The 48617-nt window shown below is 45.8% G+C and carries 43 protein-coding genes and 1 riboswitch; of the genes, 19 read left to right on the forward strand and 24 right to left on the reverse strand.

Features of this window, described 5'->3' with window-relative positions:
- The coding region (locus ACX5KA_RS12400) for a Na+/H+ antiporter NhaC family protein (RefSeq protein WP_458731287.1) at positions 1–272 on the forward strand (272 nt) is incomplete at its 5' end.
- Between the two features lie 104 nt (positions 273–376).
- Here the strand turns inward: ACX5KA_RS12400 and ACX5KA_RS12405 are convergent.
- The 3 genes from ACX5KA_RS12405 to ACX5KA_RS12415 form a co-directional block, all read right to left on the reverse strand.
- Positions 377–796, reverse strand: coding sequence for a DUF6691 family protein (locus ACX5KA_RS12405; RefSeq protein WP_458731288.1), 420 nt, complete (start codon positions 794–796; stop codon positions 377–379).
- 21 nt (positions 797–817) lie between these two features.
- The gene (locus ACX5KA_RS12410) at positions 818–1228 is read right to left on the reverse strand and encodes a YeeE/YedE family protein (protein ID WP_458731289.1); all 411 of its coding nucleotides are present in this window, start codon (positions 1226–1228) and stop codon (positions 818–820) included.
- Positions 1229–1317: 89 nt separating this feature from the next.
- On the reverse strand, positions 1318–1770 hold the full coding sequence (locus ACX5KA_RS12415) for an RrF2 family transcriptional regulator (protein WP_333971245.1): 453 nt from the start codon (positions 1768–1770) through the stop codon (positions 1318–1320).
- 128 nt (positions 1771–1898) lie between these two features.
- Between ACX5KA_RS12415 and ACX5KA_RS12420 the strand changes: the two genes are divergently transcribed.
- From ACX5KA_RS12420 to ACX5KA_RS12435, 4 genes are all read left to right on the forward strand, one after another.
- Complete coding sequence (locus tag ACX5KA_RS12420; protein ID WP_458731290.1) at positions 1899–2699, forward strand: sulfite exporter TauE/SafE family protein; 801 nt, start codon at positions 1899–1901, stop codon at positions 2697–2699.
- Positions 2700–2709: 10 nt separating this feature from the next.
- Complete coding sequence (locus ACX5KA_RS12425) at positions 2710–3564, forward strand: MBL fold metallo-hydrolase (RefSeq protein WP_039222450.1); 855 nt, start codon at positions 2710–2712, stop codon at positions 3562–3564.
- A gap of 10 nt (positions 3565–3574) precedes the next feature.
- Positions 3575–5248, forward strand: a complete 1674-nt coding sequence (locus tag ACX5KA_RS12430; RefSeq protein ID WP_458731291.1) for a bifunctional protein tyrosine phosphatase family protein/NAD(P)/FAD-dependent oxidoreductase — start codon at positions 3575–3577, stop codon at positions 5246–5248.
- A 231-nt stretch (positions 5249–5479) separates the two neighbouring features.
- Complete coding sequence (locus tag ACX5KA_RS12435; RefSeq protein ID WP_458731292.1) at positions 5480–7240, forward strand: BCCT family transporter; 1761 nt, start codon at positions 5480–5482, stop codon at positions 7238–7240.
- Positions 7241–7311: 71 nt separating this feature from the next.
- Here the strand turns inward: ACX5KA_RS12435 and ACX5KA_RS12440 are convergent, their stop codons facing one another.
- From ACX5KA_RS12440 to ACX5KA_RS12460, 5 genes are read right to left on the reverse strand one after another with little or no spacing between them, the layout of a single operon-like run.
- Positions 7312–8310: a hypothetical protein gene (locus ACX5KA_RS12440; RefSeq protein WP_458731293.1), complete on the reverse strand. Its 999-nt coding sequence runs from the start codon at positions 8308–8310 to the stop codon at positions 7312–7314.
- Between the two features lie 21 nt (positions 8311–8331).
- Complete coding sequence (locus ACX5KA_RS12445) at positions 8332–9237, reverse strand: hypothetical protein (protein WP_458731294.1); 906 nt, start codon at positions 9235–9237, stop codon at positions 8332–8334.
- Between the two features lie 15 nt (positions 9238–9252).
- Positions 9253–10572, reverse strand: coding sequence for a transglycosylase SLT domain-containing protein (locus ACX5KA_RS12450; RefSeq protein ID WP_458731295.1), 1320 nt, complete (start codon positions 10570–10572; stop codon positions 9253–9255).
- Between the two features lie 13 nt (positions 10573–10585).
- The gene (locus tag ACX5KA_RS12455; protein WP_458731296.1) at positions 10586–11359 is read right to left on the reverse strand and encodes an ETEC_3214 domain-containing protein; all 774 of its coding nucleotides are present in this window, start codon (positions 11357–11359) and stop codon (positions 10586–10588) included.
- Positions 11360–11373: 14 nt separating this feature from the next.
- Positions 11374–11925, reverse strand: coding sequence for a hypothetical protein (locus tag ACX5KA_RS12460; protein WP_458731297.1), 552 nt, complete (start codon positions 11923–11925; stop codon positions 11374–11376).
- 402 nt (positions 11926–12327) lie between these two features.
- On the opposite strand from ACX5KA_RS12460, the gene ACX5KA_RS12465 reads away from it, so the two are divergent.
- Positions 12328–12969, forward strand: coding sequence for a hypothetical protein (locus ACX5KA_RS12465; RefSeq protein WP_458731298.1), 642 nt, complete (start codon positions 12328–12330; stop codon positions 12967–12969).
- Between the two features lie 49 nt (positions 12970–13018).
- Here the strand turns inward: ACX5KA_RS12465 and ACX5KA_RS12470 are convergent, their stop codons facing one another.
- The 4 genes from ACX5KA_RS12470 to ACX5KA_RS12485 form a co-directional block, all read right to left on the reverse strand.
- The gene (locus tag ACX5KA_RS12470) at positions 13019–13267 is read right to left on the reverse strand and encodes a DUF2960 family protein (RefSeq protein WP_071817702.1); all 249 of its coding nucleotides are present in this window, start codon (positions 13265–13267) and stop codon (positions 13019–13021) included.
- Positions 13268–13598: 331 nt separating this feature from the next.
- A complete protein-coding gene (locus ACX5KA_RS12475; RefSeq protein ID WP_458731299.1) occupies positions 13599–14018 on the reverse strand; it encodes an HNH endonuclease in 420 nt (139 codons plus the stop codon).
- The gene (locus ACX5KA_RS12480; protein WP_458731300.1) at positions 14015–15157 is read right to left on the reverse strand and encodes an HNH endonuclease; all 1143 of its coding nucleotides are present in this window, start codon (positions 15155–15157) and stop codon (positions 14015–14017) included. Before ACX5KA_RS12480 ends, ACX5KA_RS12475 begins: the two co-directional genes overlap by 4 nt.
- A 75-nt stretch (positions 15158–15232) precedes the next feature.
- A complete protein-coding gene (locus ACX5KA_RS12485) occupies positions 15233–15835 on the reverse strand; it encodes a class I SAM-dependent methyltransferase (protein ID WP_458731301.1) in 603 nt (200 codons plus the stop codon).
- Between the two features lie 187 nt (positions 15836–16022).
- On the opposite strand from ACX5KA_RS12485, the gene ACX5KA_RS12490 reads away from it, so the two are divergent.
- From ACX5KA_RS12490 to ACX5KA_RS12520, 7 genes are all read left to right on the forward strand, one after another.
- A complete protein-coding gene (locus ACX5KA_RS12490; RefSeq protein WP_458731302.1) occupies positions 16023–16262 on the forward strand; it encodes a biotin/lipoyl-binding protein in 240 nt (79 codons plus the stop codon).
- Positions 16228–17076, forward strand: coding sequence for an HlyD family secretion protein (locus tag ACX5KA_RS12495; RefSeq protein ID WP_458731303.1), 849 nt, complete (start codon positions 16228–16230; stop codon positions 17074–17076). Before ACX5KA_RS12490 ends, ACX5KA_RS12495 begins: the two co-directional genes overlap by 35 nt.
- Complete coding sequence (rbbA, locus tag ACX5KA_RS12500; RefSeq protein ID WP_458731304.1) at positions 17076–19808, forward strand: ribosome-associated ATPase/putative transporter RbbA; 2733 nt, start codon at positions 17076–17078, stop codon at positions 19806–19808. Before ACX5KA_RS12495 ends, rbbA begins: the two co-directional genes overlap by 1 nt.
- 3 nt (positions 19809–19811) lie before the next feature.
- The gene (locus tag ACX5KA_RS12505; RefSeq protein ID WP_039221123.1) at positions 19812–20933 is read left to right on the forward strand and encodes an ABC transporter permease; all 1122 of its coding nucleotides are present in this window, start codon (positions 19812–19814) and stop codon (positions 20931–20933) included.
- A gap of 150 nt (positions 20934–21083) precedes the next feature.
- On the forward strand, positions 21084–23177 hold the full coding sequence (locus tag ACX5KA_RS12510; RefSeq protein ID WP_458731305.1) for a TonB-dependent siderophore receptor: 2094 nt from the start codon (positions 21084–21086) through the stop codon (positions 23175–23177).
- Between the two features lie 354 nt (positions 23178–23531).
- Complete coding sequence (locus ACX5KA_RS12515; protein WP_458731306.1) at positions 23532–25250, forward strand: amidohydrolase; 1719 nt, start codon at positions 23532–23534, stop codon at positions 25248–25250.
- 288 nt (positions 25251–25538) lie between these two features.
- Positions 25539–28265: a TonB-dependent receptor plug domain-containing protein gene (locus ACX5KA_RS12520; protein ID WP_458731307.1), complete on the forward strand. Its 2727-nt coding sequence runs from the start codon at positions 25539–25541 to the stop codon at positions 28263–28265.
- Between the two features lie 116 nt (positions 28266–28381).
- On the opposite strand, the gene ACX5KA_RS12525 is transcribed toward ACX5KA_RS12520, so the two are convergent.
- Positions 28382–29602, reverse strand: coding sequence for an acyl-CoA dehydrogenase family protein (locus ACX5KA_RS12525; RefSeq protein ID WP_039221112.1), 1221 nt, complete (start codon positions 29600–29602; stop codon positions 28382–28384).
- Between the two features lie 235 nt (positions 29603–29837).
- Between ACX5KA_RS12525 and ACX5KA_RS12530 the strand changes: the two genes are divergently transcribed.
- From ACX5KA_RS12530 to ACX5KA_RS12545, 4 genes are all read left to right on the forward strand, one after another.
- Positions 29838–30761, forward strand: coding sequence for a LysR family transcriptional regulator (locus tag ACX5KA_RS12530; protein ID WP_039221153.1), 924 nt, complete (start codon positions 29838–29840; stop codon positions 30759–30761).
- 53 nt (positions 30762–30814) lie between these two features.
- Complete coding sequence (locus ACX5KA_RS12535) at positions 30815–31576, forward strand: MBL fold metallo-hydrolase (protein WP_039221108.1); 762 nt, start codon at positions 30815–30817, stop codon at positions 31574–31576.
- Between the two features lie 212 nt (positions 31577–31788).
- Complete coding sequence (locus tag ACX5KA_RS12540) at positions 31789–33180, forward strand: YcjX family protein (RefSeq protein WP_039221106.1); 1392 nt, start codon at positions 31789–31791, stop codon at positions 33178–33180.
- A complete protein-coding gene (locus tag ACX5KA_RS12545; RefSeq protein WP_039221104.1) occupies positions 33177–34271 on the forward strand; it encodes a YcjF family protein in 1095 nt (364 codons plus the stop codon). The genes ACX5KA_RS12540 and ACX5KA_RS12545 overlap by 4 nt, the downstream gene beginning before the upstream one ends.
- 173 nt (positions 34272–34444) lie before the next feature.
- Here ACX5KA_RS12545 and ACX5KA_RS12550 read toward each other — a convergent pair whose 3' ends face one another.
- The gene (locus ACX5KA_RS12550) at positions 34445–35671 is read right to left on the reverse strand and encodes a threonine/serine exporter family protein (RefSeq protein ID WP_039221102.1); all 1227 of its coding nucleotides are present in this window, start codon (positions 35669–35671) and stop codon (positions 34445–34447) included.
- 250 nt (positions 35672–35921) lie between these two features.
- On the opposite strand from ACX5KA_RS12550, the gene ACX5KA_RS12555 reads away from it, so the two are divergent.
- Entirely contained in the window at positions 35922–36080 is a 159-nt protein-coding gene (locus ACX5KA_RS12555) for a hypothetical protein (RefSeq protein WP_458731308.1), read from the forward strand.
- Positions 36081–36133: 53 nt separating this feature from the next.
- Here ACX5KA_RS12555 and thiH read toward each other — a convergent pair whose 3' ends face one another.
- The 10 genes from thiH to hemC all read right to left on the reverse strand — a co-directional run bounded on the left by thiH (position 36134) and on the right by hemC (position 47202).
- A complete protein-coding gene (thiH, locus tag ACX5KA_RS12560; protein ID WP_458731309.1) occupies positions 36134–37261 on the reverse strand; it encodes a 2-iminoacetate synthase ThiH in 1128 nt (375 codons plus the stop codon).
- The gene (locus ACX5KA_RS12565) at positions 37258–38028 is read right to left on the reverse strand and encodes a thiazole synthase (RefSeq protein WP_171336972.1); all 771 of its coding nucleotides are present in this window, start codon (positions 38026–38028) and stop codon (positions 37258–37260) included. The genes thiH and ACX5KA_RS12565 overlap by 4 nt, the downstream gene beginning before the upstream one ends.
- Position 38029: 1 nt before the next feature.
- Positions 38030–38239 carry a sulfur carrier protein ThiS gene (thiS, locus tag ACX5KA_RS12570; protein ID WP_039221097.1) on the reverse strand — a complete coding sequence of 70 codons (210 nt, stop codon included), beginning with the start codon at positions 38237–38239 and terminating at the stop codon, positions 38030–38032.
- Positions 38226–38963, reverse strand: a complete 738-nt coding sequence (locus tag ACX5KA_RS12575) for a HesA/MoeB/ThiF family protein (RefSeq protein WP_039221148.1) — start codon at positions 38961–38963, stop codon at positions 38226–38228. Before ACX5KA_RS12575 ends, thiS begins: the two co-directional genes overlap by 14 nt.
- 100 nt (positions 38964–39063) lie before the next feature.
- Positions 39064–40698 carry a thiamine phosphate synthase gene (gene thiE / locus ACX5KA_RS12580; RefSeq protein ID WP_458731310.1) on the reverse strand — a complete coding sequence of 545 codons (1635 nt, stop codon included), beginning with the start codon at positions 40696–40698 and terminating at the stop codon, positions 39064–39066.
- The gene (gene thiC, locus ACX5KA_RS12585) at positions 40695–42605 is read right to left on the reverse strand and encodes a phosphomethylpyrimidine synthase ThiC (RefSeq protein ID WP_458731311.1); all 1911 of its coding nucleotides are present in this window, start codon (positions 42603–42605) and stop codon (positions 40695–40697) included. Before thiC ends, thiE begins: the two co-directional genes overlap by 4 nt.
- Positions 42606–42880: 275 nt before the next feature.
- A riboswitch (TPP riboswitch) is annotated at positions 42881–42992 on the reverse strand.
- Between the two features lie 117 nt (positions 42993–43109).
- Entirely contained in the window at positions 43110–44285 is a 1176-nt protein-coding gene (locus ACX5KA_RS12590; protein WP_458731312.1) for a heme biosynthesis HemY N-terminal domain-containing protein, read from the reverse strand.
- A complete protein-coding gene (locus tag ACX5KA_RS12595; RefSeq protein ID WP_039221083.1) occupies positions 44282–45454 on the reverse strand; it encodes a uroporphyrinogen-III C-methyltransferase in 1173 nt (390 codons plus the stop codon). Before ACX5KA_RS12595 ends, ACX5KA_RS12590 begins: the two co-directional genes overlap by 4 nt.
- Positions 45455–46186, reverse strand: a complete 732-nt coding sequence (locus ACX5KA_RS12600; RefSeq protein WP_458731313.1) for a uroporphyrinogen-III synthase — start codon at positions 46184–46186, stop codon at positions 45455–45457. It lies immediately after the preceding gene.
- Positions 46187–46263: 77 nt separating this feature from the next.
- Entirely contained in the window at positions 46264–47202 is a 939-nt protein-coding gene (gene hemC, locus ACX5KA_RS12605) for a hydroxymethylbilane synthase (RefSeq protein ID WP_039221082.1), read from the reverse strand.
- Positions 47203–47398: 196 nt separating this feature from the next.
- Between hemC and ACX5KA_RS12610 the strand changes: the two genes are divergently transcribed.
- Positions 47399–48460: a GGDEF domain-containing protein gene (locus ACX5KA_RS12610; RefSeq protein WP_039221079.1), complete on the forward strand. Its 1062-nt coding sequence runs from the start codon at positions 47399–47401 to the stop codon at positions 48458–48460.
- Positions 48461–48617: the final 157 nt, after the last annotated feature.

Consider the following 48617-nt stretch of genomic DNA (forward strand, 5'->3'; position numbering starts at 1 on the left):
CAACAACAGTTAATCCGAACATAGCCAAACCAAAATATGAACAGCAAAATCTTGACCCTGCCGTGCTATCAAGGTCGGTAGAAGAGGGGGCAACTATGACCACAGGGCTTATTCCGTGGACAACCGCCGGTGCGTTCTACTCTGCCACCCTGGGCGTTGACGTGCTCGACTATGCACCCTATGCCTTTTTCAATTACTTAAACGGCGTTGTTGCAGTGATCATGGCCGCACTGGGGGTAGGTTTATTGAAAGGGAAAACTGCAAAACGATAAGTCAGCTTTTTTCACTTTTGTAAGTGGCTGCCGGGTTTACCCCCTTGAAGGGATAATTACGACTTTATCCCCATTAGGGATAAAGCCGCAAGAGCAGTTATGTTTTAAGCCGCTTTTGGCCTCAACCAATGCTGCGCCAGCATGCCGACAATCATCGCGCCTACGAACATCAGCACATCAGTTTGAAGTGAGGCGATAGCTACCACAGCAGGGCCTGGGCAAAAACCACTGATACCCCAGCCAATACCAAATGCCGCAGAGCCGAGAATTAGCTTTGCATCAATGGTTTTGCTGGTAGGAATATCAAACTTATTTGCAAATAAGGGTTTGTTGCGCTTGCGCACCCAATACATGCCAGGTGCCGCCACTAAAATAGCGCCACCCATCACAAATGCTAACGTAGCGTCCCAGTTGGCACTGAAATCTAAAAAGTTCAGCACGCGGGCAGGGTTGCTCATACCCGATATAATAAGGCCTAAACCAAATAAAAGCCCACAAATAAGCGAGGCGATAATTGCTCTCATAAGTATATGCTCCTCGGTAATTTACAGGTGTCTGATGATATTCGTGGTCACAATTGCAGCCGCCATAAAAGTAAGCGTTGCCACAATAGAACGGGGGGATAATCGAGATAAGCCTGCCACACCGTGGCCCGACGTACATCCAGAACCAAGGCGTGTACCAAAACCCACCAACAAGCCGGCCATAACCAGCCACGTTGAGCTCATTTGGGTTTGAATCTGTAAATCGCCAACAAACACCATGTAAAGCACGGCAGATAGAACAATGCCTGCTAAAAAGGCCAGTCGCCAATAGCGTTCAATGCCGTTTTGCGTTATGGCCCCTGCGGCAATACGGCCAAGCGTATACAGCAGCAATACTACTGACGAGCCAATAAGTAGCCCGCCTGCCAAACCGGCTAACGGCTCAAACGGTGTTGTAGTCCAGTTTTCCAATTTTCTCTCCTAAATCCACTCGTGCGATGCTCTAGTAAAATGATGCTATCGCGAATAAACACAGTACGAGTAGATGCCTTAGAACACTTCTACTCAACTTCTATAAAATCGATGGCAAGGTGCATCGCTAATGCACCCTCTCTATCTTTAACCAAATCATGAAGCGTAAATTGGTCAAGTTCTCTTATAAATTTATCAGCCGCGTCCTGAAGGATTGATTTCAAGCGACATGTAGGCGAGATAACACATTTGTTCGTTGGCGATGCAAAACACTCCGCCAATGCCACGTCTTCAATCGTTAACCTAAACACTTCGCCAATATTTATAAGCTTGGCTTCTTTAGCCAGTTTAATGCCGCCCCCGCGCCCCTTTGTGCCAATGATGTATCCATTGTCGATGAGCAAAGTGATGACTTTCTTCAAGTGATTAAACGATACGAAGTACGCATCTGCAATTTCACCTGTTTTTACATTCTGGTTTTTTCGTAGCGCGAGATAGATCAAAACGCGAAACGCTAAATTACTAAAAGTATTGATTTTCATAGGTATCTAAAAAAACGATTAACTCAATCTAGCAATTTTACAGCACCACAAAAATTAAATATATATTTAGAATATACTTTATTGTATATTTTGTTCTATCATATAACAAAATGAAATAAGGTGTCGATATGATTATTCTTGGCTACATCGCCGCTGTTCTAATGGGAATGGTTTTAGGCGTAATAGGTGGAGGGGGTTCAATCCTTACTGTTCCTATCCTCGTTTATTTAATGGGCGTAACGCCAGATATCGCCACTGGCTACTCATTGCTTATTGTGGGTGCCACAGCCGCTTACGGCGCGGTAAGGTATTTCAAGGAAGGTTTAGTTGACGTTAAAGCGTCTATTTTATTTGCAGTGCCTTCTATCATTGCCGTTTATCTGACACGGGCATTTTTAATGCCTGCCATTCCCGAAACCATTTCCTTTCAATCGCTCACTATAGATAAGAATCTAGGCATCATGGTTCTGTTCGCCATGCTGATGCTGGCCTCGGCTGCCATGATGTTAAAAAAGGCTTACAGCAAATCAGCACCAGCAGCACAGGTAATTGAGAACAAACAACCCAACGTAGGGCTGATAGTCATTGAAGGCGCCGTAGTTGGTGTTGTTACCGGCATACTCGGCGCGGGCGGGGGCTTTCTTATTATACCTGCCTTAGTACTTATTTTAGGCATGCCCATGAAAAACGCGGTGGGCGCGTCGCTATTCATTATCGCCTTAAAGTCGTTGCTTGGCTTTATTGGTGACCTACAAACCGGAATTCAATTGGAGATGCCTTTGCTGCCGCTTATGCTGGTAGCCACGTTTATTGGGATGGCTGTCTCCACGAAGGTGGCGGGAAAACTAGACGGTGCAGCTTTGCAGAAGTTCTTTGCATTTTTCACTCTAGTTATTGCCGTTTTCATCATGACCAAAGAACTTCTCTAGGAGAACATCTATGAACGTTGAAACATTTTACGATAACAAAACGGCCACGTTTACTTATGTGCTATTCGACCCTGCTTCCAAAGAGTGTGGCGTGATAGATTCGGTTGCCGATTACGATATCTTTTCGGGACGGGCGTCAATGGAAAGCGCCGACAAAGTTATCGACTTCGTCAATCAAAACCAGCTTAAGAACAAGTGGATTTTAGAAACCCATGTGCACGCCGACCATATTACCGCAGCGCACTATTTAAAGTCTAAGATTGGCGGCAAAATTGGTATTGGCTCAGGTATTAAAACGGTGCTAGATACCTGGCTAGACGTATTTGAAACGGCGAACGACACACCAAGGGATGGCAGTCAGTTCGATGTGCTGTTCGAAGAAGGTGACACCTTCAATATCGGTGAATATGAAGTAAAAGTATGGCATACGCCGGGGCATACGCCAGCCTGCGCAAGCTTCTTGGTAGACGGCAAAATATTTGTAGGCGACACCATGTTCGCCCCTAACTTAGGAACGGCGCGCTGCGACTTCCCGGGTGGCAGTGCCGAGCAACTTTACAATACCATTCAGCGCTTCTTCACTCTGCCTGACGACACCACCGTTTATCTTGGTCACGACTATCCTAAAGAAGGTGCAGCTCCGCTATCAACGGTATCGATCAAAGAAGCGAAAGAAACAAATAAGCAAATTCGCCCAGAAGTAACCCTTCAGGAATATGTTGAAAAGCGCGAGGCAAGAGATGCAACCCTTGCGGTACCCAAGTTACTTTTGCCTGCTATACAAGCAAACCTTCGAAACGGCCAGTTTGGCGCAACATCTGAAGGCGGCAAGCAGTTCATAAAAATTCCTGTGAATGCTATTTGAGGGTGAAATTATGCAATATGCCAATGTAACACAACAGCTATCTGTCTGCCCTCAAATATCAGTAGACGATATAGAAGCAATAAAAGCAGCAGGGTTCAAATCTATTATTTGTAACCGCCCTGACGGTGAAGGCGCAGACCAGCCCACTTTTGCTGAAATAGAAGCAAAAGCATCTTCACTGGGTTTACCTTGCGTATATCAGCCTGTAGTGAGCGGTAAAGTAACTCAGCAAGACGCAATAACGTTTGAAGCGAACCTACAAAAATTAGAAGGCCCCGTATTTGCTTACTGCCGAACCGGCACTCGCTCCATTACGCTATGGGCCATGACCGCAACCAAAACTCTTTCTTATGAAGAGGTACTCGGCTTATCACAGAAAGCAGGCTATGACTTGAGCGGGGTAGTCCGTCGCCTAAAAAACGGCGGTGAGACACCTAACGACCATGCCGATCACTCTCATGCGGTAGTGATTGTAGGGGCGGGTGCGGGTGGTGTTGCAGTTGCTTCTAGTTTGAAATCGCGATGCCCAGATTTAGATATTGCCATAGTAGAGCCTAACGAAGTGCACTACTACCAGCCAGGCTGGACGCTAGTAGGCGGGGGCGTATTCAACGCCAACGATACTGTGCGCACTGTGGCATCTATCATTCCTAATAATGTTAAATGGATAAAAGCTGGCGTAGCCGCCTTTGCGCCAAAAGAAAATATGATAGTGGTAGACGGCTGCCGCACAATTAAGTACGAACACTTAGTGGTTTGCCCTGGCATTAAGCTAGATTGGAACAAAATAGAGGGTTTGAGCGAAACGTTAGGTGAAAATGGCGTTACTTCAAACTACCGATTTGACCTGGCACCTTATACATGGGAACTAGTTAAGAACCTTAAAAAAGGAAAAGCGGTTTTTTCACAGCCACCTATGCCTATAAAATGTGCCGGAGCGCCGCAAAAAGCCATGTATATGTCGTGCGACCATTGGTTCAAAGAAGGTGTGCTAGATAATATTAACGTTGAGTTCTACAACACGGGCGCCGTACTTTTTGGTGTAAAAGAGTACGTGCCAGCACTTATGGAATACGTCAAAAAATACCACGCATCGCTTAACTTCGAACACCAGCTGGTGAAGGTTGATGGCAAGGGAAAAGTAGCTTCATTTAAGAAGGTGGCAGACCCAGACGCCCCGCTTGTTGAAACTGAGTTCGACATGCTGCACGCGGTTCCGCCCCAGTCCCCGCCAGATTTTATCAAAGTCAGCCCCCTTGTTGATGGCAATGGCTGGATTGATGTCGACCAATCAACGTTACAGCATAAGTCGTTTGAAAATATCTTTGCCCTTGGCGACGCAATAAATGCGCCTAATGCTAAAACCGCCGCGGCGGCGCGCATGCAAGCCCCAGTGGTCGCTAACAACTTACTTTACGAGCGTGGTGTGCAAACAGATAAAGCCATCTACAACGGTTATGGCAGCTGCCCGCTTACTGTAGAGCGAGGTAAAGTGATATTGGCCGAATTTGGCTACGGCGGCAAAATCCTTAACAGCATGCCGGCTTGGGTATTGGATGGCACGAAACCGTCGCGCCTAGCATGGTATTTAAAAGAAAAGTTGCTTCCTCCTATTTATTGGGAAGGCATGCTAAAAGGCAGAGAGTGGCTGGCTAAGCCCGAAACTCAGCACGTGAATAAATAACGTATGGTCTACATGAAAACGCTTTAGCCCAACTGATTTGGGCTAAAGTACTTACGTGCAAACTCTTCGTTAATAATCTTTTTTAAAACTCTTTGTGAACAACGCGCAAGCGCGCTAAAAAATCATTGCCCACCTTATTTCACACTATTCTGTTAAACTATTTTAAAAGATTGCCCGTTTAAAGCTTCATTGCATAATGGCATCGATAAAAAGTAAAACAAAGGATCGTGTATGAGCAGTAATACCCGAGATGCGGCCTCGCCGAAGGTCTCTCCTGAACAGGAAACCGCGTTTAGCGTAATAGACAAGCCAACCTTTTTTGGCTCTCTTATTCTTCTTCTGTCTGTCACTCTTCCCCTTATCATTTGGCCCGACCAGGGCGCACAATGGGTGGCAGCTGCTAAAGACTTCGTTACCAGTAAACTTGGCGTGTTGTACCTTCTACTTGGTGTGGGCGCTGGTGGCTTCATGGTGTACATCATGTTCAGCGATATCGGCCAAATAAAACTGGGCGAGCCTGAAGAAAAGCCTGAGTTCTCGCCCGTGTCCTGGGCTGCTATGCTGTTTTGTGCCGGTATTGGGGCGTCTATCTTATACTGGTCCATGATTGAGTGGGTGTACTACTACCAAGCGCCCCCGTTTCACATAGAAGGCGAAACCCCTGAAGCCGCCAAATGGGCCGCGGCCTACGGCATATTCCACTGGGGGCCGTTGGCCTGGGCTATCTACCTTATTCCTGCGGTACCCATTGCTTACTTCTACTACGTACGTAATCACAGCGTACTTAAAATCTCCGAAGCCCTTATGCCGGTAATAGGCGAGAAAATGGCTCACGGCTGGCTAGGTAAAATTATCGATATCAGCTTTATCTTCGGCATGCTAGGCGGCGGGGCCACCACGTTAGGCTTGGCGGCACCTATGATAAACGAAGGGGTACACGAGCTATTCGGGGTACCTAAATCGCTAACTACGCAGGTGGTGGTGCTAATAACCTGTACCGCCATATTCGGCTACAGCGCGTATGTTGGCCTTAAAAAAGGCATTAAGCTGCTGTCAGACATTAACTTTTGGCTGGCAGTTGGGTTGTTGCTGTTTATATTTATAGTGGGCCCAACCTTATTTATGGCTAACACAGGGTTAGATGCCCTGGGCCGTGTAATGAGCAACATCATTAAAATGGCCACATGGTTAGAACCCTTCGCCGAATTCAACGGTTTTGAAAACACCCACTTCCCACAAGACTGGACCATATTTTATTGGGCGTGGTGGCTGGTATTTGCACCAAGCGTTGGGCTTTTTATTGCGCGTATATCAAGGGGGCGTACCATCCGAACTATGGTGGCAGGCTCTATGTTTTTCGGCACTATGGGCTGCTTCTTATTCTTCATGGTAATGGGAAATTACGGCCTTTATCTACAGCTATCAGGCGAACTAGACGTAGTCACCATACTTAACCAACAAAGCCCAACCGCGGCCATTTTTGCCATGCTGCACACACTGCCAATGGATTACGTGGTTATATTTGTATTCACCTTATTGGCGCTAATATTTACCGCCACTACGTTTGACTCTATTTCGTACATTCTGGCGGCCGTAGTGCAAAAAGAAGTAGACGAAGAGCCACTTCGCTGGAACCGCTTGTTCTGGGCCTTTGCGCTATCTTTCATGCCTATTGTGCTTATGTTTATAGGCGGGTTAGAAAAACTTCAAACCGCATCAATAATAGGGGGCGTACCGCTATTAGCTGTGGCCTTAATGCTGTGTATCGCCATAGTAAGGGCGGCTAATTACGACATGCGCTATCAGCCCGACTATTCCGTGAAAGAAATCAACATCGAGGAATTTCCAGACGACGACCCATGGAGCGAAGAAGGTACATGGGATCTTGATGAAGAAGGCGAGGAAGAAGTGCCAATAGCGGCTAAACCTAAACCTCGTGAACCGAAAGATCACATAGAAGGCGACCCGCACAGCAGGCCGTCGCGGTTGTAGTTTTTAGCGATTCGTTTAAAAAGCAAAGCCTGCAGCAAGAGCTGCAGGCTCAGTTTGAATTTCTTGGCTAGTTACTTCGTTAAGTTCTTTAGAGAGCTATTCCATTTGCAGCCAAAGCCAGTGCATTCACCAGAAAGCATTACAATCATGCCGCGTTTAATGCGCTCTACGCTATCACTTTCTACTTTAATGTAAGACTTACTGTTAAAAACATTGTCTTTGTCGACCATTTCGCCCGAAGCAATCTTCACTAACTCACCATCAATTTCTTGGTAAATAGCAACGGCAGCTTCTTCTTTCGCACCATGTAAACGGCCTAAGTTTGTTTCGAAGTATATTTCACCTTCGGCCTTTTTAGCTCCGGTGATCATACCTTGCGAGCTTACATACTTGCTCAGCGTGATATAGTCATCGTCCCCTTTTACCAATAGGTCAGCAATAGCGCCCTTAATTGCGCCATTTATCATGCTTGTCTCGTCACATTTTTTGCTTGGTGGGTTTTCTTTTGAGCCGCTTTCTCTGCCAGTTAGGTTTACCGAAATAATCTGTTTCATCGAAGGCAACGCGCGAATTTGAACATTTCCTTTCACTTTGCCTGTGTAGTCGCACTCGGCTGGGTAACGGATGGTTTCTCCGTCTTTGTTTTTGCGTGAGTCTGCTTTCTCGTATTCACTACTCCAAGAATAGTCTGTGATTGTCGGAATGATCAAAAACTTTGCTTCTACAGGCCCTTGGTAGGCTTCGTAGGTTTCTGATAAGTTTTCTTTTAACTGAATTTCATCAATGAAGCGTTGTGCTAGCTGACGGTCTATAACTTCGGAACCACTCTCGTTAACAAACGCAGTCATATTGTCTACAAACATACTTTGAATGAATGACGGTACATCGCTTTTTACGCCTGGTGCAACTAAAAGCTTATTGCTTTGAACGTTGGCTGCATCAATGGGTGCGCCGGGCAATGCTGGTATATTAAAATCAGGGTAAGTTGGCAAGGCCGTTGGGGCAGTAGAGCCGCACGCAGTGATGGTAAGTGCAGCGGCTAAACTAGTTAAGTAGTGTGCTTTTCTCATTCTCTCAGTACCTTTAGATTTTTATTTTAGTTTCACGCGTTGCAGTAACGCTTGCTCTGCTCTAGCAACAGACTCACTGCTAGATTTGAAAGAGGCGCCTTTTACTTTGAAGGAATCTTTAAACTGCAACGATTCCCTTTCATCAAAAACAAGGATTTCAGCGGTTAAAATGGTGAAGTGCGTCTTTTTAAACATTGAAGATTTGGCTTTTATATTTAACTGCACGCTCCCCGTGTTCTCACCTTTACTAACCACGTCAAATCCTTGCTTTTTCAACAGCGCTTTCGTTGAATTTTTTAGTGCGCTAGTTACAGGCTGCGAGAAGGTTAGGGTGTAACGGTTACGCATTTTGCAGCGTTTGTAAGTGCGGTCGAAAGTGTTAATGGTGCGGTTAAACTGAGTTTCAGCGCCCTCTTCGCTGCCAATGCCTATGTATGCTGGTATTAACTCGTTAAGCAGTGTTCTTTTATTTTCTTCATTACTTAACGTATAAAAGCACGAAGGCGAGTAATGATTCTCAAATTCTTCAAGAACAAACTGTAAGTCACTGTTTATGGTATCTAGTTGATGTTTTATAGCGCGTTTAACTTGCTCTCGTTCAACCCGTACCAGAACCTGCCAGAGATTATCCTTTTGGTCAGAATCAATGACCTCTACATTGGGTAGCTCTATACCTCGGCTCTCAGCTATTACTTGTGACTGGGCATCAACTTGAGTTCTATTAGAGTGTTTTGTTTGGTTGATTTTGGTGCTTACGTTTACCCTTGTAGCCAGTTTCATCACAATATCTGCCATGGCCGCTTTTTGCGAGAGGTCGTAGCTGGTGTCGGTACCTATGCCATAAATATATTTTTCTGAATCTGGCGGTAATTCAACGGCCGCTGCGGAAGATACAGCAAACAGCAAAAGGTAAAGTAGTTGTCGCATTATCAAACCTCGGCGCTAAATGTGTTGTGAAAAGTACGCTTTACTGCCTAATACTTTCTCTAAATAGCGTTGCGTTTCAGTGTGTGTTTTACTTTTTATAACGTGCATCACTTGCTCTGGCGTCATCTGATTAATTTTCTCAATAGCTGCCATCCTGCCGCGCTTACCATTGTTGAATGCTTTTGAGAGGTTGCCTATGCCAGTATTATAAGCGGCTATAGCGCAGTACAAGCGGCTGGTGGGGTTTTCAACTTCTTTAAGATAACGCGTCATTAAAATATTGAAATATGCGCTGCCATATTCAATATTGCGTTCGCTGTCATACAGCTCTTCAGGCGTTGGCTTTTTATCACTGGAATATACTTGCTTATTCACATCTGCGCCTGCGGTGGCGGGGACGATTTGCATTAACCCGTAAGCGGGGGTATGTGATTTGGCCAGAGGGTTAAAGTGGCTTTCGGTTTCCATTACTGCCAGCAGGGTATCTTCGGCTACTTGCCAACGTGAAGACTGTTGTGAAACGGCATTTAAAAAATCAGCTGCTTTTTCGTAACGCGCCCGCTGCAGTTGTATTTTATAAGAACGCGTGTTTTTGGCTGTTGCGTCAACCTTTGCTTCTGATACTTCATTAAGTTGTGTAGTGAGCGTCGCCACTGTTTTTGTGGCTTGTTCTTTTGTTTGCTTCGGCACATCTTCTCTGGAAGCAAACTGTTCGACTTCTTTTATCTGCTTCTCTAAGCGAGCTTTCGTTCGTTGTGTAACTAATGCAGCCTGCTTTTCTACGGGTATCGCCTTTGCAGCAACTATCGATTTTGCTAAATCAGCATCACTTTTTATTCCCAATGCGTTAAGCAAGGTAGGCGCTGTGCTTTTATAGTTTTTTAGCGTGGGAATGTGTGCTTTTTTCGCAGAGCTACCGGCTAAAATGACAAACTCAGGGTTTACTTCTTTTGCTTCAGATGCTGACAACTTTAGCGTACTTTCAATCGCAGCTTTGACTAAAACGTTCTGTTCCTGTTCATTAAGTGTGTTGAATTCGTCGTCACGAATACTCACCTCAATAGTGTCTTTTTCGAAATCGGCAATGACTTTTATATTATTATCGTTTGAATATGCCACGTACTCAGTGGTTGAACTCAGCTCAGCTACGCCCCACTTTTCGATTAACTTTTCTTTAAATTCTTCATACCGCTGGGAGTAATCGTTAGCAAAGCGTTCGTACCTCTCTTTATGCTTTTCCTTATAGGCATCAAACTTTGACTGTTGCGCCACTGAAGGTGCGCTTAATAGCATCGATGCAATAACTGCCTTCTTTAACGCTCTGCTTTGCAACATGGCAAGTATGTCCTTATTTCTTGTAATACAAAGAGTATTCAAAATTGGTTAAAACCGAGTCGGCAATGACTGATAGATCATTTTCACCTGCGCCGTAAAAGTTATTTATGGCTTTCGTAGTTAACTGCCTCACTTTTGTTAACGCCTCTGATGATGTCTCATCCATATTTAAGGTGTTGTAGATATCTCTCAGCTCTTCACTGGGCAGTTGTACCTCGACACCGTAGCTGATAGCACCAAAGTAGTTGTTAACGAATAACTTTTCTTTACCAAGTTCTTCTTTTACTAATAGGTATTCAATATTGTTGAAATCTAGCGTGAAATCTTCAAAAGTGCCGTAGTTATCGGCAATGCTAGTTTTGTCGTCGCTTGCGGTCTTTGTGAGGAGACTATGCGGCACAAAGTCATCAATTAGGCTTGTGATGGTGTATGCACTTACACGGTTTTCTTCTACTATCAGCGTTAGTATGTATTTTTCTTTTAGGTAATAAGCAAAGCTGATTTCATCATTGTATTTACTGGTTTTGATTAACTGCGGCTCGCCAATAAGGTTTTTTATATAGCGTAAATTACTGCCTACATTTATACGATCTAATGCCTGATATTCGTATTGATGCGTGAAGTTAGAAAGAGTAAGTCGCCAGGCTTCAACAATAACGTCTTTAGTGTCTCCCCACTGACCTAAAGCCATAAGACCAAGAGCACCAGCTACAAAGTATTCATAGACTGATTTTTTGCGACCAGGCGCTGTGTCAGCCTCATCTGAACTTCTCTGATTTTCACTCATCACTTAAATCCGTTCTACAGCTGATTTTCCGACTTTAAAAAGTTCAGATAAAGTAATGTTTCATCTTCTGGACTTAACTTAGTAGGAGCACTATTGATAACGCGTTCAAATAATCTCTTTGCGTTGTCTTCAGAAACAGTGACCAATGCACACACATTTTTCTGTTGACCCATTTGAGCGTAATCGACCTTGGTTACTTTCGAGCCCTGAAGCGCTTGATTTACGAACTGGGTAGTAGTGGTAGAAAAGTCAGTGTTAGTGGTACTGCTACTAGCACTAGATACCGTTTGTGCATATTGTTCTTGTAGAGAAGATACGCGAGCATCTAATTGGGCCGCCAACTCAGTACGCGCCATAGTAGCAGCCTGAGTTTTATCCATAGAAAAGCTGTTTGATGCTGCTACACAAGATGAGGCTGCTAAACCAGATTCTACTGTCGGGGTTGTTACCCAAGAGGGCAGGGTCATCCCCATATCTGTAGCATTTGTTTTTGGTGTTGAGCTACAACCTGCTGCTAAAGCAAGCGTAGTAGATAAAGCGATTAACTGAAGGTTGCGTTTAAGCACTATTAACTCCATTTACATTTGCGGACAGGAACACCGCGTTCAAATCCATTTGATTGCATATTGGCTATATTAGCGCCATTTAATTTAAATTACAGAGAAAAATTTGGGCATAACGGTTATTTTTCATAATTAGGTATAGAAAAATATACCTTTCGAGAGGTGTTGCTCTCTCCGTAACAAACTTTTAATAATGTAACTTTCGAAGTTAGCGCTAATCCACCAACTGTCGCAACGCCTTGATACTGTTACGTTGCAATGCGGGCAGCTAATTACAACATGCGCTATCAGCTAGACTATTCAGTGAAAGAAATCAATATCTCACTTTCACATAAAGTTCGCTGTGTTAACGTAGCCAAGATTAAAAGCACCCAAATAGCATTAACTATTCGAACAAGTAGCAGTATGTCAGTAAAGAATTATCAAAAATTCTACCAGCCCTTAAACGCAGTACATTCGGCTGACTTTAACCGCTGTATTTACTGTGGCTGCGAGGCGGCCCGCCAAGACTTTATTCCGCCTATAAAATTCATTCACGACTGGCAAAGCGGACATCTACAGGCCGACTTTATTTCCGTACCCTCATGCAACGAATGCTTCGACCTGCTAAAAAACGAAAATAACGCCACGCTAGAACCCAGAATTACCGTGTTAAAAAAGCTATTGGCGGAAAAGTACAAAAAGGCCATTAGGGTTTATAACCACTGGAGTATGGAAGAAATAGAAGAAATGGATGCCGCATTTCAAATAAGCCTAAAAGGCGGCATGCGATTAGGTAAAGAAACCCTTTCACGCCTTCAATTTGCTGGGTTCGACTATGAAGTAAACGGCAGCATAACGAGGGTGGCAAGACCACAGCGCGACGGGTTCAAAGTATTCGATGAAGAGTTTAGCAGCTTTAGAGAAGCGCTAGCCTTTGCCAGCGCTACCTACAAAATAAAGAAAAGCCGGCTAAGCCAGCTTTATTTCGATAATGATGAAAGCTTTGATAGGGCGATTGAGGCTTTTCATGGGTTGGTTGAAGACCATAAATCAAAAGCTGATTGATGGCATTGCGCTCCAGAATCAGCGGTTCGAACCCTATCGGGCCCAACCATCATTCTTGACCGTTTTTTAAAAAGTACAATTCAGAAAACCCCATTTTTGCAAATTCGGTATCTCTGAAGTTTCTTACGGTTTTTTTGTCTTTACTGATAGCGGCAAGTTGCTGTTCAGTTTGCAGGAACTGGGAAAGGTCTATTCCCTCAGCATCGGCCACAGCTTCATGCATATTTTGATGGCGGCTGTAAGAAAAATTTATCTCTTTTGCCACACCTTTAAACTTATAACGTACTTTATGGGCCATGTTTTACTCACGTTGGTCGATGTAATTCAAAAACGGTTTAACCGCTATTATAAACTCAATTAGCGCTAATGATTAGCGTGTTAAAAAAGCGGGTGGCAAAATCATAGCGCGAGGTTTTTAAAATATTCGATGGAGAATTTAGTAGTTTTAGAGAAGCGTTAGCCTTTGCCTACTTTATTTACAAAATAAAGAAAAGCTGATTAAGCCAGCTTTATTTCGACGATGATGAAAGCTTTGATAGAGCGATTGAGGGGTAACCCCTGAAAAGCTGGTCAATGGCTTTGCACTCCGGAGGCAAAGGTCATAGGTATTAGCAGCTTTAGACCATTGTTTAGAGGTCATTATTAGATTTCGCAATATTACAGTCTTCACATAATACCTGTAAGTTACTTTTATCGAGTGCAAGGTCAGGATACAGGCTACGTGGTTTAATATGATCGACATGTAAGATCGCCCCTCTTTCCGAAGTAATACCACAGATCTTACAACTACAATCTGACTCTAGCAAAATTGAGAGTCTCAGCTCTCGCCATGCTTTCGTCCTATAAAAGTTGGTCTGTGTATTGAACTTCAAAATAGGGAGGTCATGCTTACTTCTGTATACAACTGGTTGTTCTCCTGGTTGATATACGAGCGCCATTCCACTATTTTTGCTAAACCATCTTTCAATAGCACTGATAGCGCGAGCGTGAGTTTTGTATTCACGCCTAAAACTCTTGCCCTCTTTTTGTAAAGTAACTCTTATAGTCATTGTTTGAACTGCTGTTCGCGATGGTAAGCCAAATAGTCTTGATGTTGATCGGCTAACGCAATTTTCATATTAGGATGTATACCTAATATTTGGAACTCTTCTAAATGCTCAGAGATTAAAATGCGGCCATTTTCATTAAAGCTGATGTACCCCAAGTCAAATGCTTTATCAATATTGGCTAAAAGTAACAAGCCGTTAAATGGATCAAGGCGCTCGTCGTTCTCAGATTTCGACCATGGCTTAATATGAGACGCTATAAGGAACGAGTAATTTTGATACTGGGTAACAGCGCAACCTTTCCAGTGACTGATCAAATCCTCTCTAAATCTTCCTTGACCGATACGTGTATTTACCATTACGGATTTTTGCGTCTCAGAGATAGTGCTATCCAGAATAATATCATCTATATCTTGTTTAACACTTACTTGTGTAATGTCTGATAAAAATGCTCTGTAGCTATTAATTGCTGCGCTGTACATTCCCTTACCTTGCTTATCTTTTGCTACAAATTCTCTTAGCTTAAAAGTTTTGTTTACTATAGTTTCATACTCATAATAAGAGCTTATGCTCAACAGACTCTGCTTTGTAATTCCTGCATCGTTTAACCAATTCGGTATAGAATTTTTTAACGCACCAACATAATTTTTTATAGTTTTTTCAGACTTACCTATAGATTTAGCCCAGCGACCGTATTGGTCCTCCAAGGTATCAAGGTTGGCCGTTAGAGCATTTCTTAGAACTGATGCAGTGCTTGGATTATTGAGATATTTAAATAGTTGTTCATCAAGGTATGCATAATCTACAAGCTTACGAATTTTCGTATCAGTGGCAGAGCGCATTGCGTCAAACTCAGCAACATTTTCCTTTAAAACTTTCAAGTGCCAAAGTCCAGAAGACTTTAAATGAAAAAAAGGTAGGAAAGGACTGTTAGTATCATTGTCCTGCTTTAATCGCATGAAATGCCAGCTAAAGCGCCTCTTTAAAGCATCATCATAATAAATTTTATTCTCTTGGATATGTCCTTGTTCAATGAGCTCTATGACAGCAAACATCATGCAAACTTTATGAGGTTTGGCTCTTCCTGAGGATCTATCAGGCCGCAGGCTTTGTAATCTGTTAACGTAATAAGTGAGTCTCATCCATTCATCCTTAAAATTAGTGTAAGAAAGAAAAACATTTTTCTTTGTCCGTTTACAAGTTGGTTCTCTGCCACATTATCCCTTCACCACTTCAACCGTAACCCACTTCACATCATCACGCTGCAACCCGTCCTTACCAGGAACAGTGTTTAAGTTGCGAGCCTTTAGGCCGTTACTTTCCGCTAAGGTCGCTAACTCTTCATAACTAACGGGGTGCATGGGCCTTGCTTCATCATTTGGGCCGAACCGAAGGCTTATATATAGTGTTCCATTTTCTGAAAGCAATTCTGCTAACCTTTTTAACGTGGGTGGCCTTTCATATTTAGGCAAGTGCATCCATACCGCTGAAAGCAGTATTAGGTCGTATGTGTTTGGTTTTTGGGGTAGGGCGGTAAGCGCGGGTAGGCTGGCGCTACACCATGTAACACTGTTATGCGAGTTGGCTTGTGCAAGGTTTCTTAGCCCACCGGCAGGCTCTGCGGCTGTTACGTTCCAGCCCTGTTCGGCTAGCCAGTTGGCGTCGCGGCCACTGCCTGCGCCTACATCTAGTGCGGTGCCTGCTTTTGATTTTTGTAGAAACGCTTTCCAATCGCTGTGCACACTTTCGGCGTCTACCGAATTATACAAATCGTAATAGTGCTGCGCTTTTTTGCTGTAGTGTTCAATTGTTTTTGTCACTATGAACAGAGTCCCTTCATTGTTTAATCTAATTTACCGCATGCCCAAAAACTCGGCTAGTTGCTCAACCTACCAAAACTTTGATCCAGCGCAAAGCTTAAAGTACACCACCCAGTATACATTAGCTATTAACCTTGGCGCTTTCGCCACTTTTCACCTTTATTGATAAACCACAGGGAGCGTCACTGTGAAAAAAACGCCGTTTATTCTATCCATTATGTTCGTTGTGTTTTTAATTGTGGTTGTTAGCACTATTTTTAGTGGCCCTGAAAATGTAGATGTGGTGTCGGGGAATGGGCGCATTGAAGCTACTGAAATTGGTATTTCAGCTAAAGTGGCAGGTCGTGTAGAAGAAATTTATGTGAACGAAGGTGACAGAGTAACGGCGGGTGATGTGGTCGCTAAACTCGGATACCACTACCATTAATAGCCAGCTTCAGCAGGCCAAGGCGCAGCGTCAGCAAGCTAAAAGTGCGGTAGAAGCTGCAAATATGGCGGGTGCACAGCGCCAAAGCGAAAAGTCAGCACTTCAAGCTGCATTGCTACAAACTAAAGCCGAGCTAAAAGCCGCCGAAGCGCATGCTGCCCGTACTAATGAATTGTCAAAAACGGGTGCAGTGTCTAAGCAATTGGCAGAAGATAATCTAACCACTGTTGAAAGCGCAAAGGCAGCGGTAAATGCTGCTAATGCTCGTTTAACAGCGGCCGATGCCACCATTGAAGCTTCGCGTGCGCAATATTACTCTGCACAGGCGGCAGTAAGTGCGGCCGATGCCACTATTGCGCAAATTCAGTCTGAAATTAACGATATGGTGTTAAAAGCACCACGTAGTGGGCGCATTCAATACCGTGTTGTAGAGCCTGGCGAAGTTGTTGGCGCAGGTGGCCGTGTACTTAGTTTGGTCGACCTAACAAACGTATACATGACATTCTTTTTACCTGCCACGCAGGTGGGCAAGCTAACAATGGGCGGTGAAGCTCGCATTGTGCTTGATGCTGCGCCCGATGTAGCTATTCCGGCTACCATTTCTTACGTTGCCGATGTGGCGCAATTTACACCTAAGTCGGTTGAAACCCAAAGCGAACGAGAAAAGCTAATGTTCAGGGTTAAAGCACAAATTCCTATAGATTTGTTAAAGCAGCACATTGAGAAAGTGAAAACGGGGCTGCCAGGTGAAGTATGGGTTAAGTTAAATGACAACGCCGAATGGCCTAGCGACCTACCTGAGCTTGTCGACTAATGAGCAATATTATTGAGTGCAATGCGCTAACGGTTCGCTACAAAAGCACCACGGCCATTCACAATATTGCCCTTTCTATTCCCGCAGGCCTGACGGTAGGCATTATTGGGCCTGACGGTGTGGGCAAATCTACGTTGCTATCGCTTATTGCCGGCGAGCGAGTTATGCAAAAGGGGCAGTTGCAGGTACTTGGTGGCGATATTCGTGATGAAAAGCACCGCGCCGCTATATGTTCCGACATTGCATATATGCCGCAAGGCTTAGGTAAAAATTTATACCCCACGCTATCGGTAGAAGAAAACTTACAGTTTTTTGCCAAACTTTTTGGGCATAATCGCGCGCAGCGTCGCATTCGAATAGATAACCTTACCAAACGAACCGGGCTTTACCCGTTTTTATCGCGTCCGGCTGGTAAGTTGTCTGGTGGAATGAAGCAAAAGCTCGGTTTGTGCTGTGCCTTAATACACGACCCCCGCTTACTTATTTTAGACGAACCCACCACAGGGGTAGACCCCCTTGCCCGCAGTCAATTTTGGTCGCTTATTAAAGATATCCGCAAAGCCCAGCCGAATATTACGGTACTGGTAGCTACAGCCTATATGGATGAAGCCCAACAGTTTGATCATCTAATAGCGTTAAATGCAGGTGAAATACTGGCAAGTGGCTCGCCAGCGTCATTGCTTGAGGAAACGCAAACCACCAATTTAGAAGCGGCATTCATAGCGCTTTTACCCGCAGGCGCAAAGCAGCAGCATCGCAACGTAGTTGTGCAGCCTTATAAAGCTAGTGAGCATACCAAAACCGCTATTGAAGCTAAAAATCTTACTATGAAGTTTGGCGATTTTACGGCAGTAAATAACGTTAGCTTTACTATTGGGAAAGGCGAAATTTTTGGCTTTCTAGGCTCGAATGGCTGTGGTAAGTCTACCACCATGAAAATGCTTACTGGCCTGTTGCCGCAAACCTCTGGCGAGGCATGGTTACTGGGCAGCCCGCTTGCTGCTAACGATATCAACACCCGCTACCGCGTAGGTTATATGTCGCAAAGCTTTTCTTTGTATACCGAATTAACCGTTCGGCAAAACCTTACGCTTCATGCCAAGCTATTCAAAGTAGCTAGCAAGATACTAAATTCGCGGGTAGATGAAATGCTTAACCGCTTTGCCTTAAGCCATCATCAACACAGCCTACCGAACGACCTTCCGCTTGGTATTCGCCAGCGTTTGTCATTAGCCGTGGCCATGGTTCATAAACCTGAAGTATTAATATTAGATGAACCCACTTCTGGCGTAGATCCAGTTGCCCGAGATAACTTTTGGCAGTTGCTTATTTCCTTAGCGCGAAAAGACGGCGTAACCATTTTTATCTCTACTCACTTCATGAATGAGGCCGTACGGTGCGACAGAATTTCGCTAATGCATGCAGGCGAAGTGTTGGTAACCGACACACCAGAGGCCATAAAAGCATCTAAATCTGCCGATACGTTAGAAAGCGCGTTTATCGATTACTTAGTTGAAGCACAAACGCCTGCGAACCAGGCTCAAAAGCCAGATCAAAACGCGCAAGAAAGTTTTAGTGCAGATAAAACCACACCACCAAGCAAACGCGCAAAAGGCTTACGACGGTTGTTAAGCTATGCCTCGCGTGAAACCCTTGAACTTATTCGCGATCCTATTCGCTTAACTATGTCGTTCTTAGGCAGCATGGTGTTAATGATGGTGATTGGCTATGGCATTACTATGGATGTCGACGACTTAAGCTATGCTGTATTCGACCGCGATCAAACTTCTACTAGCCTTAACTATCGCAATGCTTTATCTGGCTCACGCTATTTTAATGAGCAGCCTGCTATAACCAGTTACGCCGATATGGACCGGCGAATGAAAAGCGGCGAACTTTCATTGGCTGTGGAAATTCCTCCCGAATTTAGCCAAAAGCTGCATAAGGGCGAACAAGTAGAAATAGGGGCATGGATTGATGGCTCTATGCCATCACGGGCAGAAACGATAGAGGGTTATGTAACAGGTATTCACTTGAAATGGCTTTTGCAGCAAGCTTCACAAGCTAGCCAAGTGCAGTCGACTAGCAGTATTAATGTGGAATCACGCTATTTATATAATCCAGATGTTCAAAGCTTAGTGGCAATCGTACCTGCGGTAATGCCCATGTTATTGTTGATGATCCCTGCGCTTTTAACATCGTTGGCGGTGGTACGTGAAAAAGAGCTAGGCTCGATAATCAATTTGTACGTCACGCCAGTTACACGCATCGAGTTCTTGTTGGGCAAGCAACTACCCTATATCGCTACTTCGTTTGTTAGCTTCTTGCTGTTAGTTGCAATGGCAGTGGGGCTTTTCGATGTTCCATTAAAAGGGGATATGCTGGTGCTATGCATTATAACGTTGTTATTCGTTACTTTTTCTACCAGCTTTGGTTTGTTGGCTTCAGTTTTTACGAACAGTCAAATTGCCGCAATTTTGCTTACCACCATTGGCACCATGGTTCCGGCTGTGCAGTTTGCAGGCATGATAACGCCAGTTTCTGCCTTAGAAGGGGCAGGGCGCTTAATAGGAGAGCTTCACCCCATTAGTTATTTTTTAACTGCTAGCCGAGGAATATTTAGCAAAGGGTTAGGCTTTGGTACGCTTGATTTTGCAGTGTTTGCCATTGCTATTTCTATTCCAATTACACTGTGGCTTGCCACTGTTTTGTTGCGCAAGCAGGAGCGCTAAACCGTGGAAATTAAAAATGTAACCCAGTTAAGTATAAAAGAGCTTTGGAGTCTATGGCGCGACCCGGCCATGCTTATTCTTATTGCTTATGTGTTTACAGTAAACATTTACACTGCGGCCACTGCGGTACCCGAATCTTTGCACAATGCGCCCATTGCCTTTGTTGATCACGACAACTCGCAGATATCTAATCGAGTGATAGATGCTTTTTACCCTCCCTATTTTCTAGCGCCAGATATCATTGAAAGTAATGAAGCCGACACGTATTTAGACACAGGTAAGTATACCTTTGTGGTTACCATTCCCCCTGAGTTTGAAAAAGACATTATGGCCGGGTTACAGCCCGACGTTCAGGTTAACGTTGATGCCACGCGTATCAGCCAGGCGTTTACCGGCAATGGTTACATTACTGAAATAATCACCGATGAAGTGAACGCATATTTACAGGGCTATAAGTCTGACACTGTTTACCCTGTCGAACTGATCATGCGAGCCCGCTTTAACCCCGCGCTTGAAAGTTTTTGGTTTGGTTCTGTCATGGAACTTATTAATGCCGTAACAATGGTAGCCATAATTTTGTCTGGGGCTGCGCTTATTCGAGAGAAAGAGCGCGGCACTATAGAGCACCTGTTAGCTATGCCAGTGTCAGACAGTGAAATTATGCTTTCTAAGCTGTTAGCCTCGGGGGTAGTTGTGTGGGTTACTACCTTGCTTTCGGTGTATTTAATTATTCAATGGGTACTTGGCGTACCAGTCAATGGCGAAATATGGCTTTTCATGGTGGCTGTTGCTTTACAGTTATTCGCCGTATCGAGTATGGGTATTTTTATGGCCACTATTGCGCGCTCTATGCCCCAGTTCGGATTGTTACTCATCTTAGTGTTATTGCCGCTTCAGTTGCTTTCTGGTGGTGTAACACCAAGAGAAAGCATGCCTGAATTCATTCAATACGCAATGTTGCTAATGCCTAATACGCACTTCGTAATGGCTTCCCAAGGGGTATTGTATCGAGGGGCGGGCGTTAGCGTTATATATCCTCAGTTATTGGCGCTTTTAGCTATTGGTTGTGCGTTTTATTTTATAGCGCTTAAAAGGTTTAAAAGCACCATTGGTAGTATGGCTTAGAAGCGCTATCTAGTTTTGCGTCCATTCTCTGTTTTATTGCTCTATTTTTAATGTAAATAGAAATAATTGTCATTTAAATTAAGCTTAAGCTGTTTTATACTCCTGCCCCGAAAACATCCAAACCCTTCAAAACCAATAACAGAGAAAACCATGAAATTAAGCAGTTTATTTGCACTAACGCCTATCGCGTTTGCGTTGTCGGTAAATGCGCAAACTACGCAAAGCGATACGGTAGAAGTAAAAGAAGCAGACGTTGAAAAAATTCGTATTGTTGGCGTTCGTCAAAACCGCGTTAGCCGCGGCGCAACGGGCTTAACCATGGAAATTAGCGAAACGCCTCAGTCTATTAGCATTCTTTCTGAAGACCTAATGCAGTCGTTCGGTGCGTTTAATATAAACGATGCGCTAAAGCTAGCGCCGGGTATCAACGTAGAAGAGTGGGAAACTAACCGTACCAACTATACGGCCCGTGGTTTTGAAATTAAAAACACTCAAATTGACGGTGTAGGCCTGCCGAACGACTGGGGTATTGTTACCGGCTCTGTTGAAGCGTACGGTTATGAAGAAATTGAAGTTATTCGTGGTGCCAATGGCCTTTTAACCGGTGTGGGTAATGCGTCGGGTACCATTAACTATGTGCGCAAGCGTCCAACTAATGAAGAGGGCGGTGAAATTGGCGCAAGCATTGGCTCGTACAACTTTAAGCGCGTGCAGGGCGACTATTCTATGCTGCTTACTGAAGACGGCAGCTGGGCAGCTCGCGTGGTAGCCAGTGTTGAAGATAAAGAGTCACACCTTGATGGCCTAGAGAACGATCGCAGCTTTGTGTACGGTGTTATCGACGGTCAGTTAACCGACAACGCTACCGTAACCTTTGGATTGTCTTATCAAGATGCTAATACCGATGGCAACACTTGGGGCGGGCTAGTATTTAATTACACCGATGGCACCCAGGCCGAGTGGGACATTAGCGATACCACAAGCCAAGATTGGACGAAATGGGATACCGAAACCACCAATGCGTTTGTAGAGCTAGACTATGTGTTCGATAACGATTGGCAGCTACTGCTTAGCTATAACTACCGCGACTTTGAAGATCAAAGCAAACTGTTTTACGCCTACGGCGCAATTGATAAAGACACAGGCTTAGGCCTGGTTGGCTGGCCGGGTCGATACGATTCTGAGCGCGATTCTCATCTAGTAGAAGGCCGTGTTTTTGGTGATTTTTCGCTATTCGGTCGCAACCATGAAGTGAACTTTGGGGTAAGCCACGCTACCAGCGACGATGTGTCTTTCGTTCACGCTTTTGATTATGCCACTACACCTGCCTATGGGCCAACGCCTGCGTTCCCTTATGCGTTAGATGCTATTGCCGAGCCTGATTGGCTTGCCGCTTCAGAGTATTCAAACATTGAGCAAAACCTAACCCGTTACTTCGGTTCTGCGCGTTTCAGCGTTACCGATGAAATGCATGTTATTGCTGGTTTCAACGCTATTGATTTTGAGCGTACAGGGCAAAACGCTGGCGCCGTTATCGATAACTCAGAAAGCGAAGCCAGCCCTTACGTTGGCGCTACTTACGCGGTAACAGAAGACGTGAACGCGTATGTAAGTTATTCAGATGTGTACCAGCCGCAAGAGCAGTACGACATCAACGGGCAGTACCTTGACCCAACTAAAGGCCAAAACTTTGAAGCAGGCGTGAAAGCCCAGTGGTTCGATGACCGTTTATTAACCACGTTCGCGTACTTCACTGCAGAGCAAGACAATTTGGCGGCCTACGCTGGCACTAACCCAGACACGCTTCAGTACTACTACAAAGGCGTGTCGGTAGAGTCTGACGGTTTTGAAATTGAAGTAGCAGGGCAGGTAACCGATGCTCTGCGTGTTAATGCGTCTTACACCGCTATTGACGTAGAAGACGAGCAAGGTAACGATGCTAACTTATGGGCACCGCGTGACGTAGTAACCTTTCAGCTAGCGTACACAGTACCGCAAGCACCAGAAGTAGAACTGGGTTTTGGCGGTCGCTGGCAGTCTGAAATAAGCAATGTGGATTATAACGTTGAACAAGGCGCGTATTTCTTAGGTAATGTGTATGCATCACGCGCGTTTACTGAAGATCTTACTGTTCGCATGAACATCAATAACATCTTCGATAAGAAGTACATTAACAGCCTACACACCGTGGGTTATTACGGCGCAGGCATTAACGCCCAGCTAAGTGCGTCGTATAGCTTTTAATTAAAGCGCTATATTAGGGTAAAGGTAGCTAACCTGTAGGGGCGCTACCTTTTGCTTTCAGCAACCTGTCTTGCTACTTTCATCTGCCGCCTTTCTTAGCATAAGCATGCATACGCCGGTATTTGCTCAGCCCGATAAACAGTCTGTTTAAACTATCGATGTGCAGGGCGAGAAAACCACGCCTCTTACACCAAGCCACTGCCTTGATTAAAATTAGGTCAGTTGCTAGTGTATTTAATCTGCATAAAAAATGGACTTTTAAAAACGTATGTTTCAACAAACATGGGTTCATTTAACTGGCCGCTTCTCGCTTTTTACCAATGAAAGCGAGTAATAATAAAGTAGGTGAACTCAATGTTTCCAACCGCGTTATCGCGCTTAATATTAAAGGGCTTTATCGCCACCTTAGCCTTTGTATCTATTGATGTTTTGGCACAAACCTCGGAATCCTGTAACAGCTCAGATGCAGTGTTTTATAACGGTGTTATATATACCGCTGACGATAAAAACTGGCAGGCCGAAGTGGTAGCAGTTGAAAACGGTCGCATAGTGTTTGTTGGTAAAGAGGCCGACGCAGCGCCTTGGTACTGCGGTGCTGAAAAGCGTATTGATTTGAAAGGCAGCACGCTTTTTCCAGGTTTTACCGATAGCCATCAGCATCTTGAAGGTATAGGGAAGCGCACACGCACGTTAAGTTTGTTTGGCATTGCCACGCTAAAGCAAACGGTAGCTGAAATTAAAAGCTTTGCCCAAAACGTACCAGACGGTGAGTGGGTATTAGGCCGTGGATGGATAGAGCGTGAATGGCAAGACGAGCAGCGTTTTCTGACCGCGGCCGACCTAGACCCATTCACTCGAAATAAGCCGCTATTTATGCCTCGCGCCGACGGTGTTTCAGCCGTGGTAAACTCAAAAGCGTTGGCCCTAGCTGGTGTTACCAAAAACACGCCCGACCCAGAAGGCGGAAAGTTTGAGCGCTATGACGATGGCACGCCCACTGGTTATGTTTTGGCAACGGCAATGGACTTCTTTAGAAATATTTTACCCCCCGAGTCCGACCAATATATACAAGATAATTTAAAACGCGGTATGCAGGTAAATGTGTCGCAAGGATGGACGGCAACGCACGACGCAGGCATGAAGTGGCGAGAGGTTCAGCAGTTAAAGCAACTGGCCAATAATGTCGAGATGCTGCACCGGGTTTATATTGCTATACCTATTAGCGAGTCAGAAAAGCTTTTTCAAAATGGCACTGAAACGCTTGCAGAAGGGCTGTTTTATTTAAACGGGATCAAGGTGTTCATCGACGGTACATTGGGTTCCCGTGGCGCTGCGCTACTTGCGCCCTACAGCGATGCCGATCACAGCGGCTTTATGAACCGCACCACAAAAGATGAACTTATGCCGGTACTGGAGCAGGCCTTAAAGCAGGGGCTCCAGGTGATGACCCACGTTATAGGTGACCGTGCGTTGTACTCCACGCTAAATTGGTACGAAGAGGCATGGGAGGCGTTGCCCAAGGCTAAGTGGAAAAGCGACGATCTGCGCTGGCGCTTAGAGCACGCGCAAATTATTCCACCTAATCAGCAAGACAGACTGGCAGACATGAACATTGTGGCATCAATGCAGCCTAGTCATGCTATAGGTGACTTAAACTTTGCCCCAAGCCGTTTAGGATACAGCCGCTTAGAATACGCCTACCCGTGGAAACCGCTGGTGGATAAAGGCGTTGTTTTGGTGGGTGGCTCAGATGCCCCTGTTGAAGTGGGCGACCCGCGCATTGAGTTTTACGCAGCCATTACCCGTAGTAGACTTAACGGTACGCAAGATAATGGTTGGCACCCAGAATTATCGTTATCTCGGGAAGATGCGCTTCGCATGTTCACCCTATGGCCTGCCTATGCGTCGTTTCAAGAAGATAATTTAGGCTCTATTGAAGTAGGCAAGCTCGCCGACTTTTCTGTTTTCGACACTAATTTTATGACGGCAGAACCTAGCGATATTTTGAAGGCCAGCGTTGTGATGACGGTGGTAAACGGCAAGGTAGTCTTCCAAAATCTTACCAATAATTAATCTGCTTTTATAACCGCTACATGCCGTTGTGTGCGGCGTTTTCTCGACTCTTCTTAATAACAAAGCGTTCTTTTATCCTAAAGGCTAATATAATATTCATCTAATGGGTGATAATTATCTCTTAAAGGTTTATTTTTTAGTGAATCTATTCTAATTTAGGGGTGCATATTAGTTTGGTTGTATTACATTCTATTCAACAACCGCTAATAAGCGTTGCCTACGCCAATAATAAAAATAATCAAAAAACTTAAAACGCTTAAAAACCACAAGTCTTGAAGGAGAAACACATTGGATCAAGGTAACTTCCCTAAAGGGAAAAAACTTAATCGAATAACCTCAGCCATTATTGCTAGTTCATTACCGTTTTTTGCGGCAATGTCAGCACCTGCTTTTGCACAAGAAGCAGAAGAGAAAGCAGAAGATTTTGAAAATATCATTGTAACGGGTACACGCATGAGCAACCGCTCTGCAGCCGACTCGCCAGTGCCGGTAGATGTAATTACGGGTGAGGAATTCCGCCAAAACTCGTCAAGCGACGTGCAAGATATGCTGCGTACGAATGTACCGTCGTTCGACGTAAATACACAGCCAATTAGTGACGCCGCTACTATTGTGCGCCCGGCTAACATGCGCGGCCTGTCGCCAGATAACGTGTTGGTACTGGTAAACGGTAAGCGCCGTCACCGTGGCTCTATTATCTCTTTCTTAGGTGGTGGTATTTCTGATGGTGCGCAGGGTGTTGATATTTCGGCAATTCCATCACTCGCTCTGAAGCAAGTAGAAGTACTGCGTGACGGTGCATCATCACAGTACGGTTCAGATGCTATCGCTGGCGTACTTAACTTCTTACTTCGCGATAACGACGAAGGATTTGAGTTCCGCGCTAACTATGGCTCTACCTATGAAGGCGACGGCGACAACTACACTATTTCAGCCAACGCTGGCTTCTCGTTAGGTGCCGACGGCTTTGTAAATATCACGGGTGAAATTCGCGACGTTGAAGGTACGGTACGCTCAGTAGTACGTAACGACGTGCAGGGCATGGTTGATGCGGGTTACCTAACACAGTCAGATTTTTCTACCATTAACACCTATACCAACGAAGTGCCACAGTATTGGGGCCAGCCAGACGTAGAAGATGACTACAAGCTATTCATTAACTCAGCGTATGAGCTAAACGACAAAGCTGAGCTTTACCTATTTGGTAACTACGGCAAGCGTACAGTAACCGGTGGTTTCTTCTACCGTAACCCAGTTACTGAAGGTAGCCAGCGCGGCGGTGTATACGCAGGTCCACTGGTTGACCCACTCACAGGTTTAGCCGATCCAGACGGCGTGCACTCAGTACTTGTTGGCGACCTTGACGGTGTGGGCGTAGGCGGAAGCTGTATTGACGGTATTCCAATTGGCGGTGAAGGCAACGTATTCCCCGACCCAACATTCCTAGCGCAAGTTCAGGCAGACGATAATTGTTTCTCGTTCATTGAAACCATCCCAACGGGCTTTGTACCGCGCTTTGGAGGTGATAACGAAGACATGGCGTTCACTGTAGGTGTACGTGGTGACTTAGATGTTGGTAACGGCTTAGGCTACGACTTCAGTGCGCAGCGTGGTTCGAACCGCACAGACTTCTTTATTAAGAACACCATTAATGCGTCATTAGGCCCAGCAACCCCTCGCGACTTCGTACCTGGTGGTCAAGAGCAAACCGAAACCCTAGTTAACCTTAACTTTGTATACGGTGTTGATGTAGGTTTAGCGTCTGACTTGAACGTTGCGTTTGGTGCTGAATATCGCAAAGAAGAGTTCGATCTATTTGCTGGTGATGAAGCGTCTTATGCGCTTGGCCCGCTAGCAAGCCAAGGCTTCTCGTCTAGCTCTAACGGTTTTGGTGGTTTCCCTCGTGATACCAGCTCGTCGCAAGACAGTAACGCGGTTTACATTGACTTGGAAGCCGACGTAACAGAGCAACTTACCCTGCAAGCAGCGCTGCGTCGTGAAGACTTCAGTGAGTTTGGTGATACTACCGACTTTAAACTGGCGGGTATTTTCCACGTAACTGACGACTTCCGTTTACGCGGTGCGTACTCAACCGGTTTCCACGCGCCAACAGCGGGTCAAGCAAGCATTACTAACGTTACCACGCAAAACGTGAACGGCGTGTTGATTGACCAAGGTACACTGCCATTGTCATCGGCGGCAGGTCAATTAGCGGCTGACTTCATTGAAAGCCAAGGTAACGGTCGCCCAGACCTAGGGCCAGAGGAAGCAGTGAACTTCTCATTCGGTGCATCAATTGATGTGGCAGACATGAGCTGGACCATCGACTTCTACAACATTGAAATGGAAAACCGTGTAGCACTTGGTGCTAACGTAAATTTCCTAGATGCGCTTAACTTTGCCGGTGGCGGTACAGATTACGCAACCGTATCTGAAGCGCTTACCGAGCTTGATGCGTCGGGTATTATCGACCGTTCAGACTTTATCGGCTTAGACGATTTGTCGCAGTTCCGTTTCTTCTCGAACAGCTTCGACACCACAACGCGCGGTATCGACATTGTAGGTAACTACAGCTTCGATTTATGGGAAGGTAATTCACGTATTACCCTAGCGGCGAACTACAACGAAACTGAAGTGGACGATGTAGGTACGCTTAACCCAATCGGCGAGGGCCGTGTTGCAGCTATTGAAGACTTACTGCCAAACCTTCGCGGTAATATTTCGTGGACGCACACGCAAGGCGCATTGCGTACGCTTGTTCGCGCTAACTACTACGGTGGTTGGGACGATACAGGTAACGGTGTAGACGGTATTGATGCGGCTATTTTGATAGACGTTGAGGCTAAATACTCTTATAGCGAAAACCTCGATCTTGTTATTGGTGTGAACAACCTGTTCGACGAATATCCAGAAGAAAACCCAAGTGCGGGAAGCTTAGGTCAGCTTTACTCAGAAGCTAGCCCGTTTGGTTTCAATGGTGGTATGTGGTACGTGCAGGCACGCTATACTTACTAAGCTATTTTTAGCCAGATAAAAAGCTAACTAATTAGTTTAAAACAAAATTGAATACCGCTTCTTGTTATAAGAAGCGGTATTTTTTTGACTGAAATTTATTCAAGTACTAGTTTTTGCTACTGATATTTTTTAAGCTCTAGGCGCGACACCATACCTTTGTGTACTTCGTCAGGGCCGTCAGCTAAGCGAAGGGCTCTTGCGCCAGCCGCAAAACGGGCCAGCGGGAAGTCGCTACACATGCCTGCACCACCGTGAATTTGTAGTGCCATATCTACGACGTTTTGAAGCATATTAGGCACTACCACTTTGATGGCAGAGATCTCTGTCATAGCATGCTTAACGCCAAGGTTATCTATCTTCCATGCCGCGTGAAGGGTAAGCAAACGCGCTTGCTCTATTGCCATGCGAGCATCAGCTACACGCTCTAGGTTACCGCCTAAACGGATGATGGGCTTACCAAAGGCAACCCGTTCGTGACCGCGTTTAAGGGCAAGCTCTAATGCTTTTTCTGCCATGCCGATAGCGCGCATGCAGTGGTGAATACGGCCAGGGCCCAAGCGACCTTGTGCTATCGCAAACCCCTTGCCCAAACCCATTATGATGTTGTCTTTACTTACGCGAACATTATCAAAGTGCATTTCTCCATGGCCGTATGGCGCATCATAATCGCCGTAGGCATCTAGCATGCGCTTTATGGTAATTCCTGGTGTGTCTAGCGGCACTATCACCATACTGTGGCGGCTGTGCTTGTCGTTATCTGGGTTCGATAAACCCATGAATATCGTGAAGGCTGCATTAGGGTGTCCTAGGCCTGTCGACCACCACTTCTTGCCGTTAATAACGACGTCGTCACCATCTTCAATAATGGTTGCGGCCATGTTGGTAGCATCAGACGATGCAACATCCGGTTCGGTCATGCCAAACACTGAGCGGATCTCGCCAGCCAGTAATGGTGTTAGCCATTTTTCTTTTTGTGCATCGCTGCCAAAGTGATACAGCACTTCCATGTTGCCGGTATCAGGCGCATTACAGTTGAAGATTTCAGGGGCAAACAGGTATTTACCCATGCGTTCAGCCATTGGTGCGTATTCAAGCGTGGTAAGACCTTGGCCTAATTCAGCATCTGGCAGAAATAAATTCGCTAAGCCCGCTTCACGTGCTTTGGCTTTTAGTGCCTCGGTGCCAGGGTGCAGCTTCCAGTTTTTCCAGTCGCCGTGGTTATTTTCTTTATGGTGAAAGTCGTAAACTTCATTTTCAATTGGCGCAATATGCTCAGCAATGAAGTTATCCAGCTTTTCTAATAAGGCTTTGGTTTTGTCGTTATGTGAAAAATCCATAGGGTACCTTTACTTTTAAATTGCTCGTTGAAGTTTGTAACGCTTTTCAGCAGCGTATTTAGGCTTTTCATCACATGGTTAGCATGCTTGTTAAGCGTGCACTAAATCCATGTTCTTTCGCTATCGATGAATGAGTGCGAAAGTGTTTCGTTAGCCTCATACTAGAGAAACTTGCCCAGTGAATGAAATGAAATATAATCCTTGAATGGTGTGAATTTCATTCATGGTTTGCGCAATGCTTGAAAGCAGACAATTTGAAAAACTAGATTTGAATTTGCTAAAGGTGTTCGAAGCGCTTTGGCAGCATAGAAACATGACCCGTGTGGCTGAAGCGCTGCATATTACGCCGTCGGCAGTTAGCCATGCCATGCGCAGGTTTCGGGATATTTTAGGCGACCCGCTTTTTGTTAAAGAAAAGCAAAGCATGTTGCCCACCGCCGCCTGCGAACGGTTAGCTCCTGCTATTTTGAAAGCCTTGGGTGATATTAGAAAAGCACTGGGGGAGTTCACTGATTTTAACCCGTTACATAGTCATCAGCGCTTTGTTATAGCCATGCAAGAGTCATTAGAGTTAGGGGTTTTGCCCGTACTGCTTTCTACCTTAGAAAAACAAGCTCCTAATATTGAGATAGTAAGCACTCGCTTACATCGTGACACCATACTAGCTGATTTAACCAACCGAAACCTTCATTTGGTCATTGATATTGGCCGCGCCGTTGCTGCACCTATTTCCCATTCGCTTTTACGTCGCGATACCTACAAAGTGCTTATGAATAAGCAAAACCCCTTGGCGCAGAATTTAGATAAGAAAAAGTATGTGGCAGCACGCCATATTACGGTGTCTAACCGTGCTAAAGGTGCGTCGGTGGAAGAAATTGCGCTGCAACAGTTGGGCGTAAGCCGGCCTTCTTTATGGCGTTGCCAAAACTACCGAGCGGCAGCAGATGTGGTGGCAAATACCCATGCTTTATTAACCTTGCCGGGTTCAGTAGCCGATGCGGTAAGTGACGATAACCTGATAAGCACTAAGCTGCCTTATCAAATACCCGCATTGGAAACGCACCTTTACTGGCATAGCCAACAAGAAGGCGAGCCAGGGCTGATGTGGCTACGGGATTTAATGCTACACTTGTTCGCTGAATCTGGTCTTACCAGATAGGTTCTGATAGGATTTAATGCTATCGACGCAGGTTCGGGTGAAAGGAAGTAATAATGAAAATTCACACATTAGCGGGCTACATACAGCATATTTATCTTGTTGAAGATAAAAGTGGCCTGCTGTTGCTTGATGGTTGTAGTCGTGCCGATGTAGACAATGTGTGCAATTACATTACCCAAACCCTAGGGCGCCCGTTAACCCACTTGAAGCTTATTGTGGTTACCCACATGCATCCTGACCACGCCGGTGGCGCTGTTGCGTTGCGCAAGCGTACAGGTGCGCAGGTGGCGTCTCATCCTAAGGCGGCTAACTGGTATTCGGGTTTCGCGGGGCGTACCGCTCACGGTATCGACTTGCTATTAACCTGGTGGGTGGCAAATCGTATTGGCAAACCAAGAATGCCCATTTGGTACAACCCGATATTAGCGCCAGACATCACGCTTAAAGACAATCAAACCCTACCGGGCTTTTCTGATTGGCAGGTAATGTACACGCCAGGCCATACCGATCATGACCTAACCCTTGCGCATATTCCCACGCAGCAGGCTTACATAGCCGATGTATTGGTACAGGTTAAAGGAGAGTTAGTGCCGCCATACCCTTTATGTCACCCAAACCAATACCGTGAAAGCTTAAAAAGGCTGGCTCAGTCACAAATTGATACATTCTTTTGCGCCCATGTACCACCGACGAAAAAGTCAGATATCGATTTTGAACACGTAATCGAAAATGCACCGCGCAAGCCCAAGAATCACTGGCATTCCAGCAAAAACCGCATAAAGAAAAAGCTCTTTAACCAGACCCGCGAGCATTAAATAGCCAACGCGTTTTTTATTTCACAGTGATAACTTAGCTGGCACCGCCCTTGCTTTTATCCCTCAGTAACCACATTACTCTTTAAGTCATATCTATAATGAAGTGAGGGCAACGAAGCGAAAGCACCCCTCGCGGCACCTTATCTTTAAGGCAGTAGGCCAAGGTAATAGGTTCAAGGCTATAGGAACAGCAAAGGCAGCAAACAAAAATAATGCAAAAGAATATCGCTACGCTTTTTGACAAAACTCGGGAATTAGCGTCGCTAACTGGCGACAAGCTAAGTAGTGCGTTTAATAAAGAAACGCACCGCTTCACCATTACTGGGCTTAGTCGAAGTGGCAAGTCCATGCTGTTCACCAGCCTTATCACCATGCTGAAAAGTCGAAGTGAAGAAGGCTATGCGTGTTTGCCGTTATTGCGATACTTACCACCTTCTCTAGTGCTAGATATGCACATAGCGCCTATTGAGGGCTATAAACCCTTTCCACATTTGCAGAATATAGCTGATCTTGAAAACGGCCAGTGGCCAAAAGCTACCGAAGAAGCGTTTGGCTTTAAGTTAGTAGTACGTTTGAAAGAAACCGCATCGCTGAAGCGCCATGTTTTGCCCCATAGCGAAGTGGTGTTTGAATTTATTGATTACCCAGGGGAATGGGTGACGGACATTCCCATGTTAAGTAAAACCTATGCGCATTGGTCAGACTCTGCATGGGCGCAACTTAGTAGCGGGCCACAGCAATATTTTGCAAGCCAATGGAAAGCCTTTGTTAATCAATTCGACTTTGAACAAGAGCCCACAGAACAGCGCATTCAGTTGCTTGTTAATGCCTACCGCGATTATTTGGTTGAAGCTAAAGCTAACGGTATATCTTTGCTTCAGCCGGGTAGCTTTTTATTGGAGTCGAGCGACTTTGATTGGCAGGCCTTTGGCTTTACGCCGCTGCCCTCAAGCATTACCAGCGACGTGTCGCACCCATGGTTTAAAATATTTGATAAGCATTTTTCGAAGTTTCAAAGCGGGTGGTTAACGCCATTAAAGCAGTCCATTTTTAAAGAAACCGATAAGCAAATTATTCTTGTAGACCTGTTTGAAGGGCTTAACCACAGCAGGCAGCATTTGTATCAGTTAAAGGAAACCCTAAGCCACTTGGCCGATACCTTTGTGTACGGGCAAAGTACGTGGTTTTCGCGCAATGTGCTGAAAAAAGAGCAGATTGGCAAGGTGGCGTTTGTGGCCACCAAGTCTGACTTGGTGCCGGTAAGTCAGCGCGGTAATTTACTTAACTTGCTTACCCAAATTACCGAAGGGGCACGAGCGCGGTTCGACGGTAAACCGATTCAGTTTGAACATTTTTTAGTGTCTAGCATGCAAGTCACCGACGAGGGCAGTAATGAAGATGCTATTCGCTACAAAGACACGGATGGTCGTTACGTTGAATCTACGTTTGAACCCATACCCAGCACGCTAAAAGAAATGGAAGAGGGCAGTCACTTCCCGGTACCAGATGTGAGTGTGCCTAGCGATTTCAAAGCACGTATTTTAGCAGGCAAGGGTGTAGATAGATTGCTTCAGTTTTTACTGGGCAAAGGAGAGCAAGAATGAGCGATAAACCTTATACATTTGATGAAAGCCCAGAGCCGTCTAGCTCGCCCGACTCCATCAGTTCGTCCAATATGAGCAGTTCATCTAATATAAGAAGCGATGCGCTTTATGGCGCGAATAGCGATCGGCAAGGTAATGCAGATACGCAACCTCAAACAGCGTCACAGGGCGAGCAAAATAATAGTGCGGTAAACAAACCGCAGTATAAAACCAAAGTGAAAACGCAAACATTAGATATTGCGCAGCCTGAAACCAAACTTCCACAGCAAGTCAGTGAAGACGTGTGGGAAGTAGATGCGCAAAAAGATGGTATTTCGTTAGGTGCCGCCACCTTGGGCTTTGGTGTAGTGTCGTTAATTGGCTTTTTCGTTTTTGAAGCTTATACCACCCTTGCTGCGAACGTTTCTGAGCACCCCATTGGTACAGGAGTTTTGGGTGCGCTACTGGTGGGGTTTGTAAGCTGTTTCAGCTTTTTAAGCTTTAAAGAATGGCGCGGCTATAAACAAGTTAATACGGCGATGGAAGATGCCGGTGTAATCCGTGGTTTGTTGGCTAATAGAGGAAGTGAAACATCGCCACAAAAAATAGACAGTGTGTTAAGTCAGCACGGAAAACGTTTTTCTCGCGGTTCTTACGCGGCCCATTGTTTTGACCGTTATAAGCAGCAGCTTCAAGACGACATGACAGGGCCAGAACGACTTGGTCTTTACGAAGATACAGTATTAAAGCCTGTTCAGGAAAAAGCACACAAGGTGCTCAATAAAGAGTCGGTAACCGCAGGAAGCCTGGCGTTTATCAGCCCCAACAACCTTATTCAAACCTTTGCCGTGGTTTGGATTAGCTTTCGCACTATTCGCCGTATGGCCCGTGTGTATGGGTTACGACCAAGCACAGCGGGCAATTGGAAGCTACTAAAGGTACTGGCACAAAACATAGCGGCGCAGGGCGTGTTCGACTTGGCCACCGATGAAGTGGCCAATCAAATTGGCGGCAGCTTGTCGGCCAAGTTTATGGAAAACTCGGCTGAAGCCATTGCTGCCGGTGCGCTCAACGCCCGTTTAGGAAGAGCGTTAATTAAACTACTTAAATAGCGCTTTTAGCTACGCTTTTCACTACACTGATTTTGTTTACACCGTCTCTGGTTGCGCTGCTTTTGCCTACCCTTATTTAAAGGGATCTGGCACTTACAAGGCAGCGTTATCATTTTGCGTCATAGATTTGCGTAACAGGCTTGGCCCTTTCAGGCTGCCCGATGATTATGCTGTTACAACGCTTTCTTAGTGGGCACGACTACGTTAGCAAAGATTAACCCCGCCACTAGCGACATGAAAATAAGAAACACTTCTTGGCCCAAATGATCGGCTTTTACAAAGTCTTGGCCGGTCATAAACGAGTTCAAGCCAATATAGGTTTTAGACCCCGGCACCAGCACAATAAGACCGTGCATTGCCACAATAGTCGCTGGCTGATTGGCAATGCGCGTAAACGCGTTAGCAAAAATACCTAATGCAAAGGCTCCCACGAATGCGCCAAGCCCTGGGCTCATGTAGTCTGAGCTCCATGCAGTTGCGCTGTAGGCAATAAACGCCGCAGCCAATGCCCAAGGAATATGTTTAACACGGGTTCTAAAAATGGCTACTAGGGCAATGCACAGTAGGAACACCGCTAGCCAGGTTGCCCAATACGGTAATGATTCTGCTGGCGTATATACGTTCTCACCAAACGCGCTAAAACCTATAGATACGCCCAAAAACGCACCGAAATACAGTTTGAAAAGCTGCATTATAGCGTCCATTGTTCGGGCCGTGCCCGACACCATATTGCGAGATGAAAGCTCAGCAAGGCCCATAGTCAGCGCAAGCCCAGGCACAAAGACAATGACCGACGAAAGCACAACCAAAGGGATATTAATGCCAGGGTCAACGTACTGGCCAATGGCGCAGGCAAGAATACCACCAACAAACGCGGTAACAGGCTCTAGCATTAAGTTTACGCGCTTGGACTGCTGCGCCCATAGTGTCCACAAATAAGCCACAATTCCTAAAGCGGCTGACCAGCCAATTTCGCTCCAGCTTGCACCCATTAGCATGGCAAATGCGCCGGTTGCCATGGCAAAGGCGACGCCGGTTATTCCTTTGCCATAAGGGCTGCCCATGGCATCTATTTCGTTTAAACGCTTGTCTGCTTCGCTCAGTGTTAAATTGCCAGACAAAAGCTCGCTGGCAAGTTCGTCAGTGAGCGACAGCGCATTCATGTCTAGTTCGCCAGGAAGTAAACGGGCTGCGTGGTTGTACTCGTCTTCGTGACGATCGCTCCAAATAACGAAAGTTAGCGACGTAGGCGTAGAAATAAATGACGCGTGTACACCTAAATACTTGGCGACTTCACCTAGGTAAGCTTCCAGACGAAACGCAGGGGTACCATACTTGTGCAGCATTTTGCCAAGCTTCACTATAAATCTACGAATTTGAATAAATTCAACGGTATCCAACGCACTGCCCTTAAGTTTTGATAACTTTAATATGAGATAAATAAGACAAAAAAGCCAGACGCATAGATAAAGTGTCTGGCTAAAATTTGGGCGGATTCTACGGAGGGTTTTACGCGAAAGCAAAACAAATTTTTTATTTATTTTGCCTTAAAAAAACTAATGTTCTTTCTCAAACTAAAGGCTTGGAATCAAACCCAATATAGCTATTTATACTGTAACGAGGTAGAGTTGTTAGTTATAGGAGGTGTATATGGCACATACTGTTTCAAAAAATAGTAACCACCGGAAAGAGAGGTTTTCTCCTAATATTCAAAACTACGAAGTAAGTCTTAGTTACGAAGGTTTAGAGTTAAAGAAAACCAATGAGCGCAAGACTATTGTCGATTTAAAGCGAAAGTATGCGAGATAAATACGGCGTAGCACAGGATAAATATTGCTATCCTGGTTCGGATGTTTTGTCGGCTAGAGCCTAAATTGCATCCAATCCTTCCAAACAGGTTCTAATCCTTGCCTTGCCATCGCGTTTATCACTTCTGGTACAGAGCGATTATCATCAATATCAAACTGATTTAATGCCTGTGAGGGTTTGCTGTATCCGCCAGGTTGAGTTTGCGACGCAGCACTCATCGATGTGATACCCAGCGGCATCACGCCGTCCCTAAATACTGCCGACTCGCGGGTGGACAGGGATAATTCTGCTTGCGGATTAAACAAGCGGTGAGCACATATCAGCTGCAGCAGATCTCGCTCGTTAGGTAGTTTGTTATTGGTAAGAACGTTGCCGCCAGTGCTATTACCTTCACAGCTTCTAAGACGCGGAAAGGCAATAGATACACGGCTTTGCCAATAGTACTGCTGGATTAGTTTGCCGTGAAGGGCGGTCATCGCACTATCAACCCGCCAGTCACCTAAACCTAGTAGCGCACCAATACCTATTTTATCGATACCCGCTTGCCCTATGCGGTCGCTGGCTTCTAATCGCCATAAAAAATCCTGTTTCTTACCCCGGGTATGGTAGCTGGCGTACTGTTGGGGCGAATAGGTTTCTTGGTATACCAGTACGGCATCTAACCCTAGATGTTTTAACGTTTGGTACTGTTCCCTTTTTAGCGGCTGCACCTCCATCATAAGGTAGCTTATCTTGTCGCGAATGGCGCTAAGGGTTTGTTCGAAATAATCCATGCCCACTTTAGTCTCGTGTTCGCCAGTTACCAGCAACATCTGAGAAAAGCCCATACCTTTAATAGCTTCAATTTCAGTGAGCGCTTCACTTATAGATAGGGTCTTGCGCTTTATTTTATTACTCATGGTAAAGCCGCAATAAGTACATTCATTGGCACACAGGTTCGACAGGTACAAAGGCACAAATAGCTGCATGGTATTGCCAAACCGGTGGCGGGTTAGTGCCTGCGCGCGACTTGCCATGGCTTCCAAGTAATGTGAGCCGGCTGGCGAGATAAGCGCCATAAAGTCATCAAGTGAAAGTGATTCTTTACCTAATGCGTGCTCAACATCACTCGCGGTTTTACTGTTAATTGACATAGCTAGATGAGTTAAGTCTTGCTGCATTAGTGCCTGTGCTACCTTCATACCGTTGGCTCCAAAAAGGCAGTAAGCGGACTAGAGGCCTGCGCAAAGTTGCTGGTAGCACCAAGCCCTGCTTCAAACGCTTTTCGGCCTGTTTCCACAGCATTTGCAAAGGCCGCTGCCATGGCAACAGGGTTTTGGGCAGTGGCAATAGCTGTATTCACCAACACCGCATCTACGCCCATTTCCATTGCCGCCATGGCTTCACTGGGTTTGCCGATACCCGCATCGACAATGACTGGAATAGTCGATTGCTCCACAATAATCTGCAAAAAAGGCTTAGTTTGTAAGCCCTGATTACTGCCTATGGGAGCACCTAACGGCATAACAGCGGCGCAGCCTACTTCTTCTAAGCGTTTACACAAAACAGGGTCTGCCCCGCAGTAGGGTAGTACGTGAAAGCCTTTTTTTACCAAGGTCTCGGCGGCATGAAGCGTTTCTATAGGGTCGGGCAGCAAATAGCGCTGATCAGGGTGAATTTCAAGTTTTATCCATGGGCTACCTAGCGCTTCATAAGAAAGCTCTGCTGCAAATATGGCTTCTTGGGCATTTTTAGCCCCCGATGTGTTGGGCAGCAGGGTAACTCCTAATTCTCGAAGGGCCGTTAGCGTTTCGTCTTGCGCGCTATTCATCGCCACGCGCTTCATTGCTAGGGTAACAATGTTACTTTGTGCAGCGGCCACTGCGTCTTTCATAGTGACGGCGTTGCTGAACTTCCCTGTGCCGGTTAAAAGGCGTGATGAAAAAGTGTGGTTTGCAAGCGTTAGCATATTAGCCTCCTGCAACTAGGGTGAAGATATCAACGGTGTCATTATCTTTAAGATAAGTGGTCGACCATTCTGTTTTACTCACTATGGCGGCATTTCTAGCAATGGCGGTACCGTCGTCATTCAATTTTTTAAGGGCGATTAACTCGCTAAGTGAAATAGGCGAGATCACGTTCATAGGTTGATTGTTTACGTTCACTTTAATTTGCGTCATTGCAAACCTCGCAAGTAGAAGAGGGGGGTAGCGCAAAGCTTTGTAGCGACCCAAGGCCTGCATTCCCAGTTAGGTAGTGTCCCCATTTAATGTCTGCGTCGAATCCTTTTGCTAAAAACAACAAAGCTTGCGTTGCCTGATGACAAGCAGCCATACCAACAACGGGGCCAAGTACGCCTTTGCTCATGCAGTCTTCACGCACGGAAATCCTGTTCACTAGGCACTCGTAACAACCACAGGAGTTTGAGTTTTGCGGCAAGTTCAGTGCTTGCCATGTAAGCCCGCTAGCAGCCGCAATAAAAAGCGGAATAGATGCACGGTAAGTCGCTGCATTAATCTGGCGCCTTACCGTCATGTTGTCGGTGCAATCCAGTACGCAAGTCGCTGACGAAATTAAAGTTGGTAAGTTGTTACTATCGGCAAAAAGGCTTTTAAATTGGATGTTTAAGTGAGAGTTAACTTTGCGAAGTTCGTTATAAAGCGACTTGGCTTTAAGCTCGCCTAAGTGCATTTCATTGTAGCTAACCTGGCGCTGCAAATTACTGATATCGACAGTATCGCCATCTATCAATGTAATATTGCCAACACCTGCGCCAGCTAGATAGCGGGCGGTTAAGCTGCCTAGGCCGCCTAGCCCCACAACCAGAGCGTGTGCGTTTGCCAAATTAAGCTGGCCGGCGTGGTCGACACAGTCGAGCAAGAGCTGCCTGCTGTAACGCTGTATATCTTGATGTTCAAGCTGGCGGTTAGCGAAGCCATTAGCGGGATTAACTGGACCTCTGGCGTTATTGACTGAGTCAGTCGCGGTACTATGTGTTGATTGACTATGCAAAACCCGCCTCCTGAGCCAGCGCTTTGTATGCTTGCAGCGGATGCTCTGCATGTGTAATAGCGCTCACAACTGCAATACCATTTACGCCGGTTTTCGCCACGTCACTTATACGCGATAAGTTAATACCGCCAATGGCGACGGTGGGTACGCCTTCACACAGCTTCACATATTTTGCCAAGCGCTCTACACCCTGGGGCTTAGACGGCATGTCTTTGGTATTGGTTGGAAATATATGACCAAGGGCAATGTAAGACGGGTTTAAAGCGCGAACACACTGAATTTCAGCGAACCCATGAGTTGAAATGCCCAGCCTTAGCCCGGCGCTTCGAATGGCGTTTAAATCTGCAGTGTGCAGATCTTCTTGGCCTAAATGCACGCCGTAAGCACCAAGCTCTATGGCTAACTCCCAGTGGTCGTTAATAAATAATTGGCAGTCAGTGTGTTCTACTAACTCCATTGCTTCTTTTATCTGTTGGCGAATAGCATATTGAGAGCCTTCTTTCACTCGCAGTTGGATGATTTTTACGCCCGTCGGCCAAAGCCGCGCAATCCACTCAACGCTATCTACCACGGGATAAATACCCAACTTAGTGTTGGTGAGTGCGGGGAAGAAAGCATTGCCTGCCAGTGTCGTTTCTACTCTTTTTTTGTTGTGTGGAGTTTTATCAACACCCGCAGCATTTCTTTTAGAAACAGTGTTACGGCAATGAAAACTAACCTGTGGAAAACTAGCCGCCTGTGCGGGAAAACCATTAGCCCTTGCGAAGTAAGCAGGCGGGCTAGCCGCTTTATGTCGACTCGAAGTAGTCGTGATGGGGAGGTTGTTATCAGATACGCCGAGCGTGTTATGTCTTACTTCACTCACATAAGCGTTCGCCAAGGTTAGCGCGTCTTCAATGCAATAGTCGTGAACAACAAATGCCGCAATGGCACTCGCTAACATACATCCTGTACCACGAAGATCACCTTTGCTGTTTTTTGGTTGTCTAAAATAAAGCGAGTGTGATGAGCAAAAATAGGTGTCGCATACCGTTTTTTGCCATTGTGCATGACCGCCTTTCACGTAAACGCTTTTTGCGCCTTTTCCAACAAGTCGATTTATTGCAGTTTGCAGGCTTTTATCATCGTTAACAGAGAGGTGGGTGAGTTTCGCGAGTTCATCAATGTTTGGCGTTACCAAATCTACCGTGGTTAACAGTTCGTTGATCACGCTTTCACTTAAGTCGCTCAGTACACCTCCAGATGAAGAGCACAACACAGGGTCCCATATTACAAAGGGGCGAGGGCTCACTAACGACTGCATACGGGCGCAAAGCAACAGTGCTTGTTCATCGTTTGCGATAGCGCCAATTTTAATAGCGCGTGGTGGCGTATCTTCGTAAAGCACTTGCCACTGCTGGTTCAATGCAGATGCACTCATACTTTCTTTGCTAAGCAGATGCTGGTTTGATTGCACAGTAAGTTGTGTGGTTAGCACACAGGCATGAACATTTAAATTGGCAAGCGTAATGGCGTCGCGGGTTATTCCCGCTCCGCCGCTTGAGTCAACGCCCCCTATGCACCATATCACCGGCAGCCTAATGCTAGGCGGCTCAAGTACGGGTGTGGTTAGGTGGCTGTTTGTCATGGCAACTCTACCTTGCTATCAGCGGTGTGATAGAGTTCAGCGCCCGATTGATTAAACGCATCGGCCATGTCTTTCATGCCTTTTTCTTTCTCAAACTCTTGCTGCTGCGTTTGTTTAGCCACATCGCGCACTTCCTGAGAAATTTTCATGCTGCAAAATTTAGGGCCGCACATAGAGCAAAAGTGCGCGACTTTGCCAGACGCCTGCGGCAAGGTTTCATCGTGATAGGCGCGCGCAGTGTGGGGGTCTAATGCAAGGTTAAACTGGTCTTCCCATCTGAATTCAAAGCGTGCTTTCGACATGGCGTTGTCGCGAATTTGTGCTCCTGGGTGGCCTTTTGCCAAGTCGGCTGCGTGGGCTGCAATTTTGTAAGTGATCAGCCCCTGTTTAACGTCTTCTTTGTTAGGCAGGCCTAAATGTTCTTTAGGTGTTACGTAACAAAGCATCGCGCAGCCGTACCAACCAATCATGGCGGCGCCAATACCTGAGGTGAAGTGATCGTAGCCTGGCGCAATATCTGTGGTGAGGGGGCCAAGGGTATAAAACGGCGCTTCGTGGCAGTGCTTAAGCTGCTCTTCCATGTTCGCTTTAATCATATGCATTGGCACATGCCCTGGGCCTTCAATCATTACCTGAACATCGTACTCCCATGCAATTTTCGTCAGCTCTCCAAGGGTACGTAATTCAGAGAATTGCGCGTCGTCGTTAGCGTCAGCTACGCTACCAGGGCGCAGGCCATCACCTAGCGACAGCGCCACATCGTACTTAGCGCAAATTTCGCAAATATCGTGGAAGTGTTCATACAAAAAGCTTTGCTGGTGGTGACTTAGACACCACTTCGCCATGATTGAGCCACCGCGCGATACAATACCTGTAACTCGCTTTGCGGTAAGGTGAACATATTCAAGCAGCACGCCAGCGTGAATGGTGAAGTAGTCTACCCCTTGCTCGGCCTGCTCAATTAGGGTGTCTTTAAACATTTCCCAGGTTAAGTTTTCAGCTACACCATTTACTTTTTCTAATGCTTGGTAAATAGGTACAGTGCCAAGAGGAACTGGGCTATTTCGCAGCAGCCATTCGCGGGTTTCGTGAATATTTCTGCCGGTAGAAAGGTCCATGATGGTATCTGCGCCCCAGCGCGTTGACCACACCAGCTTTTCTACCTCTTCTTCAATAGACGAGGTTACAGCTGAATTCCCAATGTTGGCGTTAATCTTCACTAAGAAGTTACGGCCAATAATCATTGGCTCTAATTCGGGATGATTGATGTTACACGGAATAATGGCGCGGCCTGCGGCTACTTCTTGGCGCACAAACTCGGGGGTGATGGTATCGGGTAAATTCGCGCCGAAGTGCTCGCCTTTGTGTTGCTGCGTTAGCTCTGCATCTTTAATGGCTTGGCGGCCCATGTTTTCGCGAATGGCAATGTATTCCATTTCCGGGGTAATAATGCCCTGCCTTGCGTAGTGCAGCTGGGTCACGTTTTTGCCTGCCTTCGCTTTTAGTGGTTTGCGGCTGCGGATAAAGCGGAAATCTTCGGTAAAAATGTCGTTTTCACGTTCTTTCGCAAAGCGTGATGACACGCCTGCTAGTTCGATAGTATCGCTGCGCTCCTCAATCCATTTTTGGCGAAGTGGGCTCAAGCCTTTGTGTACATCTATGTTCTCTTGTGGGTCGCCGTAGGGCCCAGAGGTATCGTACACTGGAATAGGCGGGTTTGGCTCTAAAATGGGGTTTTCTTCGGTACCACCGACTAAGCTGTCGTGCTGGTGAATAAGGCGCATGGCCACGCGAATGTCGTCGCGGCTGCCACACTCATAGTGACGTGTTGAATTTGGGTAAGCTTCGCCAGCGAGTTCATTGATGAATTGCTGCGCTTGTTGGCGTTGTTCGCGTCTGTTCGACATAGCATTTTACCTTTTAAATTTAGGTTCTAAAAATGCTTGTCAGGAGTGAAGGAGAATACAAAGTGTATGTGCAGAAGGGGCTATACCCGTTACGTTAGCGAGGTATTCAAATTAGGCTGCGATAATTACACGCTTAACCTGTGTTGATGTTAATCGGGTAACCCACTTAAACAACTGACTATGAGTGACTCACAGTGTCGTAAAGCGTGGTGTGTTTATCATCAACAGCTAATTAACTTCGCTTCACAATGCCAAGCTAGTGCTTGGTATTGCACACATTGTATTTTCTTGTTCCCTTCGCAGGTACTAGCCTGATCAGGTTCTACGGATCCCGCTTTCGCGGTCTCAGCTTACTGGGTTACCAGTGAAGCACTCCGACAAGTTGTTAGTGTCAATTCGGGCTGTTTGTTTTGTTGAAGCAGCCCGAATTGAGAATTCCTTTTTACTATATCTTCAATTTTACTAGCAATACAAGTACTACCAGAAAGCTAAACTAATATTCATTTAGCTTGCTAGCTGCTGACCTTCTTTGTAAAGCTGAAGTGCGGCGGCAGTATCGTGTTTGCGCTCGCTAATGGCAGAAAGCAGCAATAAGTCTTCCTTGCGCGATTTCATTTTTGAGGCTTTCAGCAAGGCTTTTTCCGCCAACACTTCATCGCCTGAATTGAACGCTACTTGGCCTAGTGTGGAATATAGCGACACGTTTTCTTCGTCTTGCTTTATCCAGCTTTCAAGCAAACGTAGCGATGGCGATGCATCAGGAATATTAAGCTGTGTGAACAGTGGAAACAGGGCGCTATTCGGGCCACGTTTTTGCCATTCAACTAGTAAATTCTGTGCGTCGGCATGCATGCCTTGGTCAAGCAACTGCTGAACATATGCAGCGCGATAAGCATCGTCGTGACGAAGCTTGCGAGGTAGGGTGTCCCAATACGATTTAAGCTCGACCGCACCTTGCTTACTGGCAATTTCTGCAAACTTTCCTTTGGCAATTCGCTGGCTCCACGTCGTGTAATCAGCTTTGGGTAATGCTTTACGCCAGCCTGATAAATTCTCCTCAAGCACTTGCCATTTACCTAGCTTGGCAAGAATTTGTGCTTTTAACTGCACAACTTGCTTGTTCTCGCGCTCTTGCTCGTCAAGCTCGTTAAGTTTTTCCAGTGCCGCATCGTACTTTTCTTCAGCCACGTCAATACGCGCGTGCATGACGGTTGCGGCTACTTTCGCTTTTGGAAAGTCAGTTGCCTGAACAAGGAAATAACGGGCTTTGGCTAAATCGCCGTTGGAAAAAGCAATTTGCGCTGACGCCAAATAGTTAACGCCTTCGAAATCGCCGTTGGTGGTTTTGCCTAAGGCTTTTTGCGCCGTATCAAAATCACCTGCAGCCATTGCGTGTAAGCCGTCGTAAAACGCACGCTTGCGTTTGCGCTCGCCCAAAGTGCCGAACCATTTATGTGAACCTGTGATCAGGCTTAACGCCCACAATACAAGTCGAGATAGTACGTACCAGGTAATGATGGCACCTATCAGTAAGATGCCAAAGCTGATTATATTCATCTCAACGGCAGTATTACCTAAAGAGAACAGTACGTAGCCTTGGTCACCTAACAACATTGGGCCAACAATGAGTGCAATAATGAATGCGGCTAATACCGCAAGGGCAATAGCTAACCATTTCATAGTGCGCTTGCTCCTTGTCCGAACACCTGCTTCACGCGACTATCCAGAAGTCGTTCTAGCGGTTTTTGTGACGCTAGTTCTGTTGGAATTGGGCGCGATACATCGGTAGCAATTAGGTTTTGTAGTGCATCTACAAAGCCGGTTACCTGGCTTTTTTCTGTGTCGAACTTTTCAATAATTAACGTTTGAGCATATTGAAGTGATTGGCTGTAAAGGCCAGCATCACCTTGAAGCGCCGCGGTTTGCGCGTGCATAAGCTGCAGGCGAAGCTGCTCTTTCGCTAGAAACTGTGCTTCTAATGAAAGCACGGGCTCTACAGGACCCTCAATGGTTTTAACCGTAAGAAAGTCGTTAACCAATGAGCGCCATACTTTTGCTAAGTTTTCCTGCCAGTCGTCAGCCGACTCTGACAAGGTCGTGTCTTCTGCATTGGCGTCTTCAGGCTTCTCGAAAGTATCAAGGGGAAGCCTATCAATTTGCGCAATCATGCCGGTAAGGGCCAGCGCTACTGAGCTTTGCGACACAGGGTTTAGCTGTTGAAGGGTTTGAATATCTTCAGCTAGTGTAGCGCGAACGGGCAGCACCGATGGGTCGGCCAACGACTTTAAGCGTTTATCCGCATTAACTAGCAGTAAAATTGCTGTGCGAACATCGTTTTCCAGCCAAAGTTTTCTACCCGCCATGCGTACCAAGTAATCAGCTTCAGCAATTAACCAGTCGGCAGGGCGGCGACCTTCCATATTGTTTAACTGTTGAAGCGTAGATTCTGCTTGAAGGCTAAGCTTTTCATTTTGTGTTTTAAGCTCGGATACCGTGCTTTGCAGTGCTTTGTTCGTTCGCGACATTGCTTCTAGCGACGCTAAAATGTCAGCACGCTCGCGCTCAATACTGTTTAACTTTGCGGTGTTGCTTTGCTGTGCGTTGGCGGAATCTGCGCTGGCCGATTGCTGCTGCATATAATACCAGTAACCTGCGCCAGCCATACCTAACACGGCCAAGAATAAGATGATGACGACGAACCACAACAGACCATTGCCTGATGATTTCTTTTGCTTAGCGCCAGATTCAGTCGATTCGCTCTGCGTGGCAGAAGACTCAATTACTTCTTTTTCAGCATCCACTTTTACGAGTTCCTCTTTTTGTGGGCTATTTTCATTATTGTTGGCCATTCAATACTCCCAGTTATCCTTTACCCAGGCGATGAGTGCCTGGTCGGTGGCTCGCTGACAAACCGCTACTTCCTTAACGCCTTTGCTGTTAAGGGTTAGGGCGATGCGATCACTCACTGTTAACCATTTAAAGGTTAATAGCGCATGACCAAATTGTTCTACCAGTTGCAGTGCCATTGCTTCGCTTGTAGCGATAATGCCGCTAACTTCGCCCATTTTCCACCGTTTTGTGTAAATTGGGCGTACAAGTTGCTCCCTTTTATAAACGCAAAAGCTATTTACTAAAGTACCTTTTTCGTCTAATCCTTTTGCGATGGCGTCTCGCCCACCTTCACCTTTAATAATAACGACATGCTGACAGTTTGCCTCATTAAGCTGATGCATTGCCAGTATACCTTCGGACGTATGGTTCTTTGGTGTGACTATTTGCACGGATGGCAGAGCTTCAAGTCCGGCTTGTAATTTTCTTGCGGTGGCATCGCCAACGGCAACAATTAGAGGCAAGGGAGAGGCTGATTCGCGCAGCCCTGAAATAACAGGCTCAACGGCGTATACGCTGGTAACGATAATTGCGTTTACACTATTGGACGCTAAATAGTCTGCAGCGGCTTTTTGTTCTGAAGAGATTTTAATAATGTCAGAAGTGGCTACCCCTACCGCATTAATGCCTGCTCGTTCGAAAGCCGAAGCACTCGCTTTCAACTTTGGCAGTGGACGCGTAAAAAGAAGCATTTGATCCAACTCTCATCCTTTTAAGTTTGCTGCGCATTTCTATGGGCATAGAAATGCGCGCTTCTATTAAATATAACTTAGTTATAAAGTGCTTTAAGGATTTCCCCAGCACCTTGCGCTAAAAGCGCTTCAGCCACTTCAATGCCTATATCCGTCGCTTTTTCGCGTGACGCTGTAGCTGACGCAAACAACAGTTCAGAGCCATCTGGTTTGCCAACCATACCAGTTAAGGTTAGTACGTCGCCATCAAGTGTGGCAAAGCTACCAATAGGTACTTGGCAGCCGCCTTCCAATCTCTCGTTCATGGCGCGTTCTGCAGTAACGCGTGTATTGGTGTCTGTATGGTTCAGCGCCTGTAGCAATTTAATAAGCTCTTCATCTTCGTTACGGCACTCAATACCTACGGCACCTTGTCCAACGGCGGGTAGTGAAATATCAGCAGGTAACGGCATGCGAATACGAGATTCCATTTCAAGGCGAATAAGGCCAGCAGAAGCTAAGATAATAGCGTCGTACTCACCTGCGTCTAGCTTGGCTAGGCGAGTATTCACGTTTCCGCGCAGGTCCTTGATGATAAGGTCAGGGCGATACTTGCGAATTTGGCACTGCCTGCGAAGGCTAGACGTACCTACCACTGCGCCCTGGGGTAGGTCATCTAAACTGTCGTGGTTATTTGAAACAAAAGCGTCGAACGGGTTTTCTCGCTCACAAATAGCGTGAAGGCCAAAACCTTCAGGAAATTCAACGGGTACGTCTTTCATAGAGTGCACGGCAATATCGGCACGGCCTTCAAGCATGGCAATTTCAAGCTCTTTTATGAAAAGTCCTTTACCACCAATTTTCGCCAGAGGTGTATCTAAAATTTTGTCGCCCTGCGTGCTCATAGGCACAAGCTCAACGGTCATTGACGGATAATGCTCCAACAATTTTGCCTTCACATACTCTGCTTGCCAAAGAGCTAAAGCACTTTTTCTAGTAGCAATTCGAACGGTGCGGGTAGTGTTGAGGTGACTCATGGCTATTCCAAACTATATAAAAAGAAACTAAAACGAAGTATCACATAACGTCATACGATATACCCCGTAGTATACGCATTTTCTGTATTAATGTTTGAAATTAGGCGCAGTTTTCTCCTTGGTTATTATTGAACATTCAGTCTATGCTGAAAGGAATAATGGTTAATTAGTTTTAAATGCGGAGATAAGTCTTTTTATGGACAGTTCGTCGTTGCGTCAATTACTTAGAAGTGCTCAACAAGATGAAGCGGAAGCAAAACGAAGGCGCTTAACGCTATATTTCATATCCTATGTTGGTGGCACCATTATGGCGTTTATGGCGTGGATCAACATGGGCACAAACAACCCATTGCTCGTAGGAACGCTGGCGGGGTCAGCTGCTTTTGTGTACGCCAATGTGGCGTTATCCCATATGTTCCCTCGCGTTGATGTCTTCTTTTATCTTGCAGGCTTAGTGGTAGCATTTACCATAAACGGCTTGGTTTACACCGGCGGCCTCAATAACACCGGGCTTTATTTTATCTTTCCCCTGCTTTTTATTCAGATAATTGTTGTGCGTTTTAAGCCCGCGATGGTTTACGTGGCAGTAACTCTGGGTATCACTATTTTTATGCTCTACAATCAAGAAAAAATAGTAGCAGAGTACCCAGCAGAACATGTTTCCCGTTTCCTAATCGCCACGTTCAGTTTCATTTGCGTCGCCTTTATAGGTGAAAATTTCTGGCATCAAAGCAGAAAAGAAATGCTGCGTGAAAATTTAGAGCGCATGCGTCAGGCTAATACCGATCCACTTACAAAACTTCCCAACCGGCGGTTTCTTGAAGCTGTTTTTTTTGAACGCGCAATGCAAGATCCCGGTGCTCATTTCCCTTTAAGTGCGGTGGTGGTAGATATTGACCATTTCAAAACAATCAACGATACCTATGGCCACGATATAGGTGACGAAGTGCTTATACACATCACTCGCCTAATGAAAGAAGCAGTAAGAACTACTGACGTGGTGGCAAGAACCGGTGGTGAAGAGTTTTTGGTCCTATTCCCTCATGCGACGTTGAGCCAAGCGGTAAAATTAGCGGAAAAAATAAGGAAGGTGGTTGAAGCTAATCCGTTTGTAGAGGGTGATGTGAATCACTCGATAACCGCAAGCTTTGGTGTAGCCACAGCGCTTACTGATACAAACTTGCACGCTTGTTTGAAGCAGGCCGATGACAACCTTTACAAAGCTAAAAATGCGGGGCGCAACAGAGTCGTCGAATAGTTTTGGAATAAACGTGAAATAAAGAAGAGACGGAAGGCGCGACTTTGCAATCGATAGACGTGTAGCCACTTACGCTAAGAAATAGCTGGCTAATGTTGCTTCACCAGCTCTTTCTTTTGTTTAAATACTAGGGCCTGTATATGGTCTCCCCCGTTAT

The sequence above is a fragment of the Alteromonas alvinellae genome, assembly GCF_902705805.1.

What these genes read in the sequence shown, in the direction of transcription:
- ACX5KA_RS12405 (WP_458731288.1), bottom strand. Translation starts at nt 796, where the DNA reads ATGAGAGCAATTATCGCCTCGCTTATTTGTGGGCTTTTATTTGGTTTA.
- ACX5KA_RS12415 (WP_333971245.1), bottom strand. Translation starts at nt 1,770, where the DNA reads ATGAAAATCAATACTTTTAGTAATTTAGCGTTTCGCGTTTTGATCTAT.
- ACX5KA_RS12420 (WP_458731290.1), top strand. Translation starts at nt 1,899, where the DNA reads ATGATTATTCTTGGCTACATCGCCGCTGTTCTAATGGGAATGGTTTTA.
- ACX5KA_RS12425 (WP_039222450.1), top strand. Translation starts at nt 2,710, where the DNA reads ATGAACGTTGAAACATTTTACGATAACAAAACGGCCACGTTTACTTAT.
- ACX5KA_RS12430 (WP_458731291.1), top strand. Translation starts at nt 3,575, where the DNA reads ATGCAATATGCCAATGTAACACAACAGCTATCTGTCTGCCCTCAAATA.
- ACX5KA_RS12435 (WP_458731292.1), top strand. Translation starts at nt 5,480, where the DNA reads ATGAGCAGTAATACCCGAGATGCGGCCTCGCCGAAGGTCTCTCCTGAA.
- ACX5KA_RS12440 (WP_458731293.1), bottom strand. Translation starts at nt 8,310, where the DNA reads ATGAGAAAAGCACACTACTTAACTAGTTTAGCCGCTGCACTTACCATC.
- ACX5KA_RS12445 (WP_458731294.1), bottom strand. Translation starts at nt 9,237, where the DNA reads ATGCGACAACTACTTTACCTTTTGCTGTTTGCTGTATCTTCCGCAGCG.
- ACX5KA_RS12450 (WP_458731295.1), bottom strand. Translation starts at nt 10,572, where the DNA reads ATGTTGCAAAGCAGAGCGTTAAAGAAGGCAGTTATTGCATCGATGCTA.
- ACX5KA_RS12455 (WP_458731296.1), bottom strand. Translation starts at nt 11,359, where the DNA reads ATGAGTGAAAATCAGAGAAGTTCAGATGAGGCTGACACAGCGCCTGGT.
- ACX5KA_RS12465 (WP_458731298.1), top strand. Translation starts at nt 12,328, where the DNA reads ATGTCAGTAAAGAATTATCAAAAATTCTACCAGCCCTTAAACGCAGTA.
- ACX5KA_RS12470 (WP_071817702.1), bottom strand. Translation starts at nt 13,267, where the DNA reads ATGGCCCATAAAGTACGTTATAAGTTTAAAGGTGTGGCAAAAGAGATA.
- ACX5KA_RS12475 (WP_458731299.1), bottom strand. Translation starts at nt 14,018, where the DNA reads ATGACTATAAGAGTTACTTTACAAAAAGAGGGCAAGAGTTTTAGGCGT.
- ACX5KA_RS12480 (WP_458731300.1), bottom strand. Translation starts at nt 15,157, where the DNA reads ATGAGACTCACTTATTACGTTAACAGATTACAAAGCCTGCGGCCTGAT.
- ACX5KA_RS12495 (WP_458731303.1), top strand. Translation starts at nt 16,228, where the DNA reads ATGTGGTCGCTAAACTCGGATACCACTACCATTAATAGCCAGCTTCAG.
- rbbA (WP_458731304.1), top strand. Translation starts at nt 17,076, where the DNA reads ATGAGCAATATTATTGAGTGCAATGCGCTAACGGTTCGCTACAAAAGC.
- ACX5KA_RS12510 (WP_458731305.1), top strand. Translation starts at nt 21,084, where the DNA reads ATGAAATTAAGCAGTTTATTTGCACTAACGCCTATCGCGTTTGCGTTG.
- ACX5KA_RS12515 (WP_458731306.1), top strand. Translation starts at nt 23,532, where the DNA reads ATGTTTCCAACCGCGTTATCGCGCTTAATATTAAAGGGCTTTATCGCC.
- ACX5KA_RS12525 (WP_039221112.1), bottom strand. Translation starts at nt 29,602, where the DNA reads ATGGATTTTTCACATAACGACAAAACCAAAGCCTTATTAGAAAAGCTG.
- ACX5KA_RS12530 (WP_039221153.1), top strand. Translation starts at nt 29,838, where the DNA reads ATGCTTGAAAGCAGACAATTTGAAAAACTAGATTTGAATTTGCTAAAG.
- ACX5KA_RS12535 (WP_039221108.1), top strand. Translation starts at nt 30,815, where the DNA reads ATGAAAATTCACACATTAGCGGGCTACATACAGCATATTTATCTTGTT.
- ACX5KA_RS12540 (WP_039221106.1), top strand. Translation starts at nt 31,789, where the DNA reads ATGCAAAAGAATATCGCTACGCTTTTTGACAAAACTCGGGAATTAGCG.
- ACX5KA_RS12545 (WP_039221104.1), top strand. Translation starts at nt 33,177, where the DNA reads ATGAGCGATAAACCTTATACATTTGATGAAAGCCCAGAGCCGTCTAGC.
- ACX5KA_RS12555 (WP_458731308.1), top strand. Translation starts at nt 35,922, where the DNA reads ATGGCACATACTGTTTCAAAAAATAGTAACCACCGGAAAGAGAGGTTT.
- thiH (WP_458731309.1), bottom strand. Translation starts at nt 37,261, where the DNA reads ATGAAGGTAGCACAGGCACTAATGCAGCAAGACTTAACTCATCTAGCT.
- ACX5KA_RS12565 (WP_171336972.1), bottom strand. Translation starts at nt 38,028, where the DNA reads ATGCTAACGCTTGCAAACCACACTTTTTCATCACGCCTTTTAACCGGC.
- thiS (WP_039221097.1), bottom strand. Translation starts at nt 38,239, where the DNA reads ATGACGCAAATTAAAGTGAACGTAAACAATCAACCTATGAACGTGATC.
- thiE (WP_458731310.1), bottom strand. Translation starts at nt 40,698, where the DNA reads ATGACAAACAGCCACCTAACCACACCCGTACTTGAGCCGCCTAGCATT.
- thiC (WP_458731311.1), bottom strand. Translation starts at nt 42,605, where the DNA reads ATGTCGAACAGACGCGAACAACGCCAACAAGCGCAGCAATTCATCAAT.
- ACX5KA_RS12590 (WP_458731312.1), bottom strand. Translation starts at nt 44,285, where the DNA reads ATGAAATGGTTAGCTATTGCCCTTGCGGTATTAGCCGCATTCATTATT.
- ACX5KA_RS12595 (WP_039221083.1), bottom strand. Translation starts at nt 45,454, where the DNA reads ATGGCCAACAATAATGAAAATAGCCCACAAAAAGAGGAACTCGTAAAA.
- ACX5KA_RS12600 (WP_458731313.1), bottom strand. Translation starts at nt 46,186, where the DNA reads ATGCTTCTTTTTACGCGTCCACTGCCAAAGTTGAAAGCGAGTGCTTCG.
- hemC (WP_039221082.1), bottom strand. Translation starts at nt 47,202, where the DNA reads ATGAGTCACCTCAACACTACCCGCACCGTTCGAATTGCTACTAGAAAA.
- ACX5KA_RS12610 (WP_039221079.1), top strand. Translation starts at nt 47,399, where the DNA reads ATGGACAGTTCGTCGTTGCGTCAATTACTTAGAAGTGCTCAACAAGAT.